This is a genomic window from Pseudomonas sp. GW822-FHT04H02 (assembly GCF_058800645.1).
In genome coordinates this window covers 1,361,633-1,419,303 of record NZ_JBXAMM010000001.1, presented here as the reverse complement: position 1 = coordinate 1,419,303, position 57,671 = coordinate 1,361,633, and the positions used below count along the sequence as shown (strand labels likewise).

The 57,671-nt window shown below is 64.2% G+C and carries 42 protein-coding genes (1 of these 42 cut by a window edge); 27 read left to right on the top strand and 15 right to left on the bottom strand.

From position 1 onward, the window contains the following. Positions 1 to 204 precede the first annotated feature (204 nt). A complete protein-coding gene (locus AC1RMG_RS06370; RefSeq protein ID WP_011061516.1) occupies positions 205 to 1,227 on the top strand; it encodes a zinc-dependent alcohol dehydrogenase family protein in 1,023 nt (340 codons plus the stop codon). Positions 1,228 to 1,438: 211 nt separating this feature from the next. After that, on the top strand, positions 1,439 to 3,085 hold the full coding sequence (gene pgm, locus AC1RMG_RS06365; RefSeq protein ID WP_011061515.1) for a phosphoglucomutase (alpha-D-glucose-1,6-bisphosphate-dependent): 1,647 nt from the start codon (positions 1,439 to 1,441) through the stop codon (positions 3,083 to 3,085). A 73-nt stretch (positions 3,086 to 3,158) separates the two neighbouring features. On the opposite strand, the gene AC1RMG_RS06360 is transcribed toward pgm, so the two are convergent. Then, complete coding sequence (locus AC1RMG_RS06360; protein WP_011061514.1) at positions 3,159 to 3,854, bottom strand: pirin family protein; 696 nt, start codon at positions 3,852 to 3,854, stop codon at positions 3,159 to 3,161. 275 nt (positions 3,855 to 4,129) lie between these two features. Between AC1RMG_RS06360 and AC1RMG_RS06355 the strand changes: the two genes are divergently transcribed. Then, on the top strand, positions 4,130 to 6,595 hold the full coding sequence (locus AC1RMG_RS06355) for a UvrD-helicase domain-containing protein (protein ID WP_493168717.1): 2,466 nt from the start codon (positions 4,130 to 4,132) through the stop codon (positions 6,593 to 6,595). 45 nt (positions 6,596 to 6,640) lie between these two features. Here the strand turns inward: AC1RMG_RS06355 and AC1RMG_RS06350 are convergent, their stop codons facing one another. Then, a complete protein-coding gene (locus tag AC1RMG_RS06350; RefSeq protein WP_011061512.1) occupies positions 6,641 to 6,910 on the bottom strand; it encodes a DUF1652 domain-containing protein in 270 nt (89 codons plus the stop codon). Between the two features lie 277 nt (positions 6,911 to 7,187). Between AC1RMG_RS06350 and AC1RMG_RS06345 the strand changes: the two genes are divergently transcribed. Genes AC1RMG_RS06345 through AC1RMG_RS06330 form a run of 4 tightly spaced genes read left to right on the top strand, consistent with a single transcriptional unit; the run spans position 7,188 to position 10,999 of the window. Then, entirely contained in the window at positions 7,188 to 8,003 is an 816-nt protein-coding gene (locus tag AC1RMG_RS06345) for a helix-turn-helix domain-containing protein (RefSeq protein ID WP_011061511.1), read from the top strand. A 51-nt stretch (positions 8,004 to 8,054) separates the two neighbouring features. After that, the gene (locus AC1RMG_RS06340) at positions 8,055 to 9,461 is read left to right on the top strand and encodes an NAD(P)/FAD-dependent oxidoreductase (RefSeq protein WP_346624905.1); all 1,407 of its coding nucleotides are present in this window, start codon (positions 8,055 to 8,057) and stop codon (positions 9,459 to 9,461) included. Between the two features lie 57 nt (positions 9,462 to 9,518). Further along, on the top strand, positions 9,519 to 9,860 hold the full coding sequence (locus AC1RMG_RS06335) for a cupin domain-containing protein (RefSeq protein WP_011061509.1): 342 nt from the start codon (positions 9,519 to 9,521) through the stop codon (positions 9,858 to 9,860). Positions 9,861 to 9,907: 47 nt separating this feature from the next. Further along, positions 9,908 to 10,999: a polyamine ABC transporter substrate-binding protein gene (locus AC1RMG_RS06330; RefSeq protein ID WP_401154258.1), complete on the top strand. Its 1,092-nt coding sequence runs from the start codon at positions 9,908 to 9,910 to the stop codon at positions 10,997 to 10,999. Positions 11,000 to 11,162: 163 nt separating this feature from the next. On the opposite strand, the gene AC1RMG_RS06325 is transcribed toward AC1RMG_RS06330, so the two are convergent. The 5 genes from AC1RMG_RS06325 to AC1RMG_RS06305 form a co-directional block, all read right to left on the bottom strand. After that, the gene (locus AC1RMG_RS06325; protein ID WP_125062353.1) at positions 11,163 to 11,924 is read right to left on the bottom strand and encodes an SDR family oxidoreductase; all 762 of its coding nucleotides are present in this window, start codon (positions 11,922 to 11,924) and stop codon (positions 11,163 to 11,165) included. Continuing rightward, positions 11,921 to 13,303, bottom strand: a complete 1,383-nt coding sequence (locus AC1RMG_RS06320) for an aspartate aminotransferase family protein (protein WP_370059191.1) — start codon at positions 13,301 to 13,303, stop codon at positions 11,921 to 11,923. Before AC1RMG_RS06320 ends, AC1RMG_RS06325 begins: the two co-directional genes overlap by 4 nt. A 78-nt stretch (positions 13,304 to 13,381) precedes the next feature. Continuing rightward, positions 13,382 to 14,197, bottom strand: a complete 816-nt coding sequence (locus AC1RMG_RS06315) for a molybdenum cofactor biosynthesis F family protein (RefSeq protein WP_053151844.1) — start codon at positions 14,195 to 14,197, stop codon at positions 13,382 to 13,384. Positions 14,198 to 14,284: 87 nt separating this feature from the next. Continuing rightward, the gene (locus AC1RMG_RS06310; RefSeq protein ID WP_019095321.1) at positions 14,285 to 14,959 is read right to left on the bottom strand and encodes a helix-turn-helix transcriptional regulator; all 675 of its coding nucleotides are present in this window, start codon (positions 14,957 to 14,959) and stop codon (positions 14,285 to 14,287) included. Between the two features lie 175 nt (positions 14,960 to 15,134). Beyond that, positions 15,135 to 16,469: an aspartate aminotransferase family protein gene (locus AC1RMG_RS06305; protein WP_370059190.1), complete on the bottom strand. Its 1,335-nt coding sequence runs from the start codon at positions 16,467 to 16,469 to the stop codon at positions 15,135 to 15,137. A gap of 284 nt (positions 16,470 to 16,753) precedes the next feature. Here AC1RMG_RS06305 and AC1RMG_RS06300 point away from each other — a divergent pair, with 284 nt between their 5' ends. From AC1RMG_RS06300 to feaR, 4 genes are all read left to right on the top strand, one after another. Continuing rightward, on the top strand, positions 16,754 to 18,241 hold the full coding sequence (locus tag AC1RMG_RS06300) for an aldehyde dehydrogenase family protein (RefSeq protein WP_493168713.1): 1,488 nt from the start codon (positions 16,754 to 16,756) through the stop codon (positions 18,239 to 18,241). 251 nt (positions 18,242 to 18,492) lie between these two features. Further along, on the top strand, positions 18,493 to 20,013 hold the full coding sequence (locus AC1RMG_RS06295; RefSeq protein ID WP_077934195.1) for an APC family permease: 1,521 nt from the start codon (positions 18,493 to 18,495) through the stop codon (positions 20,011 to 20,013). Further along, positions 19,979 to 20,572: a DUF3156 family protein gene (locus tag AC1RMG_RS06290; protein ID WP_125062351.1), complete on the top strand. Its 594-nt coding sequence runs from the start codon at positions 19,979 to 19,981 to the stop codon at positions 20,570 to 20,572. Before AC1RMG_RS06295 ends, AC1RMG_RS06290 begins: the two co-directional genes overlap by 35 nt. Positions 20,573 to 20,721: 149 nt before the next feature. Continuing rightward, a complete protein-coding gene (feaR, locus tag AC1RMG_RS06285; protein WP_011061498.1) occupies positions 20,722 to 21,660 on the top strand; it encodes a transcriptional regulator FeaR in 939 nt (312 codons plus the stop codon). Positions 21,661 to 21,960: 300 nt separating this feature from the next. On the opposite strand, the gene AC1RMG_RS06280 is transcribed toward feaR, so the two are convergent. Next, a complete protein-coding gene (locus tag AC1RMG_RS06280; protein WP_015635760.1) occupies positions 21,961 to 22,764 on the bottom strand; it encodes a helix-turn-helix transcriptional regulator in 804 nt (267 codons plus the stop codon). 204 nt (positions 22,765 to 22,968) lie between these two features. On the opposite strand from AC1RMG_RS06280, the gene AC1RMG_RS06275 reads away from it, so the two are divergent. The 12 genes from AC1RMG_RS06275 (at position 22,969) to AC1RMG_RS06220 (ending at position 42,958) form a co-directional block, all read left to right on the top strand. Continuing rightward, on the top strand, positions 22,969 to 24,333 hold the full coding sequence (locus tag AC1RMG_RS06275) for an APC family permease (protein WP_011061496.1): 1,365 nt from the start codon (positions 22,969 to 22,971) through the stop codon (positions 24,331 to 24,333). A gap of 9 nt (positions 24,334 to 24,342) precedes the next feature. Further along, entirely contained in the window at positions 24,343 to 25,443 is a 1,101-nt protein-coding gene (locus tag AC1RMG_RS06270) for a DmpA family aminopeptidase (protein WP_493168710.1), read from the top strand. 299 nt (positions 25,444 to 25,742) lie between these two features. Then, positions 25,743 to 27,191 carry a serralysin family metalloprotease gene (locus tag AC1RMG_RS06265; protein ID WP_011061494.1) on the top strand — a complete coding sequence of 483 codons (1,449 nt, stop codon included), beginning with the start codon at positions 25,743 to 25,745 and terminating at the stop codon, positions 27,189 to 27,191. 93 nt (positions 27,192 to 27,284) lie between these two features. Then, a complete protein-coding gene (locus AC1RMG_RS06260) occupies positions 27,285 to 27,671 on the top strand; it encodes an AprI/Inh family metalloprotease inhibitor (RefSeq protein WP_011061493.1) in 387 nt (128 codons plus the stop codon). A 209-nt stretch (positions 27,672 to 27,880) separates the two neighbouring features. Further along, entirely contained in the window at positions 27,881 to 29,662 is a 1,782-nt protein-coding gene (locus AC1RMG_RS06255; RefSeq protein ID WP_011061492.1) for a type I secretion system permease/ATPase, read from the top strand. A 14-nt stretch (positions 29,663 to 29,676) separates the two neighbouring features. Then, complete coding sequence (locus AC1RMG_RS06250) at positions 29,677 to 30,993, top strand: HlyD family type I secretion periplasmic adaptor subunit (protein ID WP_370059505.1); 1,317 nt, start codon at positions 29,677 to 29,679, stop codon at positions 30,991 to 30,993. Positions 30,994 to 31,007: 14 nt separating this feature from the next. Then, positions 31,008 to 32,357 (top strand): TolC family outer membrane protein, encoded by a 1,350-nt coding sequence (locus AC1RMG_RS06245; protein ID WP_370059185.1) that lies wholly within the window; start codon positions 31,008 to 31,010, stop codon positions 32,355 to 32,357. A 49-nt stretch (positions 32,358 to 32,406) separates the two neighbouring features. Next, positions 32,407 to 34,092, top strand: a complete 1,686-nt coding sequence (gene pueB, locus AC1RMG_RS06240) for a polyurethane esterase B (protein WP_072441716.1) — start codon at positions 32,407 to 32,409, stop codon at positions 34,090 to 34,092. Between the two features lie 193 nt (positions 34,093 to 34,285). Then, positions 34,286 to 37,264 carry an autotransporter serine peptidase EprS gene (eprS, locus tag AC1RMG_RS06235; protein ID WP_370059184.1) on the top strand — a complete coding sequence of 993 codons (2,979 nt, stop codon included), beginning with the start codon at positions 34,286 to 34,288 and terminating at the stop codon, positions 37,262 to 37,264. A 65-nt stretch (positions 37,265 to 37,329) separates the two neighbouring features. Next, positions 37,330 to 40,446 carry an autotransporter domain-containing protein gene (locus tag AC1RMG_RS06230; RefSeq protein WP_493168708.1) on the top strand — a complete coding sequence of 1,039 codons (3,117 nt, stop codon included), beginning with the start codon at positions 37,330 to 37,332 and terminating at the stop codon, positions 40,444 to 40,446. Positions 40,447 to 40,559: 113 nt separating this feature from the next. Next, positions 40,560 to 42,413: a polyurethane esterase A gene (gene pueA / locus AC1RMG_RS06225; RefSeq protein ID WP_123430706.1), complete on the top strand. Its 1,854-nt coding sequence runs from the start codon at positions 40,560 to 40,562 to the stop codon at positions 42,411 to 42,413. Between the two features lie 164 nt (positions 42,414 to 42,577). Beyond that, positions 42,578 to 42,958 carry a hypothetical protein gene (locus tag AC1RMG_RS06220; RefSeq protein WP_041118378.1) on the top strand — a complete coding sequence of 127 codons (381 nt, stop codon included), beginning with the start codon at positions 42,578 to 42,580 and terminating at the stop codon, positions 42,956 to 42,958. A gap of 16 nt (positions 42,959 to 42,974) precedes the next feature. Here the strand turns inward: AC1RMG_RS06220 and AC1RMG_RS06215 are convergent, their stop codons facing one another. Then, complete coding sequence (locus tag AC1RMG_RS06215; RefSeq protein WP_011061484.1) at positions 42,975 to 43,199, bottom strand: YgdI/YgdR family lipoprotein; 225 nt, start codon at positions 43,197 to 43,199, stop codon at positions 42,975 to 42,977. Positions 43,200 to 43,405: 206 nt separating this feature from the next. On the opposite strand from AC1RMG_RS06215, the gene AC1RMG_RS06210 reads away from it, so the two are divergent. Together AC1RMG_RS06210 and AC1RMG_RS06205 are read left to right on the top strand one after the other, a co-directional pair. Further along, on the top strand, positions 43,406 to 45,052 hold the full coding sequence (locus AC1RMG_RS06210; RefSeq protein WP_015635751.1) for a VRR-NUC domain-containing protein: 1,647 nt from the start codon (positions 43,406 to 43,408) through the stop codon (positions 45,050 to 45,052). After that, positions 45,049 to 47,325 carry an ATP-dependent DNA helicase gene (locus AC1RMG_RS06205; protein WP_493168705.1) on the top strand — a complete coding sequence of 759 codons (2,277 nt, stop codon included), beginning with the start codon at positions 45,049 to 45,051 and terminating at the stop codon, positions 47,323 to 47,325. The genes AC1RMG_RS06210 and AC1RMG_RS06205 overlap by 4 nt, the downstream gene beginning before the upstream one ends. A 24-nt stretch (positions 47,326 to 47,349) precedes the next feature. Here AC1RMG_RS06205 and AC1RMG_RS06200 read toward each other — a convergent pair whose 3' ends face one another. The 6 genes from AC1RMG_RS06200 to AC1RMG_RS06175 all read right to left on the bottom strand — a co-directional run bounded on the left by AC1RMG_RS06200 (position 47,350) and on the right by AC1RMG_RS06175 (position 56,836). After that, positions 47,350 to 47,757 (bottom strand): TIGR03067 domain-containing protein, encoded by a 408-nt coding sequence (locus AC1RMG_RS06200; protein ID WP_015635749.1) that lies wholly within the window; start codon positions 47,755 to 47,757, stop codon positions 47,350 to 47,352. Between the two features lie 26 nt (positions 47,758 to 47,783). After that, a complete protein-coding gene (locus AC1RMG_RS06195) occupies positions 47,784 to 48,431 on the bottom strand; it encodes a response regulator (RefSeq protein ID WP_401400193.1) in 648 nt (215 codons plus the stop codon). A gap of 74 nt (positions 48,432 to 48,505) precedes the next feature. Then, positions 48,506 to 51,691, bottom strand: a complete 3,186-nt coding sequence (locus AC1RMG_RS06190) for a hybrid sensor histidine kinase/response regulator (protein WP_493168703.1) — start codon at positions 51,689 to 51,691, stop codon at positions 48,506 to 48,508. Positions 51,692 to 51,797: 106 nt separating this feature from the next. After that, positions 51,798 to 52,988 (bottom strand): response regulator cyclic di-GMP phosphodiesterase PvrR, encoded by a 1,191-nt coding sequence (gene pvrR, locus AC1RMG_RS06185; RefSeq protein ID WP_041118366.1) that lies wholly within the window; start codon positions 52,986 to 52,988, stop codon positions 51,798 to 51,800. Continuing rightward, positions 52,975 to 55,812, bottom strand: a complete 2,838-nt coding sequence (locus AC1RMG_RS06180) for an ATP-binding protein (protein ID WP_493168701.1) — start codon at positions 55,810 to 55,812, stop codon at positions 52,975 to 52,977. The genes pvrR and AC1RMG_RS06180 overlap by 14 nt, the downstream gene beginning before the upstream one ends. 202 nt (positions 55,813 to 56,014) lie before the next feature. Further along, positions 56,015 to 56,836 (bottom strand): aldo/keto reductase, encoded by an 822-nt coding sequence (locus AC1RMG_RS06175; protein WP_011061477.1) that lies wholly within the window; start codon positions 56,834 to 56,836, stop codon positions 56,015 to 56,017. Positions 56,837 to 57,058: 222 nt separating this feature from the next. On the opposite strand from AC1RMG_RS06175, the gene AC1RMG_RS06170 reads away from it, so the two are divergent. Both AC1RMG_RS06170 and AC1RMG_RS06165 read left to right on the top strand, forming a co-directional pair. After that, a complete protein-coding gene (locus AC1RMG_RS06170; RefSeq protein ID WP_011061476.1) occupies positions 57,059 to 57,274 on the top strand; it encodes a TOBE domain-containing protein in 216 nt (71 codons plus the stop codon). Between the two features lie 41 nt (positions 57,275 to 57,315). After that, positions 57,316 to 57,671: the 5' end (the start) of an isopenicillin N synthase family dioxygenase gene (locus tag AC1RMG_RS06165; RefSeq protein WP_011061475.1), read on the top strand. Its footprint extends 682 nt past the window's final position; the window shows 356 of its 1,038 coding nt (coding positions 1–356); it begins with the start codon at positions 57,316 to 57,318; the stop codon falls past the right edge of the window.

The following is a 57,671-nucleotide window of genomic DNA, read 5'->3' as shown; positions in this document are numbered from 1 at the left end:
ATCTTACGGGGAAAGGCTGGTACTCTGCATCGGCTAAATGTTGTTTGTTTGTAGCCGGGCAAGGTTCGAGCACGCTGTACGCCCCGATTTTCAAGGGCACGAAATCAATGCCAGGCATGTCGACTATTAATAGGCACTGATAGTCTTGCTTGCAAAGCCCGGATAAAGTTCGCGGCATTAGAGGTTAATTTGACGAGGTTTGCGATGTCCCGCACGATTCGTTTTCACAAGTTTGGACCGGCCGAGGTGCTCAAATGCGAAGAGCATGCGGCCTCGTTGCCTGCGCCAGGCGAAGTGCAGGTACGAGTCGAAGCCATCGGTATCAGCTGGTATGACGTGCTCTGGCGGCAGAACCTGGCGTCGTCCCATGCGCGCCTGCCCTCGGGCCTCGGGCACGAAATGGCCGGTGTGGTCACGGCCGTGGGCGAGGGCGTCGACGACCTGGCGGTAGGTGACAAGGTGGCGAGTTTTCCCGCCGAAAGCCCCAACGATTACCCGGTGTATGGCGAGCTGATCGTCCTGCCGCGTTCGGCCCTGACCCGTTATCCCGATGTTCTCAGCCCGATCGAGGCTGCTGTTCATTACACGCCGCTGCTGATCGCCTATTTCGCCTACGCCGACCTGGCGCGGGTCAAGCCGGGGCAGTTTGCCCTGGTCACGGACGCCAGCCATTGCGCCGGGCCGTCCTTTGTCCAGTTGGGCAAGGCCCTGGGTGTGCGGGTGATTGCCGCCACCAAGACCGCTGAAGAGCGTGAATACCTGCTGTCCCTGGGTGCCGAGAAGGTGATTGTCACCGAGGAACAGGACCTGTTGATGCAGATCAACAAGCTCACCGACAACCGCGGTGTCGACGTGGTGTTCGACGGCCTGGGCGGCCCGCAGATGTCCATGCTCGGCGATGTCCTGGCGCCCCGTGGCAGCCTGGTGCTCTATGGCCTGCAAGGCGGCAACCAGACGCCGTTCCCGGCCTGCGCGGCGTTCCAGAAGAACATCCAGTTCTTCGTCCATTGCATCGGCAACTTCACTGGCAAGCCGGAGTTGGGAATTGTCCAGGATCAGGTCGCGCTGCAGCGTGCGTTGCGCGACATCAACCAGCTCACCGCGGACCGGGTGCTGCTCCCCCTGAAGACCCGGGTATTCGCGTTCAACGAGTTTGTCGAGGCGCACCGCTACATGGATGAATGCCCATGCCGCGAACGGGTCGCGCTTCAGGTCGAACCGGTCTGATCCCAACGCCAGGCAAAGCCTGGCGTTTTTTATTGCCTCGATTTGCCGGCCCTTGCGCCGGCTTTTTAGTTTTTCCCCTGGGAGTCATTTTGCCGGCAAGCCGGCTACTGCATAAAAGGGCCGGGGCGCCGGGATAGATTCCATCGCGCTGCGGTCAAACTGCCAGTAAACTGCGGCCCATTTCCGAACCATCCTTTTCCAGAGGTTTTGCATGACTCTCAGTCCTTTTGCGGGCAAACCGGCACCGGCTGAATTGTTGGTCGACATCCCGCGACTGGTTACGGCTTATTACACCGGTCAGCCTGATGCATCGGTGTCTACCCAGCGTGTGGCCTTCGGCACCTCCGGGCACCGTGGCAGCTCGTTCGATCTGAGTTTCAACGAATGGCATGTGCTGGCCATCAGCCAGGCCATTTGCCTGTACCGCGAATCCCAGGGCATCGACGGCCCGCTGTTTGTCGGCATCGACACCCATGCCCTGTCGACCCCGGCCGGGGCCAGCGCCCTGGAAGTGCTGGCGGCCAATGGCGTGACCGTGATGATTGCTGCCGGCGACGAGTACACCCCGACCCCAGCGGTGTCCCACGCCATCCTCTGCTACAACCGTGGGCGTACATCGGGCCTGGCGGACGGCATCGTCATCACCCCGTCCCATAACCCGCCACAAAGCGGCGGCTACAAGTACAACCCCACCAACGGCGGCCCGGCCGACACCCACATCACCAAGTGGATCGAAGCCAAGGCCAATGAACTGCTGGCAGCCAAGCTGGCCGGGGTCAAGCGCATCAGTTACGAACAGGCGCTGAAGGCCGATACCACCCATCGCCACGATTACCTCAACACCTACGTCGCCGACCTGATCAATGTCATCGACCTGGACGCCATCCGCAACGCCAAGCTGCGCCTGGGCGTGGATCCGCTGGGCGGAGCAGGGGTGCGCTACTGGTCGGCGATCGCCGAGCACTACCGCCTGGACCTGGAGGTGGTGAACAAGCAAGTGGACGCCACTTTCCGCTTCATGTCGGTGGATTGGGACGGGCAGATCCGCATGGACCCGTCCTCCAGCTACGCCATGCAGGGCCTGATCGGCCTCAAGGAACGCTTCGACGTGGCCTTCGCCTGCGACCCCGATCACGATCGCCACGGCATCGTCACCCCGAGCGGCGGCCTGCTGGCGCCGAACAACTACCTGGCGGTGTCCATCGATTACCTGTTCCAGAATCGCCCGCAATGGCGCGCTGATGCCGCGGTGGGCAAGACCGTGGTCAGCAGCGGCCTGATCGACCGGGTCGCTGCACGCCTGGGCCGCCGTCTGTATGAAGTGCCGGTGGGCTTCAAGTGGTTTGCCGATGGCCTGTTCGACGGCTCACTGGGCTTTGGCGGCGAAGAAAGCGCCGGTGCCTCTTTCCTGCGCCGTGACGGTGGCGTCTGGAGCACCGACAAGGACGGCCTGATCCCGTCCCTGCTGGCGGCGGAAATGACCGCGCGTACCGGTCGCGATCCGAGCCAGGCCTACCGCGCCCTGTGCGACGAGCTGGGTGAGCCGTTCTCGGTCCGCGTCGATGCCAAGGCCAACCCGCAGCAGAAGGCCCTGCTCAGCAAGCTGTCGCCACAGCAGGTGACTTCGACCCAACTGGCCGGCGAGCCGATCCAGCAGATCCTCAGCCATGCACCGGGCAACGACCAGGCCATTGGCGGCCTGAAAGTCATGACGGAGAACGGCTGGTTCGCCGCACGCCCGTCGGGTACTGAAGACATCTACAAGATCTACGCTGAAAGCTTCATCGGCGACGACCACCTCAAGCAGCTGGTGCAGGAAGCCCAGACCCTGGTGGACACCGCCATCAGCGGCAACTGACCGGCGCTCCGGGCCCGTCAGGCAAAAAAAGGGGCGACCATCACGGTCGCCCCTTTTTATTGGCCGCTGTATTTCACGCCAGATCCACCAGCACGATCTCGCTGTCCTGCAGGGCCGTCACCCGCAGCACCGGCTCATTCTCAACCGCGACGCCGTCTCGAGCTTCGGCGCGCAAGCCGTTGACTTCAATCGCGCCGGTCGCCGGAACCAGGTAAGCCCGGCGCCCGTCGTCCAGGTGATACTCGGCCGTTTCCCCGGCCTTCAGGTTGGCCGCCACCAGCCGCGCATCGGCGCGAATCCGCAGGCTTTCCTCATCGCCAGCCTTGCCACTGGCCAGGGTCACGAAACCTTCACGCTGGCCCTTGGGAAAAGGCTTGGCACCCCAGGAAGGCGCGGAGCCTGCCTGGTTGGGGATGATCCAGATCTGGAAGATCTTGGTTGGCGTGGCTTCCAGGTTGTACTCGCTGTGGGCGATCCCGGTGCCGGCGCTCATCACCTGCACATCACCGGCTTCGGTGCGGCCCTTGTTGCCCAGGTTGTCCTGGTGGCTGATGGCCCCTTCGCGAACGTAGGTGATGATTTCCATGTCCCGGTGCGGGTGCTGGGGGAAACCGGTGCCAGGGGCGATCACATCATCGTTCCAGACCCGCAGGTTGCCCCAGTGCATGCGCTTGGGGTCATGGTACTCGGCGAAGGAAAAATGGTGGTGGGCATCCAGCCAGCCGTGGTGCGCGCCGCCCAGGGAGCTGAAAGGTCTGAGTTCAAGCATGATCTTCTCCTCATTAAGGGCTCGTCATGGCACGTTGTACCCGGGCCAGAAAACGATAACCGTTGGTTGATGGCGAGCATCTTCCATCAGCTATAGATCGATAAAAAGCGCAAAAAATGCCGTAATCCAATCGTAAAATTAGATGATTATTTTGTCGCAAAGTTGGTGTTAAACCTTCGGTTCATCGCTTAAGTTAATGACCTGCAAGCAATTGGCTGGATACCGTGGAACAATCCGCCGAAGATTACTGCTCAGCCTCACACCCTGGAGTCCGCGTGTCGCAACACACCCCCGATCTGCCCCCCGAGCTTTTGCCCCTGGCCCAGATGCCCTTGTTGAAACGCCTCGCGGCGCGCTTCTTCGGCCATGGCCTGAACCGCCTGCGGGCCCAGCATCGGGCTTCCTGGCTGCATGGTCAGGCCGATGGCTTTCGCAGTGGCCACACTGCCGGCGTGGAATACGGCTACCAGGAAGGCCGGCTCGAGGGGCTGGAGGAAGGCCGCCAGGTGCTGTTGATCCGCGACAGCCGCAACACCGAGCACCGCCCGCCCGGGGTGGATGACCGGCTGTTCGATGACTGGCGCCTGCCGTTGAGCCCCGAGCTGAAAAAGCGCTTCAAGGCCGATGTCGCCCGCCTGCTGCCCGCCGCGGCGCAACCCAGCGCCGCGCAGTGGAAGATGATTTTCAGCGACACACCCGCCACCGCGGTGATCGCCGGGGCCGGCGCCGGCAAGTCAACCTCGCTGGTGCTGCGCCTGCTGCTGTTGCATCACTATCTGGGCTTCGAACTGGACGCCATGACCGTGGTGACCTTCACCCGGGAGTCGCGCAAGGACTTCATCACCAAGCTCACGCAAGTCTTTGCCCTGTGGGGGCGGCAACTGGGCGCCAGGGAAGCCCGGGAGCTGGTGCGGACCTTCCACTCGCGGATTCTGCCCATGGTCCGCAGCCTGCCGGGCTTCGAGCGCCTGCAGGCCTTCGAGAACCTCAGCGATCGGCTCCAGGGCGGCGAAGACGAGGTGGACAGCAACCCATTCGATCTGCGCATCAACGACGCCCAGCGTCGGCACCTGAATGCCTGCTACCAGGCACTGTACCGCGATGACCCGCGCTTTCGCCTGGCGTTGCAGCCATTGGTACGCCACGCCCTGCAGCTCAAGGAACTGGAGCGCGATCACCCGGACGTGCAAAAGCGCATGGCGGTGACCGAACTGGCGGCCAAGCGCGATGAAGAACTCTGCGACACCGTGGAGGACCTGTGGTTTCGCGCGGGCGCCTGGCCGATCAAGGGCATCGAGCCGCAGCGCCAGCGGTTCGAAATCAACGGTGCGACCTTTCACAGCCATGGCTATTGTGCGGAGCTGGACGCCTGGGTGGTGCTGGGTTTCGACCCGCGCGAGAGCCCGCAGCTGACCCGGCCCGGGGCCAAGCTGACGGTGCGGGCGGAGTGGGCTGTAAAGCGCACCCTGTTTCAAGCTTTTTGTCGTAAGCCATTGATTTGGCTTGATAGTTACGAAGCTTCAAAGCGTTCTGCCGGCGCCTTTTCGGCCCAGGTCAATGGCGGTCCGGGTTTCGATTACAAGGTCAAGGGTGAGCTGGCGTCGGCGCCGCTGCTCGATTGCTTTGTCGCCGCCGCAGGCTTTATCGAGAACCTGGGCTTGGAAGTGGGCGATGCCGTCGCGGGCATGAGTTTTGCGCAGGACGATCCGGACCGGTTTTTCTTCGAGGCCCTCAGCCTGTTCTGGCGAGCGCTGGAGGACCATCTGCTGGATCAGTCGCCGCCCATCATGAGCTACAACCGCATGTTCGCCCTGTTCAGCGAGCGCTCGCCGGAGAACTTCAAGCTGCTCAGCGATGCCTGCCTGCGCCCGATGTCACACTTGATGATCGACGAGTTCCAGGATGTTTCGCCGCAGATCGTTTCCTGGATCAGGGCCAGCCTTGCGGCGATCCGCAGCCGAGGCGCCGCCTTGCACATCGGGCGCGCCGCCCAGCATTCCTCGCTGCTCTGTGTCGGTGACGACTGGCAGTCGATCTACGGCTGGCGGGGCAGCTCGCCCAAGTACTTCATCGAGTTCAACAAGGAGTTCCCGTCCCCGGGCACCACCCGGGTTATGCTCAGCGAGAACTACCGCAGCCATCAGCATGTGATCGATGCCGCGGAGCATATTGTCCGCGCGGCGCCGGCCATTGCCGGAAAGAAGGCCAAGGCCAGCGGCGAAGCTACAGAGCTGTGGCCGGTGCAGGTGCTCGATCGCGATGATCAGGGCCTGGCCCAGCGTCTGGCTGAGCACTATGAGCAGGGTGATTCGATCTTGATGTTGTTTCGAAAAAGTAGTGATAAGTTACTGATTGAAAACGTTATTTCACAAATAGTTAATGTTGATTCTAGTCTGCCTCCAGGGTCGCGGCGCCTGAAACAGCTGACCTATCACAGCGCCAAGGGACTGCAGGCGGATGCGGTATTCCTGCTGGGCGACTGCCAGCACCTGAGCAGCTCGCCGTACAAGAACCAGGTCTATCGCATGGCCGGGTTGGGCAAGGACGGCGATGCCGAGCCCTACGACAGCGCACAGAAGGACGAGATCCTGCGGCTGGCCTATGTGGGCATCACCCGGGCCGCCAAGCATTGCTACTGGTATGTGGACCGCCAGGAAGGCCCCTCGGGCAATGCGCCCAAGGCTTCGGACCGGGTACCGCGAGACAAGCCGTACTTCCAGGACTTGCGCCAGGCGACATGAAAAAAGCCCGCTGGCGAGGCGGGCTTCGGGTGAGGCAGCGGGGCTTCAGGCCTTGAGTGCCAGGGACGGGGAAAAGGCCTCCAGCTCATCTTCCACCGCCTCGATTATTCGTTCGACATCCGCAGCGCTCATCACCGTGGCACAGGGAATGCCGGCGATGGCGATCATGGTTTCGCCGCTGGCGCGATCGAAGAGCCGGGCGATCATGCTGCCGGGCGCATCCATGCTGGCTTCGAAACCCATGGGATGAAAATGCCAGCGCATCAGCTGGCAGGCGTTGGGAAAGGTGACTTTACTGGCCCAGACTCTGTTCATCGGTGGCCCACCTTGATTCATTGAGCGCTTCCTTGTGCTCGCGGTAGGAACGACCGGATCGTCAATGACCCGATCGGTTGAGGTTTTAAAAATAGCATTGGCTTGTGACGGTTCGCAGTTTTTTTGCCCACCGTCCGGCGGTTCACTCACGGATTATTGATGCAAGTCATGTCATCTCCCAGGCACCCCCCGGCGGCTGCCGTATCTGGCCGGCGGCCGGTCGTTGAAGCCCTTGGCGAAGTTCGGCAAGCTGCGCCTTTTCCTGTTCGAGAAACCTATGTCTGCCCCCGATGACGGGCCGCTGCACACCCAGGCTACCGGTGAAACCGTGATGCGCTACCACCTGTGCTGGAAGCACCGGGACCTGGATGGAGTAATGGCGCTGTACCACCCGGACATCCAGTACAACGACTTTTTCCAGAACCGTACCCTGGGCCTGGAGGAGCTGCGCGAATACGTGCGGGCCAGCATGCCCCGGGCTCCCGACGAGGCCCTGGAGCACAGCGATCGCATCCGCCTGGATGGCAACACCGCGTTTATCCAGTACCAGGTGACCCTGCGCGGCGGCCAGGGCCTGGTGTCATTTCGCTCCAGTGAAGCGATCACCGTGCGCGACGGGCTGATCTGGCGGGTCAACGAGTACGCCTCACTGGTCCGGGAGCCGGCACCGAGCAAGTCCTCCGCCAGACTGCGCCCGGCGGCCAGCCGGCTGGGGCTGTCGCCGCGCCAGTTGAGTTTCATGGCCGAGGACCTGCAGCAGTATTTCCAGCGCCAGCAGCCGTACCTGGACCCCGAGCTGGACCTGCAGCGGGTGTCCCGGGAATGCGGTTACAGCCGCAACCAGATTTCCTACCTGCTCAACCAGGTGCTGGGGCAGAGCTTCTACCGCTACGTCAACCAGGCGCGCCTGCAGCATCTGCTGGCAGCGCTGGACCAGGCCACGCCGCCGCTGCGCATCGACGAGCTGGCGTTTGCCGCAGGGTTCAACTCGCTGTCGGCCTTCTACAGCTGTTTTCGCCAGCACACCGGCCAGTCGCCCAAGGCCTACGCCAAGCAAATTTCTTTGCGTGCACGCGCGCAAGACAGCCCCTGAGGCCAGGCACTAGGATCGCCGCATTCGAAATTCGGGTTGCGGAGTGCTTGCATGCCAGCGTGGCGCAGTATCAGTTTGTGGATGGACCAGCTCGACGAGCCGCTATTGCCGCGGCCGCAGCTTGCGCAAGACCTGGACCTGGACGTGGCGATCATCGGCGCCGGCTATACCGGGCTGTGGACCGCCTATTACCTCAAGCGCCAGGCGCCGCAGTTGAATATTGCGGTGATCGAAGCGCAAACCGCCGGTTTTGGTGCCTCGGGCCGCAATGGCGGCTGGCTGATGGGCAACCTGCTGGGAGAAGACCGGCTGCTGGCCGCTCTGTCGCCGCAGCAGCGCCGGGCCTCCTTCGACCTGTTGCACGGCATCCCCGATGAAGTGGCCAATGTCATCGAACGTGAGGGCATCGACTGCGATTACCGCAAGGGCGGGGTGCTGTATTGCGCCGCCCGCTACCCGGAGCAGGAAACCAGCCTGCGCCACTATCTGGACACGCTCTATGCCCAGGGCCTGAACCAGGACGACTACCGCTGGCTCAACCCCGAGCAACTGGCCCAGCAGATCCGCCTGGCCAAGCCCTATGGCGGTATCTTTGCCCCGCATTGCGCCACCATCCAGCCTGCCAAGCTGGTGCGCGGCCTGGCCCGGGCGGTTGAGCGCCTGGGGGTGACCCTCTATGAAAACAGCCCGGTGACCCATTGGCAGTCCGGCAGCCTGCAGACGGCCCAGGCTTCGGTGCGCAGCCGCTGGATAGTGCCGGCAGTGGAAGGCTATTCGGTCACCTTGCCGCCCCTGGGCCGCTACCAGTTGCCGGTGCAAAGCCTGCTGGTGGCCACCGAGCCGCTGGCGGAGTCCGTCTGGGAAGAAATCGGCCTGAGCCAGGGCCAGGCCTTCAGCGAAAGCAGCCGACAGGTGACTTATGGCCAGCGCTCCATGGACAACCGGCTGGTGTTCGGTGCCCGGGGCGGCTATCAGTTCGCCAGCAAGCTGCGCCATGACTTCGACCTGACCCGTGACGAGGTGGAACTGCGCCGCTACCTGTTCGGCGAGCTGTTCCCGCAACTCAAGAACGTGCGCATCAGCCATTCCTGGGGCGGCAACCTGGGCATGTCCCGGCACTTCAAGCCGCACATGCTCTGCGACCGGCGCAAGGGCATCGCCCTGTCCGGCGGCTATGGCGGCGAGGGCGTCGGCGCCAGCAACCTCGGCGGCCGGACCCTGGCGGACCTGATCCTGGAACGCGACAGCCCTCTGGTACACCAGCCCTGGGTCATGCCCGAGTGCGGCCTGGAGGCCCTGCGGGCCTGGGAGCCGGAGCCGTGCCGCTGGCTGGGCTACAACGCGATCATTCGCAGCTTCGTGCACGAGGACCAGACTCTGGCCAACCCGGCCTCGGCTCCATGGCGGCGCAGGATGGCCAGCCGGATCGCCGGCTTCATGGAAGGTTTCATGCACTGAGCCGGCCTCTATGTACCGAACGCTGTCCGTTCGGATTTTCCGTCGAAAGGTAGAACCATGAGCATCACCCAATTCAAGCAAACCGCCACCGCCATCCTGGCCGAATCGGCACCAGTGGCGGTGCCCCTGGGCACTCCGGTGGCCGTGACCTCGGTGACCGCCGTCGAACGCAACGACGGGGTCGAGACCGGCATCTGGGAATGCACCCCGGGGCGCTGGCGGCGGCAGATCGTCGCCCAGGAGTTCTGCCACTTCATCCAGGGCCGTTGCACCTTCACCCCGGACAACGGCGAAACCCTGCACATAGAAGCCGGCGATGCACTGATGTTGCCGGCCAACAGCACTGGGATCTGGGATATCCAGGAAACGGTGCGCAAGACCTACGTCTTGATTTTCTGATCCCTTGATTGCCTGCCAACAACAAAACCAGCCACAGGTATCGACTCATGATCCGCAAGACTTGCGCGTTGCTATTGCTCAGCCCGTTGTTCCTGGCCACGTCCCTGGCCCAGGCCGATACGGTGAAGATCTACAACTGGTCGGACTACATCGCCCCGGACACCACCAAGGCCTTCCAGAAGGAAACCGGGATTGGTTTCACCTACGACGTCTATGACAGCAACGAGACCCTGGACGGCAAGTTGATGACCGGAAAATCCGGGTATGACGTGGTGTTTCCTTCCAACCACTTCATGGCCCGGCAGATTCAGGGCGGGGCACTGAAGAAGCTCGACAAGAGCCAGCTGCCCAACTGGAAGAACCTCAACCCGGTGCTGCTCAAGGCCCTGGAGGTCAACGACCCGGGCAACCAGCACGGCTTCCCCTACCTCTGGGGCAGCACCGGCATTGGCTACAACGTGGCCAAGATCAAGGAAGTGCTGGGCAACGATGCCCCACTGGATTCCTGGGACCTGATCTTCAAGCCCGAGTACATGCAGAAGCTGCAGAAGTGCGGGGTGGCGATCCTCGACAACGGCCCGGAACTGATCCCTACCGCTCTCAATTACCTCGGGCTGGCGCACCACAGCAAGAACCCGGCTGACTACAAGCAGGCCGAGGCGTTGTTGATGAAGGTCCGGCCTTATGTCAGCTACTTCCACTCGTCGAAGTACACCAGCGACCTGGCCAACGGCAATATCTGCGTGGCGGTGGGATTCTCCGGCGACATCCTGCAAGCGGAAAGCCGTGCCAGGGAGGCGAAGAACGGGGTGGAGATCGGCTACTCGATTCCCAAGGAAGGCTCGCCGATCTGGTTCGACATGGTGGCCATGCCAGTGGATGCCCCGGATGAGCAGGCCGGCTATGCCTTCATGAACTACCTGCTGCGCCCCGAAGTGATGGCCAGCGTGAGCAACTACGTGCACTACGCCAACGGTAACCTGCAGGCCGACAGCCTGATCGACCCGGCCATCAAGAACGACACCAAGGTCTATCCGAGCCCGGAAATGATGGACAAGCTGTTTGCCCTGGAGGCCATGCCGCTGGACATCGACCGCATCCGCACCCGCCTGTGGAACAAGATCCGCAGCGGCAGCTGACCTGACCCCTTCGTAGGAGCCGGCTTGCCGGCGAAGAGGGCCTCAAGCCCTGTGTTGCGCTCGGGGTCGCCTTCGCTGGCAGGCCAGCTCCTACGCCCGTCGTTCTCCATGGAGGGCGCCAGCCGGTCCGCCTCTTAGGTGCCGGTGTGGAGGGCGGCAGTTTCTATAGCTGGGTGTTTTCCGGGAGCAGGGCGCCGCCATCCACCACCAGGGTCTGGCCGGTGATATAGCCCGCTTGCCGTGACGCCAGGAACAGCATGGCCCAGGCAATATCCTCGGCACTGCCCAGGCGCTTCAGGGGAATGCTCGAAGCCAGGGTCGAAGCATCGCCGAGATTGTCCATGGCCTGGGTGGCAATCAGCCCGGGCTCCACGCCGTTGACCGTGATTGCATATTCCGCCAGCTCCAGCGCGGCAGCGCGGATGAAACCATTGACCCCGGCCTTGGAGGCCGCGTAGTGGGCGAGTCCGGGAATCGCCGTGCGCGGGCCGGTGACCGAGGAGGTGATGACGATCCTCGGCTGCTGGGACCGACGCAACGCCGGCAAGGCGGCCCGGGTCAGCCAGAAGCAGCTTTTCAGGTTCACCGCCAGGGTGCTGTCCAGGGTTTCATCCTCCAGTTCGGCCAGTTTCTGCATCGGAAAGATCGCGGCATTGTGCAGCAGCAGGTCGAGGCCGCCGAAGGCCTCCAGGGTTGCCGCCACTGCCTGTTCGGCGGCATTGCGGGTGCCCAGGTCCACAGGCAGCAGTTCGGCGGTGCCGCCGGCTTGGCGAATCAGCCGCAGGGTTTCATCGCCTGATGCCGCGCTGCGGGTCGCCAGCATGACCCTGGCCCCCTGGGCGGCGAACAGTTGGGCGATGGCCCGGCCGATGCCCTGGCCGGAACCGGTGACCAGGGCGATGCGCCCACGCAGATCCTGGTTCATGAGCCTGCTCCTGGCAGAACCTGGGCCAGGCACTGGTCCAGCAGGCGGTTGTGCAGGTCGACCTGCGCCTCGCTGGCGGTCGGGCACAGCAGCGCCATGTTGTGGAACGGCGTCAGCAACACCCCGCGATTGAGCAGGTACAGGTGCAGATAGGCTTCGATCAGCCCATGGCGGGCATGATGGGCCTCGCCGCCGTTGCGCGGAGGCTGCTGCATGAACAGGTATTCGACCCGGGCGCCGATGCGGGTCACGTGCCAGGGCAGGCGGTGCTTGTGGATGATGGCTTCGACCCCGGCCCGCAGGCGCTCGGCGAGATGGAACATATGGGCGTAGCTGGCCTCGTTCATCACTTCGCTGAAGGTGGCGCGCATGGCCGCCATCTGCAGGGCGTTGCCGGCCAGAGTGCCGCCGAAGCCGAAATGGTTGATCGCCTGGCCCGGCTGGAAATGCGGCAGCACCTGCCAGATCCGTTCGGCCATGGCCTGGCTGGCGCCCCAGACCGCCGTGGGAATGCCACCGGCGATGGATTTGCCGAGAACGAAGAAATCCGGCTGCAACCCGTGCTCGCCGCAATAGCCGCCGGGGCCGCAGGACAGGGTGTGGGTCTCGTCGATGATCAGCGGCACCTCGTAGCGCCGGGTCAGCTCCCGCAGGCCATCATGAAAGCCCGGGGCTGGCGGCACCATGCCGACGTTGGTCATGAAGGGTTCGGTGAGTACCGCGGCCACGTCGCCATGGGCCAGGGCCGCTTCCAGGGCCGGCAGGTCGTTGAACTCCACCAGCCGCGTGGTGGCCTGGTGCTGCAGGCCGTTGGCGTGCACGCCGTCCCGCGGGATCATCTGGCCCTGGGCGTCGAACTCCACCTGGGACTCGTCGACGCTGCCGTGGTAGTTGCAGTTGAACACCAGGATCTTCTGCCGCCCGGTGATCATCCGGCACAGGCGCAGGACAAAACGGTTGGCGTCGGTGGCCGAGGTGGTGACCTGCCAGTAGGGCAGGCCAAAGCGCCGGGTCAGTTCCTTGCCGACCCACAGGCTGTCGGCCGTGGGCAGCATCAGGGTCGAACCATGCAGAGCCTGTTCGGCGATGGCAGCGGCGACCGCCGGTTGGGCGTGGCCGAACATCGCTCCGGTGTCACCCAGGGCAAAGTCCACGTAGTGATGACCGTCGCAATCGGTGAGGGTCGCGCCCTGGGCGTCGGCCACCATGATCGGGTAGGAGCCGGGCCATTGCTGCATCCAGTGCAAGGGCGCGCCGTACAGCCAATGCTGGAGGTTTTCCTGGTAGAAAGCGCCGGAGCGCGGGTGTTTCTCGGCAAACAGTTGCAGTTCGGTCTGGTAGCAACTGGCGACGCGTTGCAGATCGAGGCCCAGAGTCATGGCAGTGTCCTGTGAGGAAGAGGGCTGGCTGGCCCAGGTGCCGGCCTGGGCCGGCAGCCTGGAGCCAGGGGGCGGGTATCAGCGGTGCCGGGTACGGTTGAGCACCTCTGCCAGGGCTCCCACCGGAAAGTTGGCGGCGCTGCTGAAGTCGGCACCCTGGTAGCCGAAGATCTTGCCGTCGCTGCGACCGGCCTTGAGGTCGATCAGCACCAGGCCCAGGGTCGGGACGATCTTTTCTCGCCAGACGAACAGGTACAGCTGCTCGGCGATCTTGTAGTAGTGGCAGCGGTCGGTATCCGCCAGCCCCTGTTCGACGCCCCGCAGGCATTGCCAGCTGTAGAAGTTGGCATTCAGGTAGATGTGCTCGTAGGCCTCGCTGGCGCTGTAGATGTACCGGTTGCGCAGGCCCACCAGTTCATCGGTGGGTTCATGGCGTGGCGTGCTGGCGGTGACCGGCGTGTCGATGGCGCCGTGGAGAAACTGGGCCTTGACCGAGGTCAGCTCGCCACCGGCCAGGGCCCGGCTGAACAGGTCGACGCTGGATTCGGCCTGGCTGGGCATCTGCCCGATGACGGCGCTGAAGCATTGCTGCTCAAGGTCCAGGACCAGGCTCACCGAGTGGATCTGCCCCTGTTCGTGCTTGAGGAAGTCCACCAGGTAGATGCCGGGGCGCAGGCAGGTTGCGCGATAGGGCAACTCGGCGCCGGCCGCTTCCCCGACGTTGTTCCAGCGCAGGGTGTGGGCGGCGAAATGGTGTTCGATCTGCCAGTGGTTGTCGAAGTGCAGGGTCAGGCGGCGACCGGCCAGGTCGTCGACCGCCGGGAGGATGTGATTGTCTTCGGCAAAGCCATCGGCGAGGGCTCCGACGGTGATCCATTCAGGTTGCGGGTTCATGGCAAGGCTCTTGTCAGCAAGGAGAGCTGCATGTTCGGCCGCCAGCCCCGGGTTGCCCATCAACCTTATGGTTGAAGTGCCCGGGCTTTACAGGAACAGCGCCCTGACCAGCTCCGTACGGTTACTGGCGCCGACCTTGCGGAACAGGTTGATCAAGTGGGTCTTGACCGTGGGCAGGCCCAGGTCCAGGCGCCGGGCGATGGTCTTGTTGTCTGCGCCGTCGCGCAGCAGCCAGGCGATTTCCCGCTCCCGGGGTGTCAGGCCCGACAGGCGCTCATCGACCTGGGACCAGGGCGCCAGGGCGGCAATCTCCAGCAGGCCCTGCAAGGCATGCAGGGTGCCCAGTTCCTCCACGCTGAAGTGCCCCAGCCCGACGTCGCGCAGCAGCGACAGGCCGGCGACCGGCCGTTCGCCATCGCGGGCCAGGATTTCCACCACATCCAGTACCCCATGGCGCTGCAGGAACCCCTGATAAACCTCGCTCTCGTGATGGCCCTGGTGGGCCATGCCCATGTGCAGCGACAGCACCGGGCGCCCCGCCGCGGCGCAGTGACGGGGTTGCAGGGGGTCGTAGTGGCGAAAGTGCTGCAGGTAGGCCTGGTGCATCTGCTCCGGCATGCGGTACAGCGAAAAATCCCGGGCCTGCAGTTGGGCATCGATGCGGTAGAAGGCGCAGAGGCTGGCGGGTACTACCCGGGTGAAAGCGGCGATGCAGCGGTGGCCCAGTTCATGGGGGCCGGGCAGGGAGGCGGGTGCGTTCATCGGATGGCTCCTGGCTGGACCTGGGGCAGTGGCTCGGTGAAAGGGGCGCAAGGACGTGGGTTAATCCTGTCCGGAACCCGGACTGCCACAGTGAAACCCTGCTGGGCGTGCCTGGCAAGCCTCCAGCGCTGCAGGCTGCGATCGTGATTGCCTCGATCGCAGCCTGCGGCCGGGGTTAGCGGCGGGCCTTGCTCAAGCCTTCGGCCAGGGCGTCGACTATGGCATCGGCCTGTGCCTGCTGGATTACCAGGGGCGGCGAGAGAATGATCTTGGTGCCCACCGGGCGCACCATGACCCCGTTGTCCCGGGCGATCTGTGCCACCTGATTGGCGTAGCCGCTCATGGGGTCGATGGGTTCGCGGGTGCTCTTGTCCGCCACCAGGTCCAGGGCCAGCATCAGGCCCTTGCCGCGCACTTCGCCGACGGTGTCGAAGCGCTCGACGAAGGGCTTCAGCTTGTCGAGCATGTAGTCGCCCATTTTCGCGGCGTTGGCCGGCAGGTCCTCCTTGACCACGATGTCCAGGCACGCCAGGGCGGCGGCGCAGGCTACCGGGTGCCCGGAGTAGGTGTAGCCATGCATGATGGCCCCGGTGAAGTTGGCGTTCTTCTCGAAGGCTTCCTCGATGCGCCGGTTGACCACCGTGGCACCCAGGGGGATGTAGCCCGAGGTGATGCCCTTGGCCAGGCACATGATGTCGGGCTTGACGCCCCACAGGCGGCTGCCGAACATCGAGCCGCTGCGACCGAAGCCGGTGACCACTTCGTCGGCGATCAGCAATACGCCGTACTTGTCGCAGACTTCGCGGATCAGCGGCCAGTAGTTGGCCGGTGGCACTATCACGCCGCCAGCGCCCTGGATCGGCTCGGCAATGAAGGCGGCGACGGTGTCCGGGCTCTGGAACTGGATTTCCCGCTCCAGCAGGTCGGCGCAGATCTTGCCCAGTTCTTCCGGGTCCTGGCTGTAGGGGTTGCGGTACAGCCAGGGGGTATCGATGTGGTAGCAGCCCGGCAGCAGCGGCTCATAGTTGCGGCGGAACACCGTGTTGCCATTGACCGAGGCGCCACCGAAGTGGGTGCCGTGGTAGCCCTGGCGCAGGGAAATGAACTTGGTGCGGTCGGCCTGGCCTTCGAGCTTCCAGTACTGGCGGGCCAGCTTCAAAGCGCTTTCGATGGCGTCCGAGCCGCCGGAGCTGAAGGCCACCCGGCGCATGTCCTCGGGTTCCAGCAGGTTCATCACCACCCGCGACAGTTCTTCGGCCCGGGGATGGCTGACCCCGTCGAACAGCTGGAAGTATTCCAGTTCATCAAGTTGCGCGGTGATCGCCGCCTTCACTTCCTTGCGGTTGTGGCCGACGTTGACGTTCCACAACCCGGCAACGCCATCCACCAGCTGGTGGCCCTTGTCGTCATACACATAGCAGCCGTCGCCACGGACGATGCGGATCGGCTCGCGTTGCTTCATTTCGTTGGGGTGCAGCATGGGGTGCCAGAAACGGCTTGGTTCGCTCACGTTGAGTCTCCTGATAACGCACGGACAGCGTGGAGATATTAGTGCGTCATTTATGCGCCCCTGGCTTGCCTCTGTGTGCCAGGGCACTTGACCCAGGCTGCCAGTGGCGGGTTTGCGGGCCTGTTCGCTGGCCAATGGCGCGCACCTGCAGGGGCTGGCTTGCCAGCGAAGGCCCTGGCGGGGCTGGCAGCCAGGGCCAAGTTTCGCGGCAGCCAGGGTCAAGACGGCGTGCGCCTTTGCGCTCAAAGTCCATCTCGAACTAGGTCTACCTGCGAGGATTCAAGATGAGCGTTGCCATCGACCCACGTGTCGCTGCATTCATAGACAGTCAGCATGGCCTGCTGATCGACGGTCACAGCCAGCCGGCCCTCAGCGGTGCGCGGATGGCGGTGTACAACCCCGCCAGTGGCGAACAATTGGCCGAGGTCGCGGCAGCTGCCCAGGCCGATATCGACCTGGCGGTGAACGCCGCACGTCGGGCCTTCGAGGGTAGCTGGAAGGCGCAGCGCCCCGCCGACCGCGAGCGCCTGCTGCTGAAGCTGGCGGACCTGCTGGAAGCCAATGGCGAGGAACTGGCGCAGTTGGAAACCCTCAACAACGGCCAGTCGATCCACCTGGCCCGGGCCCTGGAGGTGGGAGCGGCCGCGGAGTTCACCCGCTACATGGCCGGCTGGGCCACCAAGATCGAGGGCAAGAGCCTGGATGTCTCCATCGCCGCAGTGCCCGGGGCGCAGTACCGGGCCTACACCGTGCCGGAGCCGGTGGGCGTGGTGGGGGCCATAGTGCCGTGGAACTTCCCGCTGCTGATGGCCATCTGGAAAATCGTTCCGGCCCTGGCCTGTGGCTGCACCGTGGTGCTCAAGCCGGCGGACGAAACCCCGCTGATCGCGTTGCGCCTGGGCCAGTTGTGCCTGGAAGCGGGGATCGCCCCCGGGGTGGTCAACGTGGTCACCGGCAGTGGCGCCCAGGCCGGCGCGGCCCTGGCCGCCCATTCGGGAATCGACAAGCTGGCGTTCACCGGCTCGACCCAGGTGGGCAAGCTGATCGGCCATGCCGCGGTGGACAACATGACCCGTTTTTCCCTGGAACTGGGCGGCAAATCGCCGGTGATCGTGCTTGACGACTGCGACCCGCAGACCGCCGCCGCCGGCGCCGCCGGGGCGATCTTCTTCAACCAGGGGCAGGTGTGCACGGCGGGTTCGCGGCTGTACATCCAGCGCCGTATCTATAACGAGGTGCTGGAGCGCCTGGTGGCCATTGCCGGGTCCCTGAGCATCGGGCCGGGGCTGGACGAGCAGGCACAGATCAATCCGCTGATTTCCGCCAAGCAGCAGAAGCGCGTGCTGCAGATGGTCCAGCGCGGAGTCGAAGAGGGCGCCCGGCTGCTCTGTGGCGGTGTCGCCCATGGCGAGCGGGGCTTCTATGTGCGCCCGACGGTGGTGGCCGATGTGCACGCCGACCAGCAACTGGTGCGCGAGGAAATCTTCGGCCCGGTGGTGGTGGCCACGCCGTTCGACACCCTGGACGAAGTGGTGGGCCTGGCCAATGACAACCAGTACGGGCTGGGGGCGAGCATCTGGTCCAACGACCTGGGGCGGGTCATGCAGCTGATTCCGCAGATCAAGGCCGGCACTGTCTGGGTCAACACCCACAACATGCTGGACCCGTCGATGCCCTTCGGTGGCTACAAGCAGTCGGGCATCGGTCGCGAGATGGGCCATGCGGCCATCGAGGCCTACACCGAGAACAAGTCGGTGTGCATCGCTTATTGAGCCGAACGCCTTCGCCGGCCAGCCGGCCCCTGCGGGGGCAGGGCCAACCGGTTTACTGTAGGAGCCGGCTGGCCGACGAAGAGGCCCCTGGATTGGGCGGTGATCTTGCCGACGCCTTCGTGGCGAGCCAGCTCCTACAGGGTGTGAACATGAAGACAGCTGCGTCAGACAGCCAAGCACTCCGCCATCAGGCGTGCCCTTGAAATGCCTAGAACAACAATCATCAACCCATGCTTTCGAGGTTTACCACCATGTCGCTCAACGACAGACTCAGTCGCCACCTGGATCAAGGTGTAGTCGGCTTTCCCACGGCCCTGGCCAGTGCCGTGGGCTTGATCATGGCCAGCCCGGTGATCCTCACGGCCACCACGGGCTTTGGTATCGGCGGCGGCGCCTTTGCCATGGCGATGGTGATCGCCCTGGTGATGATGCTGGCGCAATCCACCACCTTCGCCGAAGCGGCCTGCCTGCTGCCCACCAACGGTTCGGTCTATGACTACCTGGCCTGTGGCCTGGGGCGTTTTTTCGCCATCACCGGGACCTTGTCCGCCTACCTGATCGTGCACGTGTTCGCCGGTACCGCGGAGACCATTCTCAGTGGAGTCATGGCCCTGGTTAACTTCGAGTCCCTCAACACCCTGCTGGAGCAGAGCGGCAGTGCCTGGCTGGTGGGGGTGGGGCTGGTGCTGTTCTTCGGTGCGCTGAACGCCGTGGGCATCACCGCCTTCAGCCGTGCCGAGGTGATCCTGACCTTCGGCATGTGGACCACCCTGATCATCTTTGGCGTGCTCGGGGTGCTCAAGGCCCCGGCGGTGCAGCTCGATGGCTGGTTCGGCGCCTCGATGGTGGGTACCGACCTGCCGACCATCCTGTCCCTGGTGGGCATGGCCATGTTCATGTTCGTCGGCTGTGAATTCGTCACGCCCCTGACGCCGGATGTGCGCAAGGCCGCCAAGACCATTCCCCGGGCCATGGCCCTGGGGCTGGTGGGGGTAGCGGTGTGCATGTTCATCTATGGCGCGGCGATGAAGCGCCAAGTGGAAAACATCGCCCTGAGCGAGGATGGCAGCGTGCACCTGCTGGATACGCCCATGGCCATTCCGCATTTTGCCGAGCAGATCATGGGGCCCTTCGGCCGTATCTGGCTGGGCATCGGCCTGCTGTTCGCCGGTGCCGCCACCATCAACACGCTGATGGCCGGCTTGCCGCGGATCCTTTACGGCATGGCTCTGGATGGGGCGTTGCCGAAGGTCTTCACTTACCTGCACCCGCGCTTCAAGACGCCGTTGCTGTGCATTGCCGTAGCCGTGCTGATTCCCTGCCTGCATGCCTGGTGGCTGGGGGGCAGCACCGACAGCATCATGCACCTGGTGCTGGCGGCGGTCTGTGCCTGGAGCACTGCCTATCTGCTGGTCACCCTGTCAGTGGTGATGCTGCGCATTCGCCGGCCGGACCTGCCCCGGGCCTACAAGTCGCCGTGGTTTCCGCTGCCGCAGATCCTGTCTTCGGTGGGCATCCTGCTGGGCATGTGGTTCATCACGCCGCCGGGCATGAATCCGCGGGACATCTATGTGCCTTTCGGCAGCATGCTGGGCCTGACCGCGATCTATGCGCTGGTCTGGACCCTGCTGGTGCAGAAGGTCAATCCGTTTCGCCCGGTGCCGGTGGAGGAGGTGCTGGAACAGGCGCTGGGCCTGAACCCGGATACCGCCCATAACCTACGGGAGAGCGTGCCTGATGAATCTTTCAAGCTGGCGGCAAAACCTCTTTGAACTGTGGAACCGCGCGCCATCGGGCTATCGCCCGGGGCTGACCCTGGGGCAGTTGCGTCGGGATCTGGCGGGGCTCGATTTCACTCCACAGAGCCAGGTGCAGGGCGGTTTTCATTGCCCGCAAAACGGTTTGAGGTTCGTGGTGCAAGAGCGCGCCCAGGCGCAGTTCCTGATGCACATCGTGGCCTGTGAGTGGCGCCTGCCGGTGCCTTGCGACACGGCCCGGCAGGCGCGGATCCGTCTGCGTCACACTGGCGCGATCCGCCGCCAGGGCGTCGCAGCTCGGCTGCTCACGGGGGAGGACGCTGAATGGGCGCCGCTGCTGCAGCGCCTGTGCAGTGACCAGCGCTTGCTGGAGCACCTGTTGCCCCTGGATTTCAAACACCTGGAATTGCGGCGCGATGCCCAGGGCTGGCAGGTGCACCTGGAGCATTTCGGCGCCAGCGAAGTGGTCAACCGCCTGCCCGGGTTCCGCCGCTATATCCGCTTGAGCGCTGAACAGCGGGTAGCGCTACTGGGCAGCTTCACTGAGTTGTACAAGCTACTGCGAGATTTCTGAGGGACATAACCGTAAGCGCTGGCATACAGCCTGCTTAAGCCATAACAGACTATCCATGCTGTCAGGCGCCTTGCCTGGCAAATAGATAACATGTTAATGATATCGCCATAACAACAAAGGCGGTTGGAACCGGCTTCTGGAGGTGCACAGTGCTTGCTTCGCATAGTTTCAGTTCCTGGGTGGGCGCCCTGCAGGGCGTCTGCGGTCGATTCGATGCCCGTCCGGCGCGCAATCCCGCCTTGTTCATTGGTGAAGTGGGCATGCAGGATTACGCCGGGCTGGAGGTGGCGCAGATCCGCACCAACGCCGGGCTGATCTCCCGCCAGAGCACCAAGGTCGATCATGAGGACGATCGCCATTGCTTCCTCATCATCCAGCGCAGCGGCCATGCGCGCTTGAGCCAGGGCGGCGAAAGTGTCGAACTGGCCCCGGGGGACATGGCGCTGCTGGACTCCGCCGGAGCCTGCGAGATCGTGCCCCATGGCCTGATCGAGCATGCTTCGTTCCATCTGTGCCGGGAGGACGTCTACCGCCACCTGCCGGCCCAGCAGCGCAAGTTCGGCAAGCTGTCGCAAAATTGCGCCAGCGGGCGCCTGATGCGTTTGCTGGTGGAGCAGATCTGCGCCGGCGAATTGCAGGGTTGTGCGGCCCAGCAGGAAGGGCAGGCCTTGCAGGAAGCCCTGATTGCCTTGCTCGGTCCGACCTTGCGCCAGACCGTCAACAGCCTGGACGGCTTTGACGAGGGCCTGCATGGCGGATGCCTGCGTGATCAGGCGCGGCAGTTGATCAGCCAGTCCCTCAATGAGCCGGGCCTGACTCCGGTATCACTGGCCGGCCAGCTGAATATCTCGGTGCGCCAGCTGTACCGGCTGTTCGAGGAGCAGGGGGACAGCGTTTGCCGCTTCATCCAGCGCTCGCGGCTCAAGCGCAGCGCCGCGGACCTGAGCAATCCGCACCTGCGCAACGAATCCATCACCGACATTGCCTTCAAATGGGGCTTCACCGATTCGGCGCATTTCAGCCGCACCTTCAAGAAGCATTTCGAACAATCGCCCCGGGATTTCCGCGCCCGGTCCCTGAACGCCTGACGGCATGGCCCTTGCGGCCGCCGTCGTTGCCGGCGGCCGCACCGCAAGGCATGCGTCGCTCTTGATTGCGCCTTCGCCTGTAGGAGCCGGCTTGCCGGCGAAGAGGGCCGCAAGGCATGCGCCGCTCTTGAGTGCGCCTTCGTCTGTAGGAGCCGGCTTGCCGGCGAAAAGGACCGTCAGGCATGCGTTGAACTTGAGGGCGCCGTCGCTGGCAAGCCAGCTCCTACCGATAGCAGATAGCGGATAGCGGATAGCGGATAGCGGATGACGGGCGGCAGATGGCCGCTGGCAGACCGGCAATCACGGATTTTCCAGGTCGTGCCCCAGGGATTGGATAAACAGCGAGAACAGCTCCGGCTGGCTGGAGATATCCAGCTTGGCGTAGAGGTGGCGGCGGTGGACCTTGATGGTGTCCGGCGAGATCTTCAGCCGTTCCGCCATGGCCTTTGAAGAAAATCCCCGGAGGATCAGGCGGGCTATCTCCAGCTCCCGCTCCGAAAGTACGGCGCTGCCGAAATGGCTCAGGGCGTCGCGGATCTGGCTGGCCATTTCCTGGGGCGCAGGGCCTTGGGGGCGGGCCTGGCTGTGTTGCCAGTGCTGCTCCATCAGCGGCAGTACCCAGGCTGAAAAGGTGGTGAGCAGGCCGATCTCGTCGTGGCTGAAGACGCGCTGGCTGCCCAGGGAAAGCGACAGGGTGCCAGCCTCGGGCAGTTGCAGAATCAACTGCACTTCGTCTTCCAGGACGTTGTCGTGGAAGTAGCTGAGAAAGTATTCGCTCTGGCGAAAATGGTCCGGGGCCACTTCTTCCAGGCGGTACAGGCCGCTGGGGTAGCCTTCGCGACAGGCCTGGAAGAAGGGGTCCAGCAGGTACAGGCCGTTGAGGTAGGTGAGCATGGACGCCGGCTTGCTGCTGGGTTCGGCGTCATATTCCTCCAGGGCCCGGGGCGGGCCGTCCAGCGGGTAGAAGATCGCCAGGGCGTTGTCGAACGGCGTAGCCTGGTGCAGCAGCAGGATCAGCTGTTTCCAGAAGCGTGGATTGCCGATCAATGTGAGGGTGCGGCCCAGGCCGGCATGCAGGCCCACTTCCCTGAACAGGTTACTCAAAGGCGTTGCTCCGTTGATCCGCTGAAATGTCGTGGCCCGGTTTCGTCGATTTAACCGCCGTCGTCAAGGGGAGTACTCCAATAGGGGAATTGGGTGATGGTCTGCATCTGCCTAGAGTAGCTCCCAGCAAGTGCGCCCCAGAACGCACCCGCCCGATGAATTTCGTTTCTGCCTCAGACCAACAATAAACACGAGGATAACGATATGAGCTCTCCCTCTGCGCCCGACGGTGCGCTGAAACCTACCTTGAGTGTGTTCGATGTGGTGGCCATCACCGTGTCCGGTGTGACCCCCGCCAGTTCAGTGTTCGTGATCGCCCCCTTCGCCATCCATCAGGCCGGTAGCGGGGTGTTCCTGGCCTTCGTCATGGCCGGGTTGCTGGCCCTGATGTTCGCCTTTTGCTACGCCGAGCTGGGCCGCGCCCACAACAGCGCCGGCGGCGAGTATGTATACGCCAAGCGAGTGTTCGGCGGCATGGCCGGTTATGCCACCTTCCTCACGGTGCTGGTGATGCTGCTGTTCATTCCGCCGGTGCTGGCCACTGGTGCCGCCACCTACCTGAACAATGCCCTGGGCACGAACTTCGACTCCCAGACCGTGGCCCTGGTGATCGTGGTCTGCAGTTACCTGCTGGGCATCCTCAATATCAAGCTCAATGCCTGGATCACCGGCACGTGCCTGCTGCTGGAAGTGGCGGCCTTGCTGGTGATCGTCTGGCTCGGCTTCGGCAATGCCTCGCAGCCGGTGAGCATTCTGCTGCAACCGCAGATCGTCGATCACGGCGCCTTGCAACTGGCGCCCTGGGCACTGGTGATCGGCGCGGTGGGCATCGGCCTGTTTTCCTACAACGGCTACGGCCCGGCGGTGCTGCTGGCCGAAGACATGAAATGCAAGGGCCGCGGGGTGCACAAGGCGGTGCTGTGGTCCCTGGTGCTGGTGGTGATCATCGAACTGGTGCCGCTCACCGCGCTGCTGATCGGCGCGCCGTCCTTGAGCGCGATGCTCGCCAGCCCCGACCCCATCGGTTACCTGCTCACCAGCCATGGCAACGAGACCCTGGCCCGGGTGGTCAGCGGCGGGATTTTCCTTTCGGTGTTCAATGCCATTGTCGCCATCGTCATCCAGATCGGTCGGGTGGTGTTCAGCAGTGGCCGCGATGCGCTGTGGACGCCCACTATCAATCGCCTGTTCACCCGCATTCACCCGCGCTGGGATTCACCCTGGCTGGCGACCCTGTTCCTGGCCATTCCCTCGGCGGTGCTGAGCTTCAGCTCGAACCTGGCGGACCTGACGTCCTTCAGCGTGCTGCTGATCATGCTGGTGTACCTGATCGTCGCCCTCAGCGCGCTGATGAGCCGGGTATTGCTGCGCGACCGCGAGCATCCCTACCGCATGCCGCTGTGGCCGCTGCCGGCCTTGCTGGCGGTGCTCGGCGCGGGTTACCTGCTGGTCAATCTCTTCCTCGAAGCGTCCCTGCGGGACATCATGGTCATCATCGGGCTGCTGGCGCTGTCGGTGATTCTTTATGGCACCAACGGCCGGTACAGTCCGGCGTTTCAGAAACTGTAAGGAGTGGTTATGCGAGCACGTCAATTGGGCATCCACCTGGGCCTGGGGACGCCAGGCCCGTTCAATGCGATCACCGATGTTCCCGGGGTGCGGGTCGGCCACAGCACCTTGAATACCAGCGTGGACGGCAAGCAGGTGCGCACTGGGGTTACCCTGGTCCAGCCCCGGGCCGGGCACGCCCGCCAGCAGCCGTGCTTTGCCGGTTGCCATGTGCTCAACGGCAATGGCGATGCCACGGGCCTGGAGTGGATTCGCGAGGCCGGCACCCTGACCACGCCGCTGGCGATCACCAACACCCACAGTGTGGGCGTGGTGCGCGATGCCTTGATCGCCCTGGAGCGCGAGGCATTGCAAGACCCGGCGGTGTACTGGTGCATGCCAGTGGTGATGGAAACCTACGACGGCCTGTTGAATGACATCTGGGGCCAGCATGTGGGTGTGCAGCAGGTGCGCGAAGCCATGGCCTGCGCCGAGTCCGGGCCGGTGGCCGAGGGCGCGGTCGGCGGCGGCACCGGGATGATCTGCCATGAGTTCAAGGGCGGCATCGGTACGGCGTCGCGGCGGCTGACGGCCGAGCAGGGCGGCTACACCGTCGGTGCCCTGGTCCAGGCCAACCACGGCAAGCGCGAGGAACTGCGGGTCGATGGCTATCCAGTGGGGCGCCGGCTGGGGCATATCCCTTCGCCGTTTGCCGAGCGCGGGACCCCGGGCATGGGCTCGATCGTGGTGATACTGGCCACCGATGCGCCGCTGTTGCCGCACCAGTGCCAGCGCCTGGCCCAGCGCGCATCCATCGGCATCGCCCGCACCGGCGGAGGCACCGAGGATTCCAGCGGCGATATCTTCCTGGCCTTTGCCACGGGAAACCGGGACTTGCCGACGGCGGACTACGGGCGCAAGGGCCTGGGTTTCAGCACGCCGCTGGCGATGCTCAACAACGATCACATCTCGCCCTTGTTCAGCGCAGCCGCCGAAGCGGTGGAGGAAGCCATCATCAACGCCCTGCTGGCGGGGGGGCCCATGACCAGCGCCGACGGCGTGCAAGTGCCGGCCCTGAGTGCGCAAGTGTTGCTGGAAACATTGGAACTAACTGGTTGGAACAGAAGTTAACGGACTAAGAAGTGCGACGCGGTCGACATAACTGTTTATATGGATATTTAATAATTAAATTGTAGATTGTCGGACAATGACTGCCGTTAATCAGTTGGAAAAGAATCTTTCGACTGTACAGTCATTGTTTGCTGGAGTTCGCTGGAACAGTGAGATTTGACGTCAAAAAAGTAGTGGACGCCTGATTTCAAATTGTGTCAGTTTTCTTGCGCCTGCTTAGGGCGAGTGATAGGACGATCTCGCCAGGGATTGTCGCTATCTGACAAAAACTGTTCCATTGATTACAAGGAAGTGTGTTTATGTCGAAAGTAACAGAGAACGCTATTGCATCTGCCGAACAACAACTGGTGCCTTTGGCCGCAGCAAGTTCGGCGTATAACCAGATCAATAGCTTCAGCCACCAATACGATCGTGGCGGCAATCTCACGGTCAATGGCAAACCTTCGTTCTCGGTCGATCAGGCCGCCACGCAACTGCTGCGTGACGGCGCTGCCTATAAGGACCTGAACGGTAACGGCAAGATCGATCTGACCTATACCTTCCTGACCTCGGCTTCCTCGAGCACCATGTACAAGCATGGCATCTCCGGGTTCAGCCAGTTCAGCGCCCAGCAGAAGGCCCAGGCAGTCCTGGCCATGCAGTCCTGGGCTGACGTGGCCAACGTCGTGTTTACCGAGAAAGCCTCGGGTGGCGACGCCCACATGACCTTCGGCAACTACAGCGGTGGCCAGGATGGCGCGGCGGCATTTGCCTACCTGCCAGGTACCGGCGCCGGCTACGACGGCACCTCGTGGTACCTGATCAACAGCAGCTACACCCAGAACAAGAACCCCGACCTGAACAACTATGGCCGTCAGACCCTGACCCATGAGATCGGTCACACCCTGGGCCTGGCTCACCCTGGCGACTACAACGCCGGCGAAGGCAACCCCAGCTACAAGGACGCCAGCTACGGCCAGGACACCCGTGGCTACAGCGTCATGAGCTACTGGAGTGAAAGCAATACCAGCCAGAACTTCAGTAAGGGCGGGGTCGAAGCCTATTCGTCCGGCCCGCTGATGGACGATATCGCGGCTATCCAGAAACTCTACGGTGCCAACTACAGCACCCGTGCCGGCGATACCACCTACGGCTTCAACTCCAACACCGGGCGTGATTTCTACAGCGCCAGCTCGTCTTCCGACAAGCTGGTGTTCTCGGTGTGGGACGGTGGCGGCAACGATACCCTGGATTTCTCCGGTTTCACCCAGAACCAGAAGATCAACCTCAATGAAGCCTCGTTCTCCGACGTTGGCGGCATGGTGGGTAACGTTTCCATCGCTCAGGGCGTGACCGTGGAGAACGCCATCGGCGGTTCGGGCAACGACCTGTTGATCGGCAACAACGCCGCCAACGTGCTCAAGGGTGGTGCCGGCAACGACATCATCTACGGCGCCGGCGGTGCAGATCAGCTGTGGGGCGGCTCGGGCTCGGACACTTTCGTGTTCGCCGCCAGCACCGACTCCAAGCCGGGTGCGGCGGACCAGATCATGGATTTTGTCAGCGGCCTGGACAAGATCGATCTGACCGGGATCACCAAGGGCGCCGGCCTGCACTTCGTCAACGCCTTCACCGGCGCGGCGGGTGACGCGATCCTCACCACCTCCGGGGGTGTGAGCACCTTGTCCGTGGACTTCTCCGGGCATGGCGTGGCGGACTTCCTGGTCAGCACCGTGGGCCAGGCAGCGGTCAGCGACATCGTCGCCTGAGTGAAATGAGCACAGGGCCGCGCAGTCGAGCGGCTCTGCGTTCTTGCTTTGGGCCCTGGCCTGAGCGAGTCTACCGGGCGAACGGAGCACCCTATGACCCTGCATATTTCCTGTTGCCGGGCGGCCCGATGGCTGCTGGCGACACTGATGATCTTTTATGGAGCAATCACCATGGCAAGCAGCCTGCGCTTGGCGGACCCCTCGGAACTGGTTGGACACTGGCAGCTGCAACAGGCAGCCGCACCCGCTGAAGGTTGCACCCTGGACCTGTTGCACAACGCCGCCCTGGGCGACGGCGCCGACTGCCTGTCGAAATGGCTCGGGGAAGCCGCGGTGGGCTGGTTCCCGGAGCCCGATGGCATTGCCATTACCGGCCGCGAAGGCTCGAAAATCATTTTCTTCAGTCGCCAGAAAGAGGGCCTCTACGAAGCCCGCCTGAAAGCCGACGGTCTGATTGTGTTACAACGCGCCGCTAATTAAGCGATGAGTGTGTTCGTCTAATAAACGACGGCCATTATATCGCCACTCTCTTGGCCGGCAGGAACATGTTCGGGCTGCTGTTGGATACAGCTGTCCGAATTATTCGTGTCCGCAGGATTCAGCAACTAAGTAGTGCGGGTTGTTAGTTGTAGGCTACATTGGTTCCACGCTAGCGGGCGCGGATTAACAGCTCAGGGAAAATGTTAGAAATGGTGAAGAACAATCATCCTGCACCACTGTTCAAGGCACTGGGCGAATATAAGGGCATCCTCATCAGTGTCGGTTGTTTCACTGCGTTGATTAACGTGCTGATGCTGGTGCCTTCCATCTATATGTTGCAGGTCTACGACCGGGTACTGTCGTCGCAGAATGAAACCACCCTGGTGATGCTGTCGTTGATGGTGGTGGGCTTCTTCGTCTTTATCGGTCTTCTGGAAGTGCTGCGCAGCTTTATCGTGATCCGCATCGGCAGCCAGCTGGAGCGCCGCTTCAACCTGCGGGTCTACCAGGCCGCGTTCGAGCGCAACCTGTCCCGGGGCGAGGGCCATGCGGGGCAGTCCCTGGGAGATTTGACCCATATTCGCCAGTTCCTCACCGGGCCGGCACTGTTCGCCTTCTTCGATGCACCCTGGTTCCCCATCTACCTGCTGGTGATCTACGCCTTCAACGTCTGGCTCGGAGTGTTCGCCACTGTAGGCGCGTTGTTGCTGATTGCCCTGGCGTACCTCAACGAAGCCATGACCAAGAAGGACCTGGCCGAGGCCAGCGGTTTTTCGCAGCGTTCCACCCAGCTGGCCACCAGCCACCTGCACAACGCCGAAACCATCCAGGCCATGGGCATGCTTGGCGCCTTGCGCAAACGCTGGTTCGCCGTGCACTCGCGCTTTCTCGGCCTGCAGAACCAGGCCAGCGATACCGGCTCGGTGATCAGCTCCCTGAGCAAGACCTTGCGTCTGTGCCTGCAATCCCTGGTGCTGGGCCTGGGTGCCTTGCTGGTGATCAAGGGCGACATGACCGCGGGGATGATGATTGCCGGTTCGATCCTCATGGGCCGGGTGCTGAGCCCCATCGACCAGTTGATCGCGGTGTGGAAACAATGGAGTTCGGCCAAGCTGGCCTACGGCCGCCTGGATGCACTGCTGCGCGAGTTCCCGCCCAGCGATACGGCGATGTCCTTGCCGGCGCCCAAGGGCCAGGTGAGCTTCGAGCAGGTCAGCGCCGGCCCACCCGGACGGCGGATGGCGACCCTGCAACAGGTGAACTTCAGCATCAATGCCGGTGAAGTGCTTGGCGTGCTGGGGGCTTCCGGTTCCGGCAAGTCGACCCTGGCCCGGGTACTGGTGGGCGTATGGCCGACCCTGGGCGGTACCGTGCGCCTGGACGGGGCCGATATCCATCGCTGGAACCGCGACGAACTGGGGCCCTACATCGGCTATCTGCCTCAGGATATCGAGCTGTTTACCGGCAGCATCGCCGAGAACATCGCACGCTTTCGCCAGGCCGACCCGGAGCAGGTGGTCCAGGCCGCGCAGATGGCCGGGGTGCATGAGCTGATCCTGCGCCTGCCCCAGGGCTACGACACCGTGCTCGGCGATGACGGCAGCGGCCTGTCCGGTGGCCAGAAGCAGCGGGTGGCCCTGGCCCGGGCGCTGTATGGCAGCCCGAGCCTGGTGGTGCTGGACGAACCCAATTCCAACCTCGATACCGTGGGCGAAAGTGCCCTGGCGGCGGCCATTGCCCAGCTCAAGGCCCGGGGCACCAGCGTGGTGCTGGTGACCCACCGTTCCTCGGTGCTGGCCCTGGCCGACAAACTGCTGGTACTCAACGAAGGCCGCTTGCAGGCCTTCGGCCCGAGCCAGGAAGTGCTCAAGGCCCTGGCCGGCGGCCAGCAAGCCCAGGCCCAGGAGGCGCCCAAGCCCGTTGCAGCGGCGCCCGGCGGCCTCAGCATGAGCCGGCAATACCAGGCTCCGACACGGAATTCAGGCGCATGAGCAAGGACAGCAACATGATGATCGAAGAGGGTTACGCGCCGGAACGGGTCGAGCGTGACGCGGGCTTTTTCGCCCGCATGGGCTGGATCCTGGCCCTGGTGGGGGCGGGCAGTTTCTTCGTCTGGGCGGCGCTGGCGCCCCTGGACCAGGGCATTCCGGTGCAAGGCACGGTGGTGGTGTCCGGCAAACGCAAGGCGGTGCAGTCCATGAGCAGCGGGGTGGTCAGCCGGATCCTGGTGCGCGAGGGCGAAAGCGTGAAGCAGGGCCAGCCGCTGTTTCGCCTGGACCAGACCCAGGTGGCGGCGGACGTGCAATCGCTGCAAGCCCAGTACCGCATGGCCATGGCCAGCCTGGCGCGCTGGCGCAGCGAGCGCGACAACCTCAAGCAGGTGGATTTCCCCGCGCCCCTGAGCGACAGCGACGATCCGCGCCTGGCCCTGGTGCTGGAGGGCCAGCGCCAGTTGTTCAGCAGCCGGCGCGAGGCATTCTCCCGGGAGCAGGCGGGCATCCGTGCCAATATCGAAGGCGCCACCGCGCAACTGGCCGGCATGCGCCGGGCCCGCACCGACCTCGGTAGCCAGGCCGAATCCCTGCGCCAGCAACTGAGCAACCTGCAACCTTTGGCGGACAACGGCTACATCCCGCGCAACCGCCTGCTGGAATATCAGCGCCAACTGTCCCAGGTGCAGCAGGAACTGGCGCAGAACACCGGGGAAAGCGGGCGAGTGGAGCAGGGCATCCTCGAATCCCGGCTCAAGCTGCAACAGCACAGCGAGGAGTACCAGAAAGAGGTGCGCAGCCAGTTGGCCGAAGCCCAGCTCAAGACCCAGACCCTGGAGCAGCAACTGACCTCTGCCGGTTTCGACCTGCAGCACAGCGAGATCATCGCCACCGCCGACGGCATCGCGGTCAATCTCGGGGTGCACACCGAGGGCGCGGTGGTGCGCCAGGGCGAGACCCTGCTGGAAATCGTGCCCCAGGGCACTCACCTGGAGGTGGAAGGGCGGCTGCCGGTGAACCTGGTGGACAAGGTCGGCACCCACTTGCCGGTGGACATCCTGTTCACCGCCTTCAACCAGAGCCGCACGCCACGAGTGCCGGGCGAAGTCAGCCTGATTTCCGCCGACCAGATGCTCGACGAGAAAACCGGCATGCCCTACTACGTGCTGCGCAGCAGTGTCAGCGACCAGGCCATGGAGAAGCTCAACGGCCTGGTGATCAAGCCCGGCATGCCGGCGGAAATGTTCGTGCGCACTGGCGAGCGTTCCCTGCTCAATTACCTGTTCAAGCCACTGCTCGACCGGGCAGGTTCTGCACTGACCGAAGAATAAGGATGTCGCGTCGTATGAGTAAGCTTTCCATTCTCGCGGCGGCTCTGGCGCTGTTGGCCTGCCAGACGGCCCAGGCGGTGGGCCCGTTCCAGATCTACGAACAGGCCCTGCGCAACGACCCGGTGTTCCTCGGCGCCATCAAGGAACGCGACGCGGGCCTTGAAAACCGCGCCATCGGCCGTGCCGGGCTGCTGCCCAAGGTCGGCTACAGCTACAACAAGGGCCATAACAACTCCAAGGTCAGCTACCTGGATACGGTGCGCGGCACCATTACCGAAAAACGCAACTACGACAGCTACGGTTCGTCCCTGACCCTGCAGCAGCCGCTGATCGACTACGAGGCCTACGCCAATTACCGCAAGGGCGTGGCCCAGGCGCTGTTTGCCGACGAGAACTTTCGCGGCAAGAGCCAGGAGTTGCTGGTGCGGGTGCTGAGCTACTACACCAAGGCGCTGTTCGCCCAGGACCAGATCGACATCGCCCTGGCCAAGAAAAAGGCCTTCGAGCAGCAGTTCCAGCAGAACCGGCACATGTTCCAGCAGGGCGAGGGCACCCGCACCGACATCCTCGAAGCCGAGTCGCGCTACGAATTGGCCACCGCCGAAGAGATCGAAGCCCGGGACGAGCAGGACGCGGCCTTGCGCGAGCTGGCGGCCCTGACCGGCGAGCCGAACCTCGATGTGCGGGATCTGGACCCCTTGCAGGAAGACTTCCAGTCCTTCTCCCTGACTCCGGCCAACTACGACACCTGGCACGAGATGGCCCTGAGCAACAACCCGGTGCTGGCTTCCCAGCGCCAGCGGGTCGAGGTCGCGCGCTACGAGGTGGAACGCAACCGCGCCGGGCACCTGCCCAAGCTCAGCGCCTACGCCACCATGCGCCAGAACGAATCGGAAAGCGGCAACACCTACAACCAGCGCTACGACACCAACACCATCGGTATCGAAGTCAGCGTGCCGTTGTATGCCGGGGGCGGGGTCTCGGCCTCGACCCGCCAGGCCAGCCGCTCCATGGAACAGGCCGAGTACGAACTGGACGGCAAGACCCGGGAAACCCTGATTGAACTCCGCCGCCAATTCAGTGCCTGTCTATCGGGGGTGAGCAAGTTGCGGGCCTACCAGAAAGCCCTGACTTCGGCCGAGGCCCTGGTGGTCTCGACCAAGCAGAGCATCCTGGGGGGCGAACGGGTCAACCTCGATGCACTGAACGCCGAACAGCAGCTCTACACCACCCGCCGCGACCTGGCCCAGGCGCGCTATGACTACTTGATGGCCTGGACCAAGCTGCACTACTACGCAGGCACTCTGCGGGAAGAGGATCTGGCCAGGGTCGACGAGGCTTTCGGCCAGCGCGCGCAGCCTTAGGAGGCCTTGCCGACCGCAGGCTCAGGGACAATAAAAAAGAGGAACGAGCATGAGTATCTTCGATTACAAGACCGCCCTTGGCGGTGACGGCAAGGCCCTCTACAGCGAAGCCATTACTCTGGCGCTGTACGCCTCCACACCCACCGGCGAGGCGCTGCCGGGCACCGCCTGGCGCCCCATCAGCGCCAGCCAGCTGGGCTACCAGGGCAACATCAGCGCCCAGGGCACGATTTCCGGCGAGCAGGCGATTGTCAGCGACGCCCAGGTCGAGGTGCTGGGCAAATACGACGCGGCCGGGCAACTGCTGTCCATCGGCATCAGCTTTCGCGGCACCGACAGCCTCAAGGACGGTATCAACGACCTGCAGGCGGCCTTCGTTTCCGGCTTTGCCGACAACTACAGCCGCCTGGCCTTTGACAACCTGCTGGGCAAGGTGGCGGCCTTTGCTGCGGCCCAGGGCTTGAGCGGCAGCGATGTGCTGGTCACCGGCCACAGCCTGGGCGGCCTTGGGGTCAACAGCCTGGCGGCCATGAGCAGCGATCACTGGGGCGGCTTCTACCAGGACGCCAGCTACGTGGCCTTCGCCTCGCCGACCCAGAGCGCCAACAGCTCGCAGGTGCTGAACATCGGTTATGAAAACGACCCGGTGTTCCGCGCCCTGGACGGCACTCATTTCAACGCCTCGTCCCTGGGCACCCACGACAAGCCCCAGGAATCGGCGACCAACAACATCGTCAGCTTCACCGATCACTATTCATCGTTCCTCGGCAAGTTGATTCCCCAGAGCATCCTCAATCCGCAGTCCTGGTCGGCCCATAGTGCGGTGGACTACGCCGGCGGCCTCAACCGCCTGATCAACTCGGATTTCTATGACCTGACCAGCCGTGACTCCACCGTGGTTATTTCCAACCTGTCCGAGGGCAAGCGCGATCAGGTCTGGGTCAAGGACCTCAACCTGTACGCGGAAAAACACACCGGCAGCACCTTCATCATCGGCACCCAGAGCAACGACCTGCTGCACGGCGGCAAGGGCAACGACTACCTGGATGGCGGGGCCGGCGATGATCGCTTCCGCGATGACGGCGGCTACAACATCATCCATGGCGGGCAGGGCCATAACGTGCTGGAACTGCAGCAGCCGCTGAAGAACTTTTCCATCGCCAATGACGGCGACGGCACCCTGTATATCCGTGATGCCTACGGCGGCATCAGCATGACCCGGGACGTCGGCGCCCTGGTCAGCCACGAGACCGGAAGCTGGTGGCAACTGTTCGGCAAGGACGTGAGCCACAGCGTCACCGCCGACGGCTTGCAGAACGGCAACCAGTGGACCGCCTACAACCATTCCCTCAACGGCGATGCCTACGGCAATGCGCTGGTAGCCAGCGTCGATGGCGACTGGCTGTTCGGCCATGGCGGCGATGACCTGCTGAGCAGCGACAAGGCCAACGTGACTTTCGTCGGCGGCACCGGCAACGACGTCATGCACTCCAGCGGTGGCGGGGGCAATACCTTCCTGTTCAGCGGCAACTTCGGCTTCGACCTGATCCACGGCTACCAGAACACCGACAAGCTGGTGTTCATGGGCGTGCCCGGGGTCGACGCCCATTACGACTACAGCCAGCATTTGTCGCAGAACGGCAACGACACCCTGCTCAGTGTCGGCGAGTTCTCGGTGACCCTTGTGGGGGTCGGCATGGACAGCCTTTCGGGCTCGGGCCTGGTCTTCGCCTGACCCTCACCGATATCCAGCGCTAGAGGCCCCGCAGCCCCCTGAAAAGGGCTGCGGCGGCGACAGCTTTGCCCGCAGCAGGCGCCCCTGGGCGTAGGGCGCGAACCCTCAAGGAGCCAGTCCCATGAAGTAAGCCGTGGTTGCTGATCGGTTACGGAAAGTCGATCCCAGAACAACAACAAGAGACGTCATCAACATGGATGTGAATGTTCATCAGCTCAATGTGCTGGCGGCCGGGGTGTTCCTGGCGTTTGCCGCGAACCTGCCGGGTGGGGCCCAGGCGGCCTACCAGGAAACCGGTCGCCCCGGTGATGCCGCCAGCTGGCGCTCCGCCGAATACCTGCAGGACTGGGGCCTGGACCGGATGCAGGCGAACCAGGCCTACGCCGCCGGCCTTACCGGTAGCGGGGTCAAGATCGGTGCCCTGGATTCGGGCTTCGATGCGGCCCATGCCGAAGCCTCGTCCCTGCGCTTTCACCCGGTGATCGCCAGCGGCAGCTACCAGGACGGCAGCGGGTTCCAGGTGTCCGGGGTGCTCAACGCCAACAACGACACCCACGGCACTCACGTCACCGGCACCATGGGCGCCGCCCGCGACGGCAACGGCATGCATGGGGTGGCCTTCAATGCCCAGGTCTACGTCGGCAACACCAACGGCAATGACAGCATGCTCTTCGGCCCGGGCCCCGACCCGCGCTATTTCCAGGCGGTGTACGGTGCCCTGGCCGACGCCGGGGTGCGGGTCATCAACAACAGCTGGGGCAGCCAGCCCAAGGACGTCAGCTACCAGACCCTCCAGGGCCTGCACGCCGCCTATGCCCAGCACTTCGGCCAGGACACCTGGCTCGACGCGGCGGCGCAGGTCTCGCGCCAGGGGGTGATCAACGTCTTCAGCGCCGGCAACAGCGGCTATGCCAATGCCAGCGTGCGATCGGCACTGCCGTATTTTCAGCCGGAGCTGGAAGGGCACTGGCTGGCGGTCTCGGGCCTGGACAAGAACAACCAGCAGAAATACAACCAGTGCGGGATCGCCAAGTACTGGTGCCTGGCCACGCCCGGCGCGGCCATCACCAGCACTGTGCCCGGGGGCGGCTACGCCACCTACAACGGCACTTCGATGGCCGCGCCCCATGCCACCGGAGCCCTGGCCCTGGTGATGGAGCGCTACCCCTATCTGGACAACCAGCAGGCCCTGCAGGTGCTGCTGACCACCGCCCGCCAGCTCGATGGCTCGCTGACCCAGGCCCCTGGCAGCCTGGTGGGCTGGGGCGTGCCGGACCTGGGCCGGGCATTGCACGGGCCCGGGCAGTTGCTGGGGGAATTCAAGGTCAACCTGGAGGCCGGGCAAGGCGATGTGTGGAGCAACGGCATCTCCGACCAGGCCCTGGCCCAGCGCCAGGTGGAGGATGCCGCCGAGCACCAGGCCTGGCAACAGACTCTTAAGGATCGTGGCTGGGAGCAGGGCCCGGGGGCCCAGGCCAGCCAGCAGGAACTGACCGACTACGCGATCGGCATGGCCCGGGATGTGGCGGCCGCGCAGCGCCTGTACCAGGGCAGCCTGGTCAAGTCCGGGGCCGGCTGGCTGTTGCTCAGCGGTGACAGTAGCTATCGCGGGCCGACCACGGTCGATGGCGGGCTGCTGGTGGTCAATGGCAGCCTGGCATCCGCGGTCACGGTCAACAGTGGCGCGAGCCTGGGTGGCAGCGGGCAGGTCGCGGCGCTGACCGCGACCCGCGGCGCGCGCGTGGCCCCGGGCAACTCCATCGGCACCCTGAATGTGGCCGGCGATGTGAGTTTCCAGCCAGGTTCGACCTACGCCGTGGAGCTGACGCCGACCGCCAGCGACCGTATCGTCGCCGGCGGCCGGGCACATCTGGAGGGCGCCCAGCTCAGCCTGAGCCTGGAACACAACGCCAACCTGCTCAGCGCCGGGCAGGTCCGGGGGCTGGTCGGGCGCCAGTTCGACATCTTGCAGGCCGCGGGCGGTATCGATGGCCAGTTCGCCCTGGTGCAACCCAACTACCTGTTTCTCGGCGCGGTGGTCGATTACTCCGCCAGCGGCGTGCAACTGGGCCTGGTGCGCAGCGACGCGACCTTTGCCAGCGTGGCCGCCAGCCCCAACCAGCGCGCGGTGGCCACGGCGGTGGAGCAGTTGGGCACGGCCGACCCGGTCTACGAAAGCCTGCTGCTGTCGGCCTCGCCGGCTTCGGCTCAAGGGGCGTTGCAACAGTTGTCCGGGGAGATCTACCCGGCCCTGGAGCAGACCCTGCTCAATCAGGGCCGCGACCTGCGCGAGGCCTTTGGCCAGCGCTTGCAGCGCCCGGGGCCAAATGCCGGGGAGGGCGAGGCGAGTTTCTGGATCAAGGGCCTGGGTGGGCAGGCGCGCACTGACGGCGACTCGGGCCACAGTTCCTACCAGGGCAAGGGCAGTGGGGTGCTGCTGGGGCTGGACCGCGACCTGGACGCGGACACGCGGGTCGGCCTGGCCGCCGGCTACAGCGACACCTCGCTGCGCATGGGCGGCGCCAGCCACTCCAGCGCGCAGATCGACAGCTACCACCTGGGCGCCTATGCCGGGCGCGACCTGGGCGGCCTGCGCCTGAGCCTGGGGGCCAGCCACAGCTGGCATAGCGCCCAGGTGCGCCGCGACCTGCAATACGCCGAAGCCAGCGCCAAGCAGAAGGCCCGGATCGACGGCCGCAGCAGCCAGCTGTTCAGCGAGGCAGCGTATCGGCTGCAGCTACCGGCCCTGACGTTGGAGCCCTTCGCCAACCTGGCCTACCTGCACCTGCAGCGTGACGCCTTCCACGAGAAGGGCGACGCCGCGGCCCTGCGCGCCGGGGACGACAGCGCCGAGGCCCTGCTGGGCAGCCTGGGGGCCCGGGGCCTGAAGCGGCTCAGCCTGAGCCGCGGCCAGCCCCTGGAGCTGTCCAGCAGCCTGGCCTGGCAGCACCGCCTGGGGCATGACACTTCCAGCCAGCACCTGGCATTCGCCAGCGGCGGCCCGAGCTTTGCCGTGGACAGCGCAAGCGCGTCCCGGGATGCGGCGCTGCTGGGGCTTCAGGCGCGCCTTGGAGTCACCGCCCAGCTGGACCTGAGCCTGGATTACCAGGGCCAGCTGGGCAATGCCGAACAGTTCCACAACGTGGGGCTGAACCTCGACTGGCGCTTCTGAAGCGCCGGTCGCCATACCCCGGCGCAGAGCGTCGTCGCGCCGGTCGATTGCCCATACAACTAAGGATGGTCGTAGTGAAGCAGTTTCAACCTGGACAACCGCATCTTCGCAATACCCGCTCCGGATGGCCTCGCTGCCGGCAGCTACCCTGGGCGTACAGCCCGCTGGCCAGCGCCCTGGCCGGTTGCCTGGCCCTGGCCACTGGTGCCCAGGCGGCGCCCTATGTGGAAACCGGTAAGCTCGGCGACGCCGCCAGTTGGCGCAGCGCCGAATTCAAGGCCGACTGGGGCCTGGGGGCGATACATGCCGACAGTGCCTATGCCGCCGGCTACACCGGCCAGGGCATCAAGCTGGGGATCTTCGACCAGCCGGTGTATGCCCAGCACCCCGAGTTCGCCGGCAGCGACAAGGTCATCACCCTGGTGACCAGCGGCATCCGCCAGTACACCGATCCCTACATTCCGGTAAAGGCTGGAGACGCCTTCCGTTATGACGGCACGCCCTCGGTGGGCTCGGACGGCAAGCTCGGTTCCCACGGCACTCACGTGGGCGGTATCGCCGCCGGCAGCCGCGATGGCGGCGCCATGCATGGGGTGGCCTTCGACGCCCAGATCATCAGTGCCGAGAACGGCGACCCCGGCCCCGAGGACGGCATCATCCTGGGCAACGATGGGGCGGTGTACAAGGCCGGCTGGGACGGCCTGGTAGCCAGTGGCGCGCGGATCATCAACAACAGCTGGGGCATCGGCATCACCGACGCATTCGCCAAGGGCGGGCGCGATCCGGCGTTCCCGCACTTCGGCCTGAGTGACGCCCAGGCCCAGTTCAGCCAGATCCGGCCCTTGCTCGGCACCTTGCAAGGCGGTGCCTATGACGGTGCCATCAATGCGGCCCGCAGTGGCGTGCTGACCATCTTCGCCGCCGGCAACGACTACAACCTGAACAACCCGGACGCCATCGCCGGGCTGGGCTATTTCGTCCCGGAAATCGCCCCGCAGTGGCTGACAGTGGCGGCCTTGCAGCAGAACCCGGACACCAGCAGCGCCGAGCCTTACACCATCAGTACCTTTTCCTCACGCTGCGGCTACACCGCGAGCTTCTGTGTCTCGGCCCCGGGTACACGGATCTACAGCGCCGTGATCGGTGGCACCAGCCTGGAAGACATGACGGTCGGCTACGCCAACAAGAACGGCACCTCGATGGCCGCGCCCCATGCCGCCGGTGCGGCAGCGGTACTGATGGAGCGCTTTCCCTATATGGATGCGGCGCAGATCGCCGGGGTGCTGCGCACCACCGCCCGGGACATGGGCGCCCCGGGCATCGACGAGCTGTATGGCTGGGGCATGATCGACCTGCAAAAGGGCATTCGCGGCCCGGGCATGCTGGTCACCGAGCAGGACATCCCCCAGGAACTGCGGATCGATGGCGCCTATGGTTCCTCCCAGTGGGTAGCCAACCTGCCGGGGGTGGGAGCGCTGCTGGACGCCGGCAAGCCCACCCAGCGGCGCTGTACCCAGTTCAACTGCGGCTTCGACATCTGGAGCAACGACATCAGCGGCCATGGCGGCCTGACCAAGGAGGGCATCGGCACCCTGGTGCTCAGCGGCAACAACAGCTACGCCGGCCCGACCCTGGTCAACCAGGGCCGCCTGGCGGTCAACGGCAGCCTGACGTCGGCGGTGACGGTGAACCAGGGCGCAACCCTCGGCGGCAATGGCCGGATCGGCGGGCTGACGGCCAACTCCGGGGCCACGGTGGCCCCGGGCAACTCCATCGGCACCCTGAACGTGGCCGGCGACGTGACCTTCCAGCCGGGCTCGACCTACGCCGTGGAGGTGTCGCCGACCGCCAGCGACCGGATCGTCAGCAGCGGCCAGGTGACCATTGCCGGGGCCAACCTGGCCATGGTCCTGGAGCCTTCGGGCACTGGCAGCGGCAGCGTGCTGGGGCGCCAGTTCGACATCCTCGATGCGGCGGGCGGGGTCCAGGGCAGCTTCGGCACGGTGTTGCCCAGCTACCTGTTCCTTGCCGGCAGCCTGGACTACTCGGCCACTGGTGTGCAGTTGGCGGTACAGCGCAGTGCGCGCTCGTTCGCCAGTGTCGGCCTGACCGACAACCAGGTGTCGGTGGCGGCTGCCGCCGAGCAACTGGGGGCCGGCAGCCCGCTGTTCGAAAGCCTGCTGCTGGCGCCGACTGCCGCCAGTGCCCAGCAGGCCTTCCAGCAATTGTCCGGGGAGATCCACCCGGCGGTGGCCAGTGTCCTGATCAACCAGGGCCGTCACCTGCGCGACACCATGGGCGAGCGCCTGCGCCAGGACGCCGGGGCTGTCGGCAACGGCACCCAGAGCCTTGATGAAGGCGCCTGGTTCAAGGTCCTGGGCGCCTGGGGCAAGGCCGATGGCGGGCATTCCCAGGCCGGCTACAACACCTCCATCGGCGGCTTGCTGGCCGGGGTGGATGGTGAAGTGGGCGAGGGCCGGCGCCTGGGGCTGTTCGGTGGCTACAGCGACAGTTCCCTGAACATGGGCGACGGTACCCATTCCTCGGCCAAGGTCGACAGCTACCACCTGGGGGCCTATGTCGGCCAGCAACTGGATGCCGTGCGCCTGAGTGTGGGCGGTTCCTATAGCTGGCACCGCATCGACGTCAAGCGCGAGTTGCAGTTTGCCGGGGAATCCGAGCGGCTCAAGACCAAGCGTGACGCCCAGAGCGCCCAGCTGTTCACCGAGGCCGCCTGGAGCCTGGACCTGCAACCCCTGGCGCTTGAACCCTTCGCTAACCTGGCTTATGTCAATGTGGCCAGCGACAGCTTCAAGGAGAAGGGCGGCGACGCGGCCTTGAGGGGCGCGGATGACCACCGCGAGGCCTGGCTCACGACCCTGGGCCTGCGCGCTGGCCAACGCCTGCAACTGAGCTCGACCCGAAGCCTGGAGCTGTCGGCTACCCTGGGTTGGCAGCACCACCTGAGCCCCACCGACGCCACGATGAACCTGGGGTTCGTCGAGGGCGGGCAGGGCTTCAAGGTGCAGAGCCTGTCCCTGGATCGCGACGCCGCGGTCATTGGCGCCCGGGCCGGCATGGCCGTGGGCCGAGGGACTCGGGTCAACCTGGATTACAACGGGTTGCTGGGGGCCCGGGACAAGAGTCACGGGGTCGGCTTGACCCTGGACTGGCAGTTCTGAAGGCCGGGTAGCCAGCAGTCCCCCGGCCCTTCACCGAGTTGCCCGAGTCCCGCCATGGGGCTTGGGCGGCATGCGTTTGCTCTGACAATTCCAACAACAGAAGAGGCAATACCATGGGTGTGTTTGACTACAAGAACTTCACTGCAAGTGACTCCAAGGCGCTGTTTTCCGATGCGCTGGCGATCACCCTGTACTCCTACCACAACATCGACAACGGTTTTGCCGAGGGCTACCAGCACAACGGCTTCGGCCTGGGCCTGCCGGCGACCCTGGTCACGGCGCTGATCGGCAGCGGCAATTCCCAGGGGGTAATCCCCGGCATTCCCTGGAACCCCGACTCCGAGAAGGCCGCGCTGGATGCCCTGCACCAGGCCGGCTGGTCCACCATCAGCGCCCAGCAACTGGGCTACGACGGCAAGGTCGATGGCCGGGGAACCTTCTTTGGCGAGAAGGCCGGCTACGGCACGGCCCAGGTGGAAATCCTCGGCAAGTACGATGCCCAGGGCCACCTGGAATCCATCGGCATTGCCTTTCGCGGCACCAGCGGGCCACGGGAATCGGTGATCAGTGACACCATCGGTGATGTGATCAACGACCTGCTGGCGGCCCTGGGGCCCAAGGACTATGCGAAGAACTATGCCGGCGAGGCGTTCGGCAAGTTGCTGGGAGATGTCGCCGCCTTCGCCCAGGCCAATGGCCTGTCGGGCAAGGATGTCCTGGTCAGCGGCCACAGCCTGGGCGGGCTGGGGGTCAACAGCCTGGCGGACCTGAGCAGCGAACGCTGGTCGGGGTTCTACAAGGACTCCAACTACATCGCCTACGCCTCGCCGACCCAGAGCGCCAGCGACAAGGTGCTGAACATCGGCTACGAGAACGACCCGGTGTTCCGCGCCCTGGACGGCTCAACCTTCAACCTGTCGTCCCTCGGGGTGCATGACGCCCACCAGGACTCGGCGACCAACAACATCGTCAACTTCAACGACCATTACGCCTCGACCCTGTGGAATGTGCTGCCGTTCTCGATCCTCAACATTCCCACCTGGCTCTCCCACCTGCCCACCGGCTACGGCGACGGCCTGACCCGGGTGCTGGAGTCGAAGTTCTACGACTTCACCAGCAAGGACTCCACCATCGTGGTAGCCAACCTGTCGGACCCGGCCCGGGCCAGTACCTGGGTCCAGGACCTCAACCGCAATGCCGAGACCCACAAGGGCAGCACCTTCATCATCGGCAGCGACGGCAACGACCTGATCCAGGGCGGCAGCGGCAACGACTACCTGGAAGGCCGGGCCGGCAACGATACGTTCCGCGACAGCGGCGGCTACAACATCATCCTCGGCGGCCAGGGCAGCAACACCCTGGACCTGCAGCAGTCGGTCAAGAACTACAGCTTTGCCAGCGACGGCGCCGGGACCCTGTACCTGCGCGACGCCAATGGCGGTATCAGCATGACCCGCGACATTGGCGCGATCCAGAGCAAGGAGCCGGGCTTTCTCTGGGGCCTGTTCAAGGACGATGTGATCCACCAGGTCACCGACCAGGGCCTCAAGGCCGGCGGGCAGGTTACCCAGTACGCCTCGTCGGTCAGGGGCGATGCGGGCGACAACGTGCTCAAGGCCCATGCCGGCGGCGACTGGCTGTTCGGCCTGGACGGCAACGACCACCTGATCGGCGGCCAGGGCAACGACGTGTTCGTTGGCGGTGCCGGCAACGACCTGATGGAAGCCGGAGGCGGCAACAATACCTTTCTGTTCACCGGGCATTTCGGCCAGGACCGCATCCTCGGCTACCAGGGTGGCGACAAGCTGGTGTTCATGGGGGTGAGCGGCGTGCTGCCGGACCAGGACTATCGGGCTCATGCCAGCAGCAGTGGTAACGACACGGTGCTGACCTTCGGCCAGGACTCGGTGACCCTGGTGGGGGTCAGCCTGGAGCACCTCAACGGTTCCGGCATCGTTCTCGCCTGATGCCGGCGCGGCGCGAGGCCTGCGATGGGCCTCGCACCGTTCATTGCCGGGGGAGAGTGACCTACCAGTCGATTTGCGACTCCAATAGCGGTAAAGCTGAAACGTGTCAGCTCGTTAGTACAGGCAGGCATTCACGCTACGGCAATGACAGGAGAGTTTTGACGGTGAGTAACAGCAAGAGGTATGCGAGCGGTGTGGTGCTGGCCCTGTGGGTGGTCATGGCATCCGCCGAGGAATTGCCTCACAGCTCGATTTTGAAGCGCTATGGGGTGACCCCGGACCAGTTGCCGGCCGGCCAGCCGGCGCCTGAAGTGAAGGAGGAGCCGGCCCCGAGCCGCTTCCATGTGCAACCCGAACAACCCTGGGCCCAGGTCCGTCTGGGGGACGACAAGAGGCCGGATACCACCGGCAACATCAGCATCGACAACGCCGAGGCCCGGGAGCGCGAGCGTTGCCAGCAGGTGCGTAACGAATTGTCCAGGCGCGGCAAGCCCCTGGGGATTTTCTGCGAGCCAGGGCAGGGGCCCTTTCCCTGGTCGCACTGACTTCAACCGCAGCGGATCATTTTTCCTGGCGGACGGTGGCCACATCGTCCGCCTTGACCCGGATGGTCTTGCCGGAAATGTCCTGGAATTCATAGAAGCCGTCGGCGGTCTTGGTCTTGGGCTGGTCCCGGGTCAGGTATTGGGTGCCGTTCTGCAGGGTCACCACAGTGGGCGAGGCGCAACCGGCCAAGGCCATGGCGCCGCAAGCGGCCAGAAACAATCCCAGGTTCTTCACTTTCATACAGACCTCTCATCAATGATGCGCACGCGCATTGGCGCCGGACACTATAGCCATGGGCCCTTGGTGTAGTGAAGACGACGAAAGTTCGCCAGGGAATTGTAAAAAACTTCGCTGTGCCATTTATCCAATAGTGTTTGCCAGACCCGGTCGCCGGCTGTTATCTGTATGCATAACCAGTATCCGATCAGCCGTGGCGCTTGCGTTCAGTGACTTCCAATCCCCTCGAAAACCCCCTCTATTACCTGCACAACTTCCGCCAGGTATTGAACTGGCTGCAGCTGCGCTATGCCGATGTGCTGAGCGCCGATGAACAGCGCTTCATCCTTGATTTCGCGCAACTGGCCGAGCCTTCCCAGGCCTTGCTGGTGCGCATGGTGATGCGCAAGGGCCGGCACTTTCGCCTGAGCAAGCTCAGCTACCCGGAGATCGGCGACAGCGCCGTGGCCCTGGAGCCGTTGCTGGCGCTGGGCTGGGTCGATGAGCAGGCGCCGCTCTGCCTGGAAGAGCTGTTCGGCCTGCTGCAAAAGGCCGAGATCCTGCAGTGCTTCAACGGGCTTGCGGCCAAGGCCAGGAAAGACCAGTGGCTGGAAGAGCTAACCCAGCAGGGCCTGGCGCCCCAGGCATTCGCCCAGTGGTGCCCGGCGCTGCCAGACCGGCTCCTGAGCCTGACGCTGATGCCGCTGTGCGATCGCCTGCGCCTGATGTTCTTTGGCAACCTGTATCAGGACTGGTCGGAATTCGTCCTCGCGGACCTGGGCATCTACAGCTACGAGAAGGTCGAGATCAGTGCCGATGCCCGTGGCCTGCGCAGCCGCGAAGACGTGGACGGCTTCCTCTATCTGCATGAGTGCCAGGAAGCGTTCGAGGCCGGCGCCGAATTGCCCGAGGTGCTGGCGCACATTGCCCGCTTCCAGACCCTCAACCCCTGGCTGGAAAAACGCCGGGCCAAGCTGCTGTTTCAGCTCGGCCAGCAGTGCGAGCGCCTGGCGCAGTGGGCGCTGGCCCGGCAGATCTACCAGGAGTGCGCCTACCCGGGCGCGCGATCGCGATTGATCCGGGTGCTGGAGCGCAGCGCCCAATACCAGGCCGCCCTGGCGCTGGCCGAGCAGGCCGCTGCCGCGCCCGAGAGCGCCGCCGAGGCCCAGCACCTGCTGCGGATCATGCCCCGGCTGCGGCGCAAGCTGGGCGGGCCGCCGGCGCCCCGGGCGGCCAACCGCGAGGTGCAGCGCCTGGACCTGTGCCTGGCGCGTGACGCCGACGGCCTGGCGGTGGAACTGCATGTCCAGGCCCATCTGCACCAGCCCCAGGCGCCGGTGCACTACGTGGAGAACAGCCTGATCAATTCGCTGTTCGGCCTGCTGTGCTGGCCGGCGATCTTTGCCCCCTTGCCCGGTGCGTTTTTCCACCCGTTCCAGCGTGGGCCGGTGGACCTGTTCAGCGAGGACTTCCATCAGCGGCGCAGCGAACTGTTCCAGGCCTGCCTGGCAGAACTCGACGATGGCCGTTACCGGCAGAGCATCCGCCAGCGCTTCGTGGCCAAGTGGGGGTTGCAGTCGCCCTTCGTGTTCTGGGGCGCGCTCAGCGAAGAGTTGCTCGACCAGGCCCTCGACTGCCTGCCCGCCGAGCACCTGAAACACTGGTTCCAGCGCCTGCTGCTGGACATCAAGGCCAACCGCGCCGGCATGCCGGATCTGATCCAGTTCTGGCCCGAGCAGAAGCGCTACCGGATGATCGAGGTCAAGGGCCCGGGGGATCGCTTGCAGGACAACCAGCTGCGCTGGCTGGATTTCTGCCAGGAACACCGGATGCCGGTGGCGGTGTGCTACGTGCAGTGGCAGGACCCCAGCGCGTGAGTTATCGCGTCGCGGTGCGCGCCCTGTGCGAATTCAGCGCCAAGGCCGGCGATCTGGACCTGCGCTTCACCCCATCGCCCACGGCGCTGGAGGGCATTGCCGGGCACCGTACCGTGGCTTCGCGACGCAACCCCGGCTACCAGAGTGAAGTGGCCCTGGAGGGGCGATACGCCGAGCTGCTGGTCAAGGGCAGGGCGGACGGCTACGACCCGGCGCAGAACCTGCTGGAGGAGATCAAGACCTACCGTGGCGACCTTGAGCGCATGCCCGACAACCATCGTCAATTGCACTGGGCCCAGGCCAAGGTCTATGGCTGGCTGCTGTGCCAGAGCCTGCAACTGCCGAGCATCCGTGTCTCGCTGGTGTATTTCGATGTGCTCAGCGAAGGCGAAACCGCGCTGGTGCAAGAGCACAGCGCCGAGGCGCTGGAAGAGTTCTTCAATCGCCAGTGCGCGCTGTTCCTGCACTGGGCGCAACAGCAAATGCACCATCGCGCGACCCGGGACCAGGCCACCCGCGACCTGCGCTTTCCCCACGCCGAGTTTCGTCGCGGCCAGCGCCCGCTCGCCGAGTCGGTGTACAAGGCGGTGAGCACCGGGCGCTGCCTGCTGGCCCAGGCCCCCACCGGCATCGGCAAGACCCTGGGCACGATCTTTCCCATGCTCAAGGCCATGGCTGCGCAGCAGCTGGACACACTGCTGTTTCTCACCGCCAAGACCCCGGGCCGGCAACTGGCCCTGGATGCCGCCCGGGTGCTGTTCTCCGGGGTGCCGGGGCTGGCGTTGCGGGTGCTGGAGCTGGTGGCCCGGGACAAGGCCTGCGAACACCTGGACAAGGCCTGTCACGGTGAGTCCTGCCCGCTGGCCAAGGGCTTTTACGACCGCCTGCCGGCGGCACGCCAGGCCGCCAGCCAGGTGCCATTGCTGGATCGTCAGGCGCTGCGCGAGGTGGCCCTGGAGCATCAGGTCTGCCCCTACTACCTGAGCCAGGAAATGGCTCGCTGGAGTGACCTGGTGGTGGCCGACTACAACTACTACTTCGACTTCAGCGCCTTGCTCTTCGGCCTGGCCCAGGCCAACCAGTGGCAGGTGGCGGTGCTGGTGGACGAGGCCCACAACCTGGTGGAGCGCGGGCGTGGCATGTACAGCGCGAGCCTGGACCAGCAGCAATTGGCGAGCGTGCGCAGCAGCGCGCCCCAGGCCTTGAAGAGCCCGTTGCAGCGGCTCAATCGTGAGTGGAATGCGTTGCACAAGGAGCAGGTGGCCGAGTATCAGGCCTATGCCCAGCTACCTGCCGCGCTGCTCAAGGCCCTGGCCCTGTGCGTGGCGGCCCTGGGGGACTATTTCAACGAACAGCCCCGGGGCCTGGACAGCGGTTTGCAGGGCCTGTATTTCGAACTGCTGCAGTTTGCCCGGGTGGCGGAGCTGTTCGATGAGCAGCAGTTCATCTTCGACATCAGCAAGCGCGCCCTGGGCGCCAAGCGCAGCCTGTCGCGCCTGAGCCTGCGCAATGTGGTGCCGGCGGCGCTGCTGGGGCCTCGGTTGGCGGCGGCCCGCAGCACGGTGCTGTTCTCCGCCACCCTCAATCCCCGAGGTTACTACGCTGACCTGCTGGGGCTGCCGGACAACACCGTGTGGCTGGATGTGGAATCGCCGTTCGACGCCGGGCAGCTGGAGGTGCAGATTGTCAGCCGCATTTCTACCCGCTATGCCCACCGGCAGGCTTCCCTGGCGCCGATTGTCGAGCTGATGGCCCGGCAGTTCGCGGCGCGCCCGGGCAACTACCTGGCGTTCTTCAGTAGCTTCGACTACCTGCAACAGGTGGCCGGGTTACTGGCGCGCGAGCACCCGGACATTGTGCTCTGGTGCCAGTCCCGAGGCATGGACGAGGCTTCGCGCCAGGACTTTCTCCAGCAGTTTCGCCCAGAGGGGCAGGGTATCGGTTTCGCCGTACTCGGCGGTGCTTTCGGCGAGGGCATCGACCTGCCGGGGTCGAAACTCATCGGGGCCTTTGTCGCCACCCTCGGCCTGCCCCAGCTCAACCCGCTGAACGAGCAGATGAAGCAGCGCATGGCGGCGCTGTTCGGCTCCGGCTATGACTACACCTACCTGTACCCGGGCCTGCAGAAAGTGGTGCAGGCGGCAGGACGGGTGATCCGTGGCCAGTCCGACCGTGGGGTGCTGGTGCTGATCGATGATCGCTTTGCCGAACCCAGGGTCCGCCAGCTGCTGCCGAGCTGGTGGGCCCTGGACGCGCCAGCGGCTGGCGTCTAGGCCGGGCAGGAGGGTTGCGCCGGTTCAGGCCTGGCGAGCGCGGACAAAGCGGCGCAGGGTCTGGCCCGGGCCCGTGCGGAAATGGCTTGGCCGGGGTTGGCCGGCATCGGCGGCGATGAATACGAACTCATCGTCGCTCAGCTGGTAGCTGGCCGGCAGCGCCTGGCCGGCGTCTGCGCCCATGGAGTCGGTCCAGGTGATCGACTTGGGATGGGTGCTGCTGTCGAGGGTAAAGGTGCCGGCCAGCAGCAGTTCACCGGCCGGGGTCACCACGCGAAAATCCTGCCCTTCGATAAAGGTCAGGGCGCCGGGGGCGCTGTGTTCGTCCGGTGGGTTGAGCACGCCGCTGTCTTCCATCGCGATCTGTTCCCAGGCACCTTGCAAGCGTTGCAGCTCCAGCAGGTCGGCGGCTTCGGGTGAAATCAAATCCATTTTCAGGCAGTTCCTTGGGCTGGGAATCAGTTGAATATATTGCGGCCAATGCAGTAGGTCAGGAGGTCCTGGTCGCTCTGCACCTCCAGTTTACGCATGGCGGAGATCTTCTGCGCGCTGATGGTCTTGGCGCTGCGGTTCTGGCTGCGGGCGATCTCGCTGACACTTTTGCCGGAAACGAACAGGCGCAGAATCTCGAATTCCTTGGGCGACAGGGTGGAGATGCGCTCGTCGATGGCGACATTGGATTCCAGCACCGAATTGGGGACCGGCTCCAGGCTGCGATACACGGCTTTCTGGGCAATGGCCTTGAGGGCGATCTGGATTTCTTCGTGCAACTGGCTCTTCTGGATCACCCCGACCACACCCAACTCCCGCAGGCGGGTGAGGATCAACTGATTGGAAATCATGGTCAGGATCAGGATCTGCACGTGCGGGAAGTTGCGCTTGAGGTATTCCACCAGCTTCAGTCCATCACCGTAGGGCGAGTCCCCGGGCATGTTGTAGTCGGTGATGACCACATCCACCTGGCAGCTTTCCAGCTTCTGGATCAGGCCTTGGGAAGACAGGGTTTCGCCGACGATCTCGAAGCGATCATCACGCTCCATCAGCTCACGCACACCGAGCAACACGATAGGGTGATCGTCAGCGATGACTACTTTCAGTTTTTCCATGGCAAACACACCCGTGCAATACGCAATTTAGTAAAGGAGCTAGGGACCGTCGGTACATTAAACCCAGCAGGCCATTATTCAAGGGGCAACAGGAGTCTGGACAAGCGTTGCATCAGTTGCCTGGCCTGGGCTTGCAAATCCGCAGTCAGAGCACCGTCCAGCAATCGGCACTCCAGTTCGGCGCACGCCTTGGCCAGTGGGGCTGCCTGCACCGCCCCCATGGCGCCGGCGATGCTGTGCAGTCGTGCGGCGGCGATCTTGCCGGCGCCGCTGTCCAGCGCCTCCGCCAGCCGCCGCAGATCCTCGTGCATGGTACTGAGAAACAGCGGGCGCATTTTCTCGGTGACTTGAATCCGGTCGCCTTGCGCTGTGTCGGGGGGAGGCCGGGACGGTGCGGCCGGCGGAATGCTGGGCGCTGCGGTCGCGGTGCTGGTGGGGCACAACTTCGACAGATGCCCCCGCAGGGTCTGCAGGTTCATGGGTTTGACTATCCAGGTGTTCATGCCGGCGGCGAGGCAGCGGATGCCTTCCTCGCGCAATGCATTGGCGGTGACACCGATGATCGGCAGTTGCGGGTCGCGGCGACGCAGCTCCCGCGCCAACTCGTAGCCGTTCATGAGTGGCATATTTACGTCGGTGATCACGATGTCGAAGCGCTGTGGCTGCCAGTGTTCCAGGGCCTGCTTGCCATTGGCCGACAGGGTCACCTGGCAGCCCAGGGCCTGCAGTTGTTCCTTGATGATTGCCTGGTTGATCGGGCTATGTTTGGCCACCAGGATGCGCAGGTTCAGTTGGCCCATGCGGCCGGTTCTCTGCTGTGCCTGTGCCTGACACAGGGGCAGGCCCTGGTGGGCCAGCACCGCGGCCTGGGCGATGGCGCGAATATCGTGGGCGTCGACCTGCCAGGAGGTGGCCTGCGGCAGGCGGCCACTACGGCCCCCGGAGACGGCACTGACGCATGGGCCAGGCCAGGAGGCCAGGCCATCCCGGGGCAGCATGTCGATGAGCACGCCAGTCTGCGGCTCGTCGTTCCAGCCGAGGGGGGCCGGATAGGCCGGCACTCCCAGGCGGCCGAGCCAGTCACAGGTGTTTTTCAGCAACTCCGGCACCGGAGCCCGGACATACACTGGCGCACCTTCGGGCCATGGCAGCAATGGCGGCAGCCCTCCTGGCAGGCAGCGCAGCGTCAGGCGCAGAGAGAAACTACTGCCCAGCCCCGGCTCGCTGGTCACCTGCATCTGCCCACCCATCATCTGGCACAGGCGCTCGCAGATCGCCAGCCCGAGGCCGGCCCCGGCTTCGTTGGAGGCGTCGCGTACCTGGAAGAAGGGGACGAACAGCTGGGGTTGCTGCTGGGCTGAAATGCCGATCCCGGTATCGGTGACCTGCCATTCGATACGGGCTTGCTGGTCCCGCAACTCCAGCACCCGGACCCGCAACACCACCCGGCCGCTGTCGGTGAACTTGATCGCATTGCTCAGCAGGTTGTTGAGAATCTGGCTGATTCGCGCGGCGTCCCCCAGCAACAGGTCCGGCAGGTTGGGGTCGATGCAGGCATAGAGCAGCAGGCCGCGCCGCTGGGCAGAGCCAGCGTGGGCGTGCAAGACATCCTCCAGCATGTCCAGCGGGCAGAACTCCAGCGGATCGATGCTCATTTGTCCGGCCTCGATCCTGGAGACGTCGAGCACGTCGCTGATCAACTGGAACAGGGTGCTGGAGGAGCGCTGGATGGTCTGCAGGTAGTCGCTCTGGCGGCTGTCCAGGTGGGTCAGGCCGAGCAGTTCCAGGGTGCCGAGCACGCCGTACAACGGGGTGCGGATTTCATGGCTCATGGTGGCCAGGAACAGGGTCTTGGCGGTATTGGCGGCGTCCGCCGAGCGCCTGGCCCGGTCCAGTGCCTTGGCATCTTCCACATGCCGGGTGACATCGTTGAAGGCACACACCAGCACATCCTGGCGTTGGTAGCGGGTCGAGACGAACTCTACCTGCAGATAGCGCCCGTCGATGTCGAGGCTGGTTTCGCCGCCGTCGATCAGGCTGCGGTCCTGGGCCAGCCGAGACAGCAGTTGCGCCGTGCCTTGCCATTGCTCGGCCTGACGGTTCTGCAGGATAACCTGGAGGTTGTCGCTGCTCACCACGCATAGCCCCGAGGGAACGGTGTCGATGACCACACGGTTGAAGTCTTCGCTTTCATTGAGGCATTGCTGCGCCCGTTGTGCCGGGACCACCACCTTGTTGCGGTACCAGCGGCTGGTGGCCCAGCCGCAGGCGATGCTGCCTACCCCGAGGGCCAGCAGGCTCAGCATGGCCCACAGCGCGTAGTCGAGGTAGTTCCTGTAGCTGATGGCATAGAGCCCGGTCCACAACTGCGGAGTCTGGCTGGTCACCTTGACGATCATCCCCTGTAGGCCGAAGTTGAGGCCTTCACCCAGCACGTCGGCAGGCGTCGGGTCGCCGGTGAGGGCGGTGCCGGAAGGCTCGATGAGGGTGAAGTCGTCGTAGATCGACCAGTGTCTGGTGTGCTCGAGGTAATCGAGGTCATCCAGGCTCAGCAGTGACGCGACCACGCTCCAGTCGTTGCCTCCCTGGACATCCAGCAGTGCAGCCGGCTCATGCAGGTTGGTGTACGCCAGGAACCTGGTCGGTAGAGCTTCCGACGCGGGCGGCCTGTACTGTTGCCAATGGATCTGGTGGTCGGCAAAGCCGTCGCTCTTCACGAACTGCTGGTGCAGCACCTGGTCTGCCACCTTGGTGTCGGACGTGGTGTTTTCCCCGGGGTGGCTGATGTCGAAATGGCCGAAGGTGTTGAACACAAAGGTTCGCGGAGCGACATGGTGTGAGCCTGACCAGAAGGCGCTGTAGAAGCTCGACAGTTGTAGCTCCAGGGCGAACACCCTGGGCAGCTCGCCGGCCGCCGGCTGTTGGGGGTACAAGCTCAGGCTGAAGGGCGTTGCGAAGGGGGATCGCTGGCCTGCGGTGGGCGGGAAGGCTTGCAGGTTCAGGTGATGAGGGGCGTCGAGGCTCAGGGCGTCGATCGAATGGCGCGCGGCCAGGCGTTTGAGAAACAGTTCCTGCTCCTGGATGTTCTCCATCAGTTGGGCGAAATGTAAGCGCACGTTGCTGTTCTGTTCATCGAACAGACGCTCGAGGGTCCAGTACAGGGTGGCGAACAGCAGCAGCGCCAGGCCCAGCAGTATGCCCATGTTCAATCGGGGCAAGCTGCGAGCCAGGTTCTGCAGCAAGGTGCTGCTTTCTTTCATCACTGATTTCCCAAACACATATAAGGGCCCCGCCGAGATTCCTATCTCTGGGGCAGGACCGTCAGCGATGAGTGACTGTTGCGTGGGCAGGCAATGGGTTCATCGGTTAATACACCGTGGCCGGCCCGTCTTGGGCCAGCAGTTGCTGAAACTGTTGCGAGGAGACCGCATGGGAAATCAGGAAGCCCTGCACCTGGGTGCAGTCGATCTTGCGCAACAGAGCCAGTTCGTGGGCGCTTTCCACGCCTTCGGCGACGACCGTCAGGCCCAGTTGCCGGCCCAGGGCGATGATGCAGGTCAGGGCCTGGGCTATTTCTTCATTGTTGTGGCAGCCCTGGACCAGCCCCCGGTCGATCTTCAATTCGGTGAAGGGTGTCGACACCAGGTTCATGTAGGAGCTGTAGCCCTTGCCGAAGTCGTCCTGGGACAGGCCGAAGCCCTTGATACGCAGGCGGCAGGCTCCGGCGTAGAAGTTGCTGATGTGCTCCGGGGTCGAACACTCCATGAGTTCGAAGCAGATCCTGGCCGGCACACCGTTGTGCTGGATCACGAAGTCGTACAGGCGGTCGGCCAGGTCGGCGCTGTTGAGCAGGTGGGTCGGCAGGTTGATGGACACCGGGATGTCATAGCCGTCTTCGCGCCAGTGCACCTGGGCTTCCAAGGCCTGTTCCAGGATCAGCCACAGCAGATCTTCTTCGAGGCGGGCCACGGTGAGTGCCGGCAGGAAGTCGCAAGGCAGGAGCATGCCGTGTTGTGGGTGGATCCAGCGCACCAGGGCTTCGGCGGCGACGATGCGACCGTTGTTCAAGGCTTTCTTGGGTTGGAACCAGGCCTGGATCTGCCCGTTGCGCAGGGCTTCACGCAGGGTCTCTGGGCTGCATTCGACCCCGATCTGTGGGGGGCTGCTGTCATTGGCGAGTCCTGGCAACTGAGCGGTGAGTGCACGCAGTGCAGCCAGGTTCACGGGTTTGGAAATCAACCCGATGACCTTCAGCCCCAGGTTGCGGGCCACCAGGCTGGCGCCCATCAGCATGCGCCGGGATGACGCACTCATGATGGCCAGGGCCGGGCGCACGCGATGGGTGGCCAGGCTCTGGATGAACTGCACGCCATCCATGCCGGGCATCAGCAGGTCTGTCAGTACCAGGTCGAAGTGCCGCTGCTTGAGGCGTTCCAGCGCTTCTTTGCCGCTGCTTGCCACCTCCAGCTGGTAGGGCCCCAGCTCGTTGAACAAGTGTTGCAGGTACATGTACTGAAACGGCTGATCTTCGACGATCAAAATGCTACAGGACTTCATGGGGGGCTCTTTCATAGGGCGCCAGATAGTTGAACAACGCTCTTAATGCAAAGGGCTTCACCAGGCAGTGGTTCATCCCGGCTGCAAGACAGAGCTCTTCTTCTCCGCGCATTGCATTGGCCGTTGCCCCGATGATGGGGATCGAACAGCCTTGACGCCGAAGCTCCTGGGCCAGTTCATAACCGTTGAGTTTCGGCATGTTCACATCGGTCAGCACAACGTTGAAACGACCGGCCTTCCAGATGCAGAGGGCCTCTTCACCGTTCGAGGCCAGCTCCACGCTGCACCCCAGTTCTTCCAGTTGATCCTTGAGGATCAACTGGTTGATCACGTTGTCTTCGGCCACCAGGACATGCAGGCTGAGCTTTTTCAGCTCGCGGTGATCGGAGTGATCCTCGCTCTGGGCCACCCATACCCCCTGGGCCTGGCTGACGGCCTGATGGATCGCCCGCAGGTTGTTGGTGTTGATCTGCCAACTGCCGCCGTCGATCCGCGGTTCGTTATGGCCATCGCCGCTGGCGAGCACCAGGGGGCCCTGCCAGTCGGGTTCCAGGCGCTGCTCCACGCTGCCGGGGTGTAGTTCGATCAGTACATTGCCCCGGGCCCGGTCGGACGGGCTCGGCAGGCTGAACTGGGCCCGGGCACCCCAGCGGCGCAGCCAGCCCGCCACCGATTCGGCCAGTTCACGCACCGGGGACACCACATAGACCATCTCCGGCAGCAATGGGCTGATCAGCGGGGTGTCGCCCTGCACGGCAGAGGCCTCCAGCGGCAGAGTCAGGGTGAAGCTGCTGCCCAGGCCGAGCTCGCTGACCATGCGGATATTGCCGTTCATCAATTGGGTCAGGCGCTGGCAGATCGGCAAGCCCAGGCCGGTGCCGGCGATCACGTTGGTGTTGCCTTCGGTCTGGTAGAAGGGCTCGAAGATCAGTGTCTGGTCGTCCTGGGCAATGCCCCGGCCGGTGTCGGAAACCTGCCAGAGGATGTTGCTGCGCTCGCCATCGCGGCTTTCGGTGCGGACCCGCAGGACAATGCGCCCGGTATCGGTGAACTTGACCGCGTTGTTCAGCAGGTTGCTGAGGATCTGGCGGATCCGGGTGACATCGCCGAGCAGGATCTCCGGCAACTGCGGGTCGACACAGGCATAGAACTGCAGGCCCTTGGCCTGGGCGGCCGCCGCGTAGCCCTGGATGATCTCGTGCACCAGATCCAGGGAGGAGAATTCGCTGAGCTCCAGGGCCAGTTGCCCGGCTTCGATCTTGGACACGTCGAGCACGTCGCAGATCAACTGCAGCAGCGTACCGGAAGAGCCTTCTATGGCTTGCAGGTAATCCTTCTGCTGGTTGTCCAGCTGGGTCCGCGACAGCAGCTCCAGGGTGCCGAGCACGCCATACAGTGGCGTGCGGATCTCGTGGCTCATGGTGGCCAGGAACAGGGTCTTGGCTTCATTGGCGGTATCGGCCAGACGCTTGGCTTCTTCCAGCGCCGCCTCGATCTGCTTGCGAGCGCTGATATCGCTGAAGGCGCAGAACAGCACGTCCTCACCGTTGTAGCGAGTGGGGGCGGAGCTGAGGTACAGATGGCGCCCGTCGGCGGTTTCAAAGTAGTCCGAGCTGTTGGGGCGGGCCGGGTCGAAGGCCTGCTCGATCCACCCGGAACACAGCTGGTCGCGTTCGCTGCCGTTGCCCAGCCATTGCTGGGACAGGGTGTTTTCCAGCACCACCCGGCCATCGCTGCGGCGCAATACACAGAGTGCCACCGGGGCGATCTGGATCACGTCGCGGCTGAAGGCCTCGCTTTCGACCAGGGCCTGGATCCGGTGCAGGGCGGGGGCGATCAGGCGCACTTCGACCCAGTGGGTCAGCAGGCCGATCAGAGCCATGCCGGTCAGGCTGATGAGCAGCGCCGCCAGCAACTGCGGCCAGAGGCTCTTGAGCAGGTTCTGCAGGTCGAAGGAGTACACCAGCTGCCAGTCGGTAGCCCCGAGCTGCTTGCGGATCACCAGATGGTCGGGCCACCAGCGGCCGCCGAGAAAGCCGAAGAAACTGCCGCCCTGGACGTGGCGTACGTCGGCGCTCAGTCGGGCACTGGGCGCACTGCTGAAAATCAGCCCGCCCTGGGAATTGAACATCATGAAATCCCCGGCGCTCTGGTCGCTGAGGGCGGCGGAGACGCTCTTGCCGTCCATCTCCAGTCCAAGCCAGCCGGAGTGGGCGAAGCGTTCGTCAAGGCGAGTGAAGATGTACAGATGGGCGCCCGCCGCGGAGTTGTCCATCAGCCAAAGTTCTTCGCCGACAGGGATCTGCTCGGCCTTCAGAGCGATCAGCTTGTCCAGCAACCCGCCGGGCAGATCGCTGGTCTGTGGCCGGGTGCTGAACAGGCGTTGCACCTGCAGATCGCGGGTGCCGGGAATGTAGAGCAGGTTCAGTTGCTTGTTTTGCAGGTAGTTGCGCATGCGCAGGGTCAGCCAGATCCCCCACTGGTTGCCCTGCGGTCCACCCAGTTGCAGGTATGTCTCTTCTTGGGAGGCACCGCTGGCGCCTGGGGGGCTGATATGTTCCCCAGGGTCGTAGACCGCCGCCAGGCTCAGGCTTTCCAACAGGGCCGAGCGACTGGTGAAGAATGCCTGGGCCTCGGCAATGGCGCTGCTCATGTGGCTTTGCCGTTGTGAGAGTTCGTTGTGCAGGCTGGAGCGAAGAAAGTTGTAGACCGCGCCGAACAGGCCGACCAGAAAAATCAGCGCCACGACACGAAGCAGCCGGCGGGCTGCTTCAGGACTGGAAAATAGGGGATTGATCTGATGCAGGTAGCTTTTTAATCTCATGCGCCAACTGTAATTGGGGGCATGCCAAGCAGGGATCAGACAATTCTTAAATCGCCGGGTACAAAGTAGGTTTGTGGCACTTACAGTGTTCAGGCACTTCCTTATCCGTCGAACCTCGCAACTTTCCTCGCCTGTTCATTTTTTCAATGACTATCGTGCAGCCTTCGCGGTTTGAAAAATGCTCGTTGCGTCGGTGTTGTGCCTAGACCATTTCCAGGCGCTGCTTGCGCCGTGGCGGAGCAAACACCTGATCCAGGGCCTGCAGGTCCTCGTCGGGCAATTGCAATTGGCCGGCCTGGGCATTCTGACGGATGTGTGCCGGGCGCACCGCCTTGGGAATCACCAGCACGCCGTCCTGGCGCAGCAGCCAGGCCAGTGCCACCTGGGCCGCGGTGACCCCATGGCGCTGGGCGACCTGCAGCAGCACCGGTTCGGCCAGCAAGGCGCCACCCTGGCCGATCGGGCAATAGGCCATGAGCGGCATCCGCCGTTGCTGGCAGGCGGGCAGCAGGTCGAACTCGATACCCCGGGACTCCAGGTTGTACAGCACCTGGTTGGTAGCGCAGGCCGGGGAGTCGAGTTCGTCCAGGTCGGCCACATCGAAGTTGGAGACTCCCCAGCGGCGGATCTTGCCGGCTTCGCGCAGGCGCTCCAGGGCGTCGACGGTTTCCGCCAAGGGATACTGGCCGCGCCAGTGCAGCAGGTACAGGTCGATGAAGTCGCTGCCCAGGCGTTTCAAGCTGCGCTCGCAGGCCAGGGGCAGGCCTTTGCGACTGGCGTTGTGGGGGTAGACCTTGCTCACCAGGAACACCTGGTCGCGGCGCCCGGCAATGGCCTGGCCGACCACTTCCTCGGCGCCGCCTTCGCCGTACATCTCCGCGGTGTCGATCAGGGTCAGGCCCAGGTCGATGCCGGTGCGCAGGGCAGCGACTTCCTGATCCCGCAGGTGGCGGTCCTCGCCCATCCGCCAAGTGCCCTGGCCAATCACCGGAACCTGCGTGTCTGCCAGCATCAACGTGCGCATGCTTACCTCCTGGTATCTATCGAGAGTGATCAGTGCACGGCACAGGGAAGCAAAGCCGGCGGGCAGGGTCAAGGCTGCGCGAGGGCGGGAGGCTGGGTCTTTTATATTCCCAAAAGAAATAACTATCTAATTATTTATTCCTTTTAAGGCTTTTGCCAAAGGCGCATGTTTAGCCCCAGCCGCTCAACTCCTGAGCCCGGTGCCAGCAAAGGACTTTTCAGCATGACCATTCAAGCGATCAACGTACGCAACCAGTTCAAGGGCGTGATCAAGGAGATCCACGAAGGCCAGGTGGTTTCGGAAATCGACGTGCAGACCGCCTCGGGCATTGTCACTTCGGTGATCACCACCCGCTCGGTGCGCGACCTGGAACTCAAGGTCGGCAGCGAAGTGATCGCCTTCGTCAAGTCCACCGAAGTCTCCATCGCCAAGCTCTGAGCCGCACCTGCGGACATCGTCCATTCACAGGGGAGTGAAGCATGCCGCACTCGCTGGATATCACCGCGCTGCCGGTCCTGGACCTGAGCCAATTGCAGGGCCACCCGGAGCAGCGTCGGATCTTTCTCGACGGCTTGCGCCAGGCGGCGCGGGACGTGGGTTTCTTCTACCTGACCGGGCACGGAGTCGACAGCGGCCTGCTGCGCCGGGTGCAGGACCAGGCGCGGGCGTTCTTTGCCTTGCCCGAGGCCGACAAGGCGGCCGTGGGCATGATCCACTCGCCGCACTTTCGCGGCTATAACCAGGCGGCTTCGGAGATCACCCGGGGCCAGCCGGACCTGCGGGAACAGTTCGACCTGGGGGCCGAGCGCCAGGCCTTGCCCCTGGATCCCCACAG

Bases quoted from the DNA above. Each gene is read 5' to 3' on its own strand.
- AC1RMG_RS06195 (WP_401400193.1), bottom strand. From the start codon at position 48,431: ATGGAAAAACTGAAAGTAGTCATCGCTGACGATCACCCTATCGTGTTG.
- eprS (WP_370059184.1), top strand. From the start codon at position 34,286: ATGGATGTGAATGTTCATCAGCTCAATGTGCTGGCGGCCGGGGTGTTC.
- AC1RMG_RS06265 (WP_011061494.1), top strand. From the start codon at position 25,743: ATGTCGAAAGTAACAGAGAACGCTATTGCATCTGCCGAACAACAACTG.
- pvrR (WP_041118366.1), bottom strand. From the start codon at position 52,988: ATGAAGTCCTGTAGCATTTTGATCGTCGAAGATCAGCCGTTTCAGTAC.
- AC1RMG_RS06310 (WP_019095321.1), bottom strand. From the start codon at position 14,959: ATGAACGCACCCGCCTCCCTGCCCGGCCCCCATGAACTGGGCCACCGC.
- AC1RMG_RS06270 (WP_493168710.1), top strand. From the start codon at position 24,343: ATGCGAGCACGTCAATTGGGCATCCACCTGGGCCTGGGGACGCCAGGC.
- AC1RMG_RS06180 (WP_493168701.1), bottom strand. From the start codon at position 55,812: ATGAGATTAAAAAGCTACCTGCATCAGATCAATCCCCTATTTTCCAGT.
- pueB (WP_072441716.1), top strand. From the start codon at position 32,407: ATGAGTATCTTCGATTACAAGACCGCCCTTGGCGGTGACGGCAAGGCC.
- AC1RMG_RS06295 (WP_077934195.1), top strand. From the start codon at position 18,493: ATGTCGCTCAACGACAGACTCAGTCGCCACCTGGATCAAGGTGTAGTC.
- AC1RMG_RS06325 (WP_125062353.1), bottom strand. From the start codon at position 11,924: ATGAACCAGGATCTGCGTGGGCGCATCGCCCTGGTCACCGGTTCCGGC.
- AC1RMG_RS06275 (WP_011061496.1), top strand. From the start codon at position 22,969: ATGAGCTCTCCCTCTGCGCCCGACGGTGCGCTGAAACCTACCTTGAGT.
- pgm (WP_011061515.1), top strand. From the start codon at position 1,439: ATGACTCTCAGTCCTTTTGCGGGCAAACCGGCACCGGCTGAATTGTTG.
- AC1RMG_RS06370 (WP_011061516.1), top strand. From the start codon at position 205: ATGTCCCGCACGATTCGTTTTCACAAGTTTGGACCGGCCGAGGTGCTC.
- AC1RMG_RS06250 (WP_370059505.1), top strand. From the start codon at position 29,677: ATGATGATCGAAGAGGGTTACGCGCCGGAACGGGTCGAGCGTGACGCG.
- AC1RMG_RS06290 (WP_125062351.1), top strand. From the start codon at position 19,979: ATGAATCTTTCAAGCTGGCGGCAAAACCTCTTTGAACTGTGGAACCGC.
- AC1RMG_RS06350 (WP_011061512.1), bottom strand. From the start codon at position 6,910: ATGAACAGAGTCTGGGCCAGTAAAGTCACCTTTCCCAACGCCTGCCAG.
- AC1RMG_RS06190 (WP_493168703.1), bottom strand. From the start codon at position 51,691: ATGAAAGAAAGCAGCACCTTGCTGCAGAACCTGGCTCGCAGCTTGCCC.
- AC1RMG_RS06200 (WP_015635749.1), bottom strand. From the start codon at position 47,757: ATGGATTTGATTTCACCCGAAGCCGCCGACCTGCTGGAGCTGCAACGC.
- AC1RMG_RS06320 (WP_370059191.1), bottom strand. From the start codon at position 13,303: ATGACTCTGGGCCTCGATCTGCAACGCGTCGCCAGTTGCTACCAGACC.
- AC1RMG_RS06315 (WP_053151844.1), bottom strand. From the start codon at position 14,197: ATGAACCCGCAACCTGAATGGATCACCGTCGGAGCCCTCGCCGATGGC.
- AC1RMG_RS06230 (WP_493168708.1), top strand. From the start codon at position 37,330: ATGGTCGTAGTGAAGCAGTTTCAACCTGGACAACCGCATCTTCGCAAT.
- AC1RMG_RS06175 (WP_011061477.1), bottom strand. From the start codon at position 56,836: ATGCGCACGTTGATGCTGGCAGACACGCAGGTTCCGGTGATTGGCCAG.
- AC1RMG_RS06335 (WP_011061509.1), top strand. From the start codon at position 9,519: ATGAGCATCACCCAATTCAAGCAAACCGCCACCGCCATCCTGGCCGAA.
- pueA (WP_123430706.1), top strand. From the start codon at position 40,560: ATGGGTGTGTTTGACTACAAGAACTTCACTGCAAGTGACTCCAAGGCG.
- AC1RMG_RS06245 (WP_370059185.1), top strand. From the start codon at position 31,008: ATGAGTAAGCTTTCCATTCTCGCGGCGGCTCTGGCGCTGTTGGCCTGC.
- AC1RMG_RS06340 (WP_346624905.1), top strand. From the start codon at position 8,055: ATGCCAGCGTGGCGCAGTATCAGTTTGTGGATGGACCAGCTCGACGAG.
- AC1RMG_RS06345 (WP_011061511.1), top strand. From the start codon at position 7,188: ATGTCTGCCCCCGATGACGGGCCGCTGCACACCCAGGCTACCGGTGAA.
- AC1RMG_RS06215 (WP_011061484.1), bottom strand. From the start codon at position 43,199: ATGAAAGTGAAGAACCTGGGATTGTTTCTGGCCGCTTGCGGCGCCATG.
- AC1RMG_RS06330 (WP_401154258.1), top strand. From the start codon at position 9,908: ATGATCCGCAAGACTTGCGCGTTGCTATTGCTCAGCCCGTTGTTCCTG.
- AC1RMG_RS06300 (WP_493168713.1), top strand. From the start codon at position 16,754: ATGAGCGTTGCCATCGACCCACGTGTCGCTGCATTCATAGACAGTCAG.
- AC1RMG_RS06360 (WP_011061514.1), bottom strand. From the start codon at position 3,854: ATGCTTGAACTCAGACCTTTCAGCTCCCTGGGCGGCGCGCACCACGGC.
- AC1RMG_RS06260 (WP_011061493.1), top strand. From the start codon at position 27,285: ATGACCCTGCATATTTCCTGTTGCCGGGCGGCCCGATGGCTGCTGGCG.
- AC1RMG_RS06170 (WP_011061476.1), top strand. From the start codon at position 57,059: ATGACCATTCAAGCGATCAACGTACGCAACCAGTTCAAGGGCGTGATC.
- AC1RMG_RS06255 (WP_011061492.1), top strand. From the start codon at position 27,881: ATGGTGAAGAACAATCATCCTGCACCACTGTTCAAGGCACTGGGCGAA.